The sequence below is a fragment of the Roseobacter sp. MED193 genome (assembly GCF_000152965.1).
Taxonomy (GTDB): Bacteria; Pseudomonadota; Alphaproteobacteria; order Rhodobacterales; family Rhodobacteraceae; genus Pseudophaeobacter.
The window spans coordinates 3,823,992-3,881,662 of sequence record NZ_CH902583.1 but is presented as its reverse complement, the minus strand read 5'-3'; the positions used below and the strand labels follow the sequence as shown (position 1 = coordinate 3,881,662).

At 55.5% G+C, this 57,671-nt stretch carries 48 protein-coding genes, 1 other RNA gene and 4 pseudogenes (1 of these 53 only partly in view); 29 read left to right on the top strand and 24 right to left on the bottom strand.

Annotated features, from left to right (window positions below; genetic code table 11):
* The 4 genes from MED193_RS21015 to mgtE form a co-directional block, all read right to left on the bottom strand.
* A protein-coding gene (locus MED193_RS21015) for an SLC13 family permease (protein ID WP_009811795.1) crosses the window boundary here: on the bottom strand, positions 1-1,217 show its 5' portion. 562 nt of this gene lie to the left of the window's left edge; the window shows 1,217 of its 1,779 coding nt (coding positions 1-1,217); its start codon is at positions 1,215-1,217; the stop codon falls past the left edge of the window.
* Between the two features lie 162 nt (positions 1,218-1,379).
* A complete protein-coding gene (locus tag MED193_RS21010) occupies positions 1,380-2,198 on the bottom strand; it encodes a TIGR00282 family metallophosphoesterase (RefSeq protein ID WP_009811794.1) in 819 nt (272 codons plus the stop codon).
* A 130-nt stretch (positions 2,199-2,328) separates the two neighbouring features.
* Positions 2,329-2,886, bottom strand: coding sequence for a 5-formyltetrahydrofolate cyclo-ligase (locus MED193_RS21005; protein ID WP_009811793.1), 558 nt, complete (start codon positions 2,884-2,886; stop codon positions 2,329-2,331).
* 40 nt (positions 2,887-2,926) lie between these two features.
* On the bottom strand, positions 2,927-4,318 hold the full coding sequence (gene mgtE / locus MED193_RS21000) for a magnesium transporter (RefSeq protein ID WP_009811792.1): 1,392 nt from the start codon (positions 4,316-4,318) through the stop codon (positions 2,927-2,929).
* Positions 4,319-4,455: 137 nt separating this feature from the next.
* On the opposite strand from mgtE, the gene guaD reads away from it, so the two are divergent.
* Positions 4,456-5,742 (top strand): guanine deaminase, encoded by a 1,287-nt coding sequence (gene guaD / locus MED193_RS20995; RefSeq protein WP_009811791.1) that lies wholly within the window; start codon positions 4,456-4,458, stop codon positions 5,740-5,742.
* Between the two features lie 81 nt (positions 5,743-5,823).
* Here guaD and MED193_RS20990 read toward each other — a convergent pair whose 3' ends face one another.
* The 3 genes from MED193_RS20990 to MED193_RS20980 form a co-directional block, all read right to left on the bottom strand.
* Entirely contained in the window at positions 5,824-7,164 is a 1,341-nt protein-coding gene (locus MED193_RS20990; protein ID WP_039966514.1) for an 8-oxoguanine deaminase, read from the bottom strand.
* A gap of 267 nt (positions 7,165-7,431) precedes the next feature.
* Positions 7,432-8,244 carry a histidinol-phosphatase gene (gene hisN, locus MED193_RS20985; RefSeq protein WP_009811789.1) on the bottom strand — a complete coding sequence of 271 codons (813 nt, stop codon included), beginning with the start codon at positions 8,242-8,244 and terminating at the stop codon, positions 7,432-7,434.
* A gap of 254 nt (positions 8,245-8,498) precedes the next feature.
* Positions 8,499-8,867: a helix-turn-helix domain-containing protein gene (locus tag MED193_RS20980; protein ID WP_009811788.1), complete on the bottom strand. Its 369-nt coding sequence runs from the start codon at positions 8,865-8,867 to the stop codon at positions 8,499-8,501.
* A 344-nt stretch (positions 8,868-9,211) separates the two neighbouring features.
* Here MED193_RS20980 and MED193_RS20975 point away from each other — a divergent pair, with 344 nt between their 5' ends.
* Positions 9,212-10,168, top strand: a complete 957-nt coding sequence (locus MED193_RS20975; protein ID WP_009811787.1) for an NADPH:quinone oxidoreductase family protein — start codon at positions 9,212-9,214, stop codon at positions 10,166-10,168.
* 55 nt (positions 10,169-10,223) lie between these two features.
* On the opposite strand, the gene MED193_RS20970 is transcribed toward MED193_RS20975, so the two are convergent.
* Positions 10,224-11,105 carry a LysR family transcriptional regulator gene (locus MED193_RS20970; RefSeq protein ID WP_009811786.1) on the bottom strand — a complete coding sequence of 294 codons (882 nt, stop codon included), beginning with the start codon at positions 11,103-11,105 and terminating at the stop codon, positions 10,224-10,226.
* Between the two features lie 124 nt (positions 11,106-11,229).
* Between MED193_RS20970 and MED193_RS20965 the strand changes: the two genes are divergently transcribed.
* The 5 genes from MED193_RS20965 (at position 11,230) to MED193_RS20945 (ending at position 14,902) form a co-directional block, all read left to right on the top strand.
* Positions 11,230-11,463 carry a DUF1127 domain-containing protein gene (locus MED193_RS20965; RefSeq protein WP_009811785.1) on the top strand — a complete coding sequence of 78 codons (234 nt, stop codon included), beginning with the start codon at positions 11,230-11,232 and terminating at the stop codon, positions 11,461-11,463.
* Between the two features lie 264 nt (positions 11,464-11,727).
* Positions 11,728-12,504: a Bax inhibitor-1/YccA family protein gene (locus MED193_RS20960; protein ID WP_009811784.1), complete on the top strand. Its 777-nt coding sequence runs from the start codon at positions 11,728-11,730 to the stop codon at positions 12,502-12,504.
* 106 nt (positions 12,505-12,610) lie between these two features.
* Positions 12,611-13,084: a GNAT family N-acetyltransferase gene (locus MED193_RS20955; protein ID WP_009811783.1), complete on the top strand. Its 474-nt coding sequence runs from the start codon at positions 12,611-12,613 to the stop codon at positions 13,082-13,084.
* Between the two features lie 154 nt (positions 13,085-13,238).
* The gene (locus MED193_RS20950) at positions 13,239-14,291 is read left to right on the top strand and encodes a GSCFA domain-containing protein (RefSeq protein ID WP_009811782.1); all 1,053 of its coding nucleotides are present in this window, start codon (positions 13,239-13,241) and stop codon (positions 14,289-14,291) included.
* Positions 14,288-14,902 carry a hypothetical protein gene (locus MED193_RS20945; protein ID WP_009811781.1) on the top strand — a complete coding sequence of 205 codons (615 nt, stop codon included), beginning with the start codon at positions 14,288-14,290 and terminating at the stop codon, positions 14,900-14,902. Before MED193_RS20950 ends, MED193_RS20945 begins: the two co-directional genes overlap by 4 nt.
* A gap of 44 nt (positions 14,903-14,946) precedes the next feature.
* On the opposite strand, the gene MED193_RS20940 is transcribed toward MED193_RS20945, so the two are convergent.
* The 7 genes from MED193_RS20940 to gatC all read right to left on the bottom strand — a co-directional run bounded on the left by MED193_RS20940 (position 14,947) and on the right by gatC (position 19,914).
* On the bottom strand, positions 14,947-15,387 hold the full coding sequence (locus tag MED193_RS20940; RefSeq protein WP_009811780.1) for a hypothetical protein: 441 nt from the start codon (positions 15,385-15,387) through the stop codon (positions 14,947-14,949).
* Positions 15,388-15,663: 276 nt separating this feature from the next.
* Positions 15,664-15,831 (bottom strand): 50S ribosomal protein L33, encoded by a 168-nt coding sequence (gene rpmG / locus MED193_RS20935; protein ID WP_008206879.1) that lies wholly within the window; start codon positions 15,829-15,831, stop codon positions 15,664-15,666.
* A gap of 216 nt (positions 15,832-16,047) precedes the next feature.
* Positions 16,048-16,471, bottom strand: an RNA gene (rnpB, locus tag MED193_RS22440) — RNase P RNA component class A.
* A 96-nt stretch (positions 16,472-16,567) separates the two neighbouring features.
* Positions 16,568-17,311: an N-acetylmuramoyl-L-alanine amidase gene (locus tag MED193_RS20930; RefSeq protein ID WP_009811779.1), complete on the bottom strand. Its 744-nt coding sequence runs from the start codon at positions 17,309-17,311 to the stop codon at positions 16,568-16,570.
* Positions 17,311-18,096, bottom strand: a complete 786-nt coding sequence (locus MED193_RS20925; RefSeq protein ID WP_009811778.1) for a hypothetical protein — start codon at positions 18,094-18,096, stop codon at positions 17,311-17,313. Before MED193_RS20925 ends, MED193_RS20930 begins: the two co-directional genes overlap by 1 nt.
* Before the next feature lie 39 nt (positions 18,097-18,135).
* The gene (gatA, locus tag MED193_RS20920) at positions 18,136-19,623 is read right to left on the bottom strand and encodes an Asp-tRNA(Asn)/Glu-tRNA(Gln) amidotransferase subunit GatA (RefSeq protein ID WP_009811777.1); all 1,488 of its coding nucleotides are present in this window, start codon (positions 19,621-19,623) and stop codon (positions 18,136-18,138) included.
* Between the two features lie 3 nt (positions 19,624-19,626).
* Positions 19,627-19,914 (bottom strand): Asp-tRNA(Asn)/Glu-tRNA(Gln) amidotransferase subunit GatC, encoded by a 288-nt coding sequence (gene gatC, locus MED193_RS20915; RefSeq protein WP_039967150.1) that lies wholly within the window; start codon positions 19,912-19,914, stop codon positions 19,627-19,629.
* Between the two features lie 242 nt (positions 19,915-20,156).
* Between gatC and MED193_RS20910 the strand changes: the two genes are divergently transcribed.
* Positions 20,157-20,855: a metal-dependent hydrolase gene (locus MED193_RS20910; RefSeq protein ID WP_009811774.1), complete on the top strand. Its 699-nt coding sequence runs from the start codon at positions 20,157-20,159 to the stop codon at positions 20,853-20,855.
* A gap of 165 nt (positions 20,856-21,020) precedes the next feature.
* Here MED193_RS20910 and MED193_RS20905 read toward each other — a convergent pair.
* Positions 21,021-21,644 (bottom strand): annotated as a pseudogene (locus MED193_RS20905) (DNA-3-methyladenine glycosylase I).
* Positions 21,645-21,792: 148 nt separating this feature from the next.
* Positions 21,793-22,239, bottom strand: a complete 447-nt coding sequence (locus MED193_RS20900; protein WP_009811771.1) for a nucleoside deaminase — start codon at positions 22,237-22,239, stop codon at positions 21,793-21,795.
* Positions 22,240-22,320: 81 nt separating this feature from the next.
* Between MED193_RS20900 and MED193_RS20895 the strand changes: the two genes are divergently transcribed.
* The 5 genes from MED193_RS20895 to MED193_RS20875 all read left to right on the top strand — a co-directional run bounded on the left by MED193_RS20895 (position 22,321) and on the right by MED193_RS20875 (position 28,016).
* Positions 22,321-23,505, top strand: coding sequence for a pseudouridine synthase (locus tag MED193_RS20895; RefSeq protein ID WP_009811770.1), 1,185 nt, complete (start codon positions 22,321-22,323; stop codon positions 23,503-23,505).
* A 173-nt stretch (positions 23,506-23,678) separates the two neighbouring features.
* Positions 23,679-24,614 carry a 5-bromo-4-chloroindolyl phosphate hydrolysis family protein gene (locus tag MED193_RS20890; protein ID WP_009811769.1) on the top strand — a complete coding sequence of 312 codons (936 nt, stop codon included), beginning with the start codon at positions 23,679-23,681 and terminating at the stop codon, positions 24,612-24,614.
* 38 nt (positions 24,615-24,652) lie between these two features.
* A complete protein-coding gene (locus tag MED193_RS20885) occupies positions 24,653-25,843 on the top strand; it encodes a toxic anion resistance protein (RefSeq protein ID WP_009811768.1) in 1,191 nt (396 codons plus the stop codon).
* 51 nt (positions 25,844-25,894) lie between these two features.
* Complete coding sequence (locus MED193_RS20880) at positions 25,895-26,803, top strand: DUF2927 domain-containing protein (RefSeq protein WP_039967148.1); 909 nt, start codon at positions 25,895-25,897, stop codon at positions 26,801-26,803.
* Between the two features lie 55 nt (positions 26,804-26,858).
* Entirely contained in the window at positions 26,859-28,016 is a 1,158-nt protein-coding gene (locus tag MED193_RS20875) for an SPFH domain-containing protein (protein ID WP_009811766.1), read from the top strand.
* An 80-nt stretch (positions 28,017-28,096) separates the two neighbouring features.
* Here MED193_RS20875 and MED193_RS20870 read toward each other — a convergent pair whose 3' ends face one another.
* Positions 28,097-28,462, bottom strand: a complete 366-nt coding sequence (locus MED193_RS20870; RefSeq protein WP_009811765.1) for a CZB domain-containing protein — start codon at positions 28,460-28,462, stop codon at positions 28,097-28,099.
* 233 nt (positions 28,463-28,695) lie between these two features.
* Here MED193_RS20870 and MED193_RS20865 point away from each other — a divergent pair, with 233 nt between their 5' ends.
* The 10 genes and pseudogenes from MED193_RS20865 to MED193_RS20820 all read left to right on the top strand — a co-directional run bounded on the left by MED193_RS20865 (position 28,696) and on the right by MED193_RS20820 (position 39,707).
* Complete coding sequence (locus MED193_RS20865) at positions 28,696-29,826, top strand: TFIIB-type zinc finger domain-containing protein (RefSeq protein ID WP_254655512.1); 1,131 nt, start codon at positions 28,696-28,698, stop codon at positions 29,824-29,826.
* Positions 29,827-29,983: 157 nt separating this feature from the next.
* Positions 29,984-30,670 carry a nitroreductase gene (locus MED193_RS20860; protein WP_039967145.1) on the top strand — a complete coding sequence of 229 codons (687 nt, stop codon included), beginning with the start codon at positions 29,984-29,986 and terminating at the stop codon, positions 30,668-30,670.
* A gap of 49 nt (positions 30,671-30,719) precedes the next feature.
* Positions 30,720-31,166 carry a D-aminoacyl-tRNA deacylase gene (dtd, locus tag MED193_RS20855; RefSeq protein ID WP_009811762.1) on the top strand — a complete coding sequence of 149 codons (447 nt, stop codon included), beginning with the start codon at positions 30,720-30,722 and terminating at the stop codon, positions 31,164-31,166.
* Positions 31,167-31,685: 519 nt separating this feature from the next.
* Positions 31,686-33,268, top strand: a pseudogene (locus tag MED193_RS20850) (ABC transporter substrate-binding protein).
* A gap of 1 nt (position 33,269) precedes the next feature.
* Complete coding sequence (locus tag MED193_RS20845) at positions 33,270-34,226, top strand: ABC transporter permease (protein ID WP_009811759.1); 957 nt, start codon at positions 33,270-33,272, stop codon at positions 34,224-34,226.
* Positions 34,223-35,080, top strand: a complete 858-nt coding sequence (locus MED193_RS20840) for an ABC transporter permease (RefSeq protein WP_009811758.1) — start codon at positions 34,223-34,225, stop codon at positions 35,078-35,080. The genes MED193_RS20845 and MED193_RS20840 overlap by 4 nt, the downstream gene beginning before the upstream one ends.
* Positions 35,077-36,714, top strand: coding sequence for an ABC transporter ATP-binding protein (locus MED193_RS20835; RefSeq protein ID WP_009811757.1), 1,638 nt, complete (start codon positions 35,077-35,079; stop codon positions 36,712-36,714). The genes MED193_RS20840 and MED193_RS20835 overlap by 4 nt, the downstream gene beginning before the upstream one ends.
* 141 nt (positions 36,715-36,855) lie before the next feature.
* Entirely contained in the window at positions 36,856-38,085 is a 1,230-nt protein-coding gene (locus MED193_RS20830) for a hypothetical protein (RefSeq protein ID WP_009811756.1), read from the top strand.
* 134 nt (positions 38,086-38,219) lie between these two features.
* Positions 38,220-39,056, top strand: coding sequence for an alkaline phosphatase family protein (locus MED193_RS20825; RefSeq protein ID WP_009811755.1), 837 nt, complete (start codon positions 38,220-38,222; stop codon positions 39,054-39,056).
* Between the two features lie 78 nt (positions 39,057-39,134).
* Positions 39,135-39,707 carry a DUF4453 domain-containing protein gene (locus tag MED193_RS20820; RefSeq protein WP_009811754.1) on the top strand — a complete coding sequence of 191 codons (573 nt, stop codon included), beginning with the start codon at positions 39,135-39,137 and terminating at the stop codon, positions 39,705-39,707.
* Positions 39,708-39,762: 55 nt separating this feature from the next.
* Here MED193_RS20820 and MED193_RS20815 read toward each other — a convergent pair whose 3' ends face one another.
* The 5 genes from MED193_RS20815 to MED193_RS22715 form a co-directional block, all read right to left on the bottom strand.
* The gene (locus tag MED193_RS20815; protein ID WP_009811753.1) at positions 39,763-40,695 is read right to left on the bottom strand and encodes an alpha/beta hydrolase; all 933 of its coding nucleotides are present in this window, start codon (positions 40,693-40,695) and stop codon (positions 39,763-39,765) included.
* 174 nt (positions 40,696-40,869) lie between these two features.
* The gene (locus MED193_RS20810; RefSeq protein ID WP_009811752.1) at positions 40,870-42,762 is read right to left on the bottom strand and encodes an acyl-CoA synthetase; all 1,893 of its coding nucleotides are present in this window, start codon (positions 42,760-42,762) and stop codon (positions 40,870-40,872) included.
* Between the two features lie 167 nt (positions 42,763-42,929).
* Positions 42,930-44,729: an ABC transporter transmembrane domain-containing protein gene (locus MED193_RS20805; protein ID WP_009811751.1), complete on the bottom strand. Its 1,800-nt coding sequence runs from the start codon at positions 44,727-44,729 to the stop codon at positions 42,930-42,932.
* 890 nt (positions 44,730-45,619) lie between these two features.
* Positions 45,620-45,943 (bottom strand): hypothetical protein, encoded by a 324-nt coding sequence (locus tag MED193_RS20800; protein ID WP_009811750.1) that lies wholly within the window; start codon positions 45,941-45,943, stop codon positions 45,620-45,622.
* 197 nt (positions 45,944-46,140) lie between these two features.
* Positions 46,141-46,626, bottom strand: a complete 486-nt coding sequence (locus tag MED193_RS22715) for a DUF995 domain-containing protein (RefSeq protein ID WP_083790509.1) — start codon at positions 46,624-46,626, stop codon at positions 46,141-46,143.
* A gap of 493 nt (positions 46,627-47,119) precedes the next feature.
* Here MED193_RS22715 and MED193_RS20795 point away from each other — a divergent pair, with 493 nt between their 5' ends.
* From MED193_RS20795 to MED193_RS20770, 5 genes and pseudogenes are all read left to right on the top strand, one after another.
* Positions 47,120-49,036 carry a polysaccharide deacetylase family protein gene (locus tag MED193_RS20795; RefSeq protein ID WP_254655481.1) on the top strand — a complete coding sequence of 639 codons (1,917 nt, stop codon included), beginning with the start codon at positions 47,120-47,122 and terminating at the stop codon, positions 49,034-49,036.
* A gap of 44 nt (positions 49,037-49,080) precedes the next feature.
* Positions 49,081-49,415: pseudogene (locus MED193_RS20790) on the top strand (transposase); the annotation flags it as partial.
* Positions 49,416-49,478: 63 nt separating this feature from the next.
* A protein-coding gene (locus MED193_RS20780) for an IS3-like element ISRosp1 family transposase (protein ID WP_085978289.1) occupies positions 49,479-50,608 on the top strand; the annotation gives its coding sequence in 2 pieces (ribosomal slippage) (positions 49,479-49,710 and positions 49,710-50,608; 1,131 coding nt in all).
* Positions 50,609-50,788: 180 nt separating this feature from the next.
* Positions 50,789-52,177 (top strand): glycosyltransferase, encoded by a 1,389-nt coding sequence (locus MED193_RS20775; RefSeq protein ID WP_254655480.1) that lies wholly within the window; start codon positions 50,789-50,791, stop codon positions 52,175-52,177.
* A gap of 14 nt (positions 52,178-52,191) precedes the next feature.
* Positions 52,192-54,738, top strand: coding sequence for a DUF3131 domain-containing protein (locus MED193_RS20770; RefSeq protein WP_254655479.1), 2,547 nt, complete (start codon positions 52,192-52,194; stop codon positions 54,736-54,738).
* An 841-nt stretch (positions 54,739-55,579) separates the two neighbouring features.
* Here MED193_RS20770 and MED193_RS22710 read toward each other — a convergent pair.
* Positions 55,580-55,869: pseudogene (locus MED193_RS22710) on the bottom strand (integrase core domain-containing protein); the annotation flags it as partial.
* A gap of 211 nt (positions 55,870-56,080) precedes the next feature.
* Between MED193_RS22710 and MED193_RS20760 the strand changes: the two are divergent.
* Positions 56,081-57,049, top strand: coding sequence for a calcium-binding protein (locus MED193_RS20760; RefSeq protein ID WP_039966508.1), 969 nt, complete (start codon positions 56,081-56,083; stop codon positions 57,047-57,049).
* Positions 57,050-57,671: the final 622 nt, after the last annotated feature.

The window sequence follows — 57,671 nt, the reverse complement described above, 5'->3', positions numbered from 1 at the left end:
CCAACAATCGCCAGCGGCGCATGACTGCGGCGGTAGGCACGCTGGGTGGGCTGGGAGACATCCGCCATATCCATATCGGCAGCAAGCCGTTGAATATCGCCTGGAGAGCCTTCGAGCAGCAGCGTATCGCCGACGCGCACCACCAGATCATCAAGCTGCACACCGATATTTTGGTTGCGCCGGTGGACAGCCAGGACATAGACACCGTAGCGGCGCCGCAGACGCATGGCCCCCAAAGAGCGCCCGACCAGACGGCAGCCCGGCGTCACCAGAACCTCCACCGTCTTGGTCTCCACCGCCGATACCTGATCGACCCGCTTGAGCTCCTTATTGGCCTGCAGGCTCAACAGCTCTGTCATTTCGGTGCGCAATACCACGCGGTCCCCCACCTGCAGCTCAACCCCTTTGAGGTTGCGCCGCAGAGACAGGTCGCCGCGCACGAGGTCGATCAATCGCACACCAGGGCGCTTGAACAACTGCACCCCGGTCACCTCACGGCCAATCAGGTTGCTTTCAGGTGGGATCACCGCTTCGGTGAAGAATTTCATCTTGGAGCGATCACTTAGCAGCATCGCCATACTGTCGCGGTTCGGCAGCAAGTGTGGCGAGATATAACGTAGATAGATCATGCCCCAAATCACCAAAACAATCCCCAAAGGCGTGACTTCAAAGATCGAAAAAGGTGCAAGCCCCTGTGCCCGTGCAACCCCGTCAACCAGCAGGTTGGTAGAGGTCCCGATCAGGGTCAATGTACCGCCAAGGATGGCCGCATAGCTGAGTGGAATCAACATTTTGGAAGCCGAAACTCCCAAGGTTCGGCTGATCTGCACGAAGACCGGGATCATCACCACCACCACCGGGGTATTGGACACCACCGCCGAGGCCGCAATGACAAAGAGCATCAATAGCGCAATGGCACGCTTTGGGCTCACCTCAGCCTGTTTGCGAGCCTTAGATGTAAAGGCATCAAGCGCCCCTGTGCGTACCAATGCCCCCATGATGATGAACATCGCCGCAATGGTCCAAGGTGCCGGATTGGAGAGCACTTCGATGGCGCGTTCATAGGGCAGTACCCCAGTGATCAGCATCAGCGAGACCCCGGCCATGGCCACCACCTCGGTCGGGTAGATCTCGCGCAGGAAGGCGACAAACATCAAGCCAACGATGGCCAAAGACAGCAAGGCGCTGCCATTCTGGGAAAAACTGATCAGATCCATTGTGTCGATTGTCCCAAGTTGCCGCTGGCAGTCTCCCTCATCGCAAATGGCGGGGCAATGGTTTCATGCCCCGCCAACTGCGGCTCCATGACAAAAAGGAGTTTATGCAACAAACACCCTAATTTAAGCAGTCAATTTCCTGAAAAACAGGCAACAACAAGATCAAATTCCAGGCCCGGATGGCTGCAACAACCCACCATTGCGCACCATGTGAATCTCTTTGGCTTCGCCGGTGCGATCATCCGTTACCACCAATGCGCCCGATAGGGTGGCTTCGCCCTCTGCCGGGGTAAAGCGGCTCTTGGGCATCCCGGTCAAGAATCGACGAAGCGGCTCGGATTTCTCCATTCCGATCACAGAGTTATAGTCACCGCACATACCGGCATCGGTCAGATATCCCGTCCCATTGGAGAGGATATGCGCATCCCCTGTAGGCACATGGGTGTGGGTGCCGACCACCAGCGAGGCCCGACCATTACAAAAATGACCCATGGCCATCTTCTCAGAAGTGGCTTCACAATGCATGTCAACGATGACAGCCTGGGCCAGCCCCCCACGCGGATGCGACTTGAGAACAGCCTCAACCGCGCCAAACGGGTCATCAAAAGCCCGCTTCATAAAGACTTGGCCCAGCGCCTGCGTCACCAGAACTTTGCGTCCACCAGCGGCATCAAACAGACGGTAGCCCCGCCCGGGCGCCCCCTTGGCAAAGTTCAAGGGCCGGATGATACGCGGCTCTTTTTCAATGTATTGCAGCATGTCTTTTTGGTCAAAGGCGTGATCGCCCAGAGTCAGACAATCAGCTCCGGCATCGAGTAGCAGCTTGGCATGTGCCCCACTGAGCCCCATGCCATTGGAGGCATTTTCGCCATTGACCACGACAAAGTCGAGCCGCCACTCCTGACGCAACCGCGACAGGTTTTCGGTGATGGCGCGGCGCCCAGCGCGGCCCATCACATCGCCTAGAAACAAAATTCGCATTTAGCTGTCCTAGGCCGCACAGCCTCGCAGGACAAGAGCCCCGGGCTGCTCAGGTGTCAATTTTTGGCCTTGGTAACACATTCTGGCCGCCGCAACTCTGCTTTCCAGCCACGGGGTGTTGCTCAGCGTACTAAAACTGCAAAACGCGGCTTTCGGTCACGACCATATCCAAAGGCTGATCAGTCGCTTCTAAAGGCAGATCCGTGGCTTCCTGCGCGTCAAAGGCAAACCCGATGGCCAAGGTGGAACGCTTAGCGCGTAACAGCTCCAACGTTCGGTCATAAAAGCCACCACCATAGCCAAGCCTGCCGCCAGCGACATCAAAGGCGACCAAGGGAACGATCAGGATTTCCGGTTCGAAAAAATCATCGACCTCAGGCACCGCCGCCCCAAAGGGACCATCGCGCAGGGCCCCATCTGGCTGCCAGCGGCTGAACTTCAGCGGCATATCCTTGGCCTGAATAACCGGCACCCCGACCGGGCCATGAGCAGCGGCCTCGGCCATGGCGGGCAGCGGATCAATTTCGGTGCGAATGGGTACAAAACCGGATAGCGGCACGCCGCGATAGCCAGCCAGGACTTCGGAGAGATGCCCGGCCGCACCAGGAATATTGCGATCAAAGGCAGCTTTGCGCCGGGCAAAGGCAGCTTTGCGGGCCACAGCTTTGATCTCTCTCAGATCGATCATCTCTCTCTCCTCAAAATACGTCACGAGGCTGAGACACGACCTAAAGAAGTAGGGTCGCTGCAAGCCCCAGGAAGGCAAAAAACCCAACCACATCCGTGACCGTGGTCACAAAGGCACCAGAGGCCAGGGCCGGGTCCACGCCCACCTTCTCTAGTAAAACCGGGATGACCGTCCCAGCGAGCCCGGCGACGACCAGATTAATCACCATAGCGGCAGCAATCACGCCACCCAGCGCCGGAGAGCCGAACCAAATTACGCCTACAATGCCCATCACAACGGCAAAGATCACACCGTTGACAAATCCCACCAACACCTCACGCCGGATTACCCGCCAGACATTGGCCCCGGTCAAGTCGCGGGTCGCCATTGCCCGCACTGCAACTGTCAGCGACTGGGTCCCCGCATTGCCTCCCATTGAAGCCACAATGGGCATCAAAACCGCAAGCGCCACAAATTGGGCAATCGTTGCCTCAAACTGCGCAATCACCAAGGAGGCGAGGACAGCCGTGACCAGATTGACCGCAAGCCAGGGGAACCGCCGTTTCGTGGTCTCGATCACCCTATCTGCCAGCGAGCTTTCCTCACCCACCCCGGCCAAACGCAGGATATCTTCTTCGTGTTCGTCATCCAAAACCGCCATGGCGTCGTCAATGGTGATCACCCCAGCGAGTCGCCCATCCCCATCCACCACGGGGGCAGAAATCAGGTGATACTGGTTAAAAGCATAGGCCACGTCTTCTTCGTCCTGATCGGCGGGGATGACCTGAAATGTCTCCTCCAGCAGGTCGGCAAGCGGCACCTCGCGTTTGGTGCCCATGATCCGGCCAAGGGTCACGTTACCGATGGGGCGCAGCCGGGGATCCACCAGCACCATATGGTAGAACTGTTCCGGCAGGTCCTCGGATTCGCGCATATAGTCGATGGCCTGGCCCACGTTCCAATGTTCAGGGGCCATCACCACCTCGCGCTGCATTAGGCGCCCTGCCGAATTTTCCGGGTAGCTGAGTGATTGCTCAACCGCGACCCGGTCGGAATCTTCCAATGCGTCCAGAATGGCTTCTTGCTGTGGCTCTTCCAGATCCTCGACCAGATCCACCACATCATCGGTTTCCAGCTCTCGCACCGCACTGGCCAGAACCGATGGGTTCAGCGTGGCGATCACCTCTTCACGGATGCTCTCATCCAGTTCCGAGAGAATTTCACCATCAAATTCGCGACCGTATAGCCGGATCAACCGGGTCCGGTCATAGCTATTGATTTGCTCCAGAAGATCCGCGATATCCGCCGCGTGCAGATCCTCCATCAGGGAGGTGAGCGCGGCCTTGTCTTCGCGATCAACCGCAAACAGGATGCCAGCAACAAGCTTTCTGTCGAGATCGTAGCCCTCATCTCTGGGCTGGTCCTCATGGAGAGTATCCTTGCCTGTGCTCATATGCTGCCCTTTGCTAAGATTGGTTGCAAATTACTAGAAGCAGTTACCAGAAAACAATGACAATGGGATAATTTACCGGCACTCTCAGCGCGCGTATCCTGTGGGCTGCGATTTGGCAAGAAAAGGACGGCTCCGAAATGCACAGCAACTTCATCTTGCGCGGACATGTGCTGTCCTATTCCGCATCCCCCTTTGAGACCCAGACTCCGGAGGAGGCAGTCGTGGTTTCCGCCGCTGTGGCGCTGGCGGAAGGGCGCATTGTCGGCTGCGGCACATTCGAAGAGATGAAAGCCCTGCAGCCTCAGGCCGAAGTGATCGACCACGGGGCTAGGCTGATCCTGGCCGGCTTTGTGGACGCCCATGTGCATTACCCGCAGACCGCCATTATCGCCAGTTGGGGTAAGCGGCTGATCGACTGGTTAAACAGCTATACCTTCCCAGAGGAAATGCGCTTTGGCGATGCCGCTTACGCGCAGGAGATCGCAGAACGCTATCTGGATCTGACCCTGGCCAATGGCACCACCACGGTCTGCAGCTTTGCCACCATCCACCCCGAAAGCGTCGATGCTTTTTTCACCGCCGCCAAGGCCCGTGGGCAACGCGTAGTCACCGGCAAGACCTGCATGGATCGCAATGCCCCCGAGGGGCTGCGCGACACCGTGCAATCCGCCTATGATGACAGCAAAGCCCTTATTGAACGCTGGCACGGGGTCGATCGCCTTGAATATGCCATTACCCCCCGATTTTCGCCCACGTCCACCCCAGAGCAGCTCGCGGCTATGGGCGCACTCTGGAGCGAGCATCCCGAATGCTTGATGCAGACCCACCTCAGCGAGCAGCTGGATGAGATCGAATGGGTCAAAACGCTTTTCCCGCAGGCACGGGACTATCTGGACACATATGAAGAGTTTGGTCTGCTTGGCGCCCGCGGCCTCTATGGCCATGCCATCCACCTGCAAGAGCGCGAACGCCACCGTTTGCGTGAATATGGCGCAGCCCTGGTGCATTGCCCAACCTCAAACACCTTCATAGGCTCAGGGCTCTTCGATATGGCTGGCCTGATGGCAGAGGGCCAGCGCATCGGCCTGGCCACCGACACCGGCGGCGGCTCCAGCTTTTCTATGCTGCGCACCATGGCCGCCGCCTATGAGGTCGGCCAGCTCCGCGGGCGCCCCCTGCATGCTGCAGAGCTGATCTGGCTAGCTACTCAGGGCTCGGCGACCGCGCTGCGCATGGAGGATAAAATCGGCAATATTGCCCCCGGAATGGAGGCAGATCTGGTGGTGCTGGACCTTTCCTCAACCCCCGCAATCGCCCAACGTAGCGCCCGTGCGGCGGATCTCTGGGAGGCCGTCTTCCCAACTTTGATGATGGGGGATGACCGCGCCGTAACCGAGGTCTGGGTCAACGGCCAACGCCAATAGGTCGGGGCGCGCACCAAGCCCCCTGACGCTGCCCTCGATCGGTCTGTACCTCCCTCTGGCCCTACGCCCTGAATTCTAGGGTTAGCCGATAGCCATCAGCCTCTTTGCAAGACGATGGTGATGCTCCAACAGACTTGGCAGATCCAGAGTGGTCACCACGCCATCCTCGATCACCTGACGCCCTTCAACAAACAGGTGTTTGACCTTTGAAGGCCCCGCCAGCAGCAACGCGGCGGGATCCCAGCTCCCACTTGTGCTCACGCCACTCACATCCCAAATAGCCACATCAGCGCGTTTTCCTGCCGCCAGCCGCCCACAGTCAGGACGCCCCAGTACATCTGCCCCGCCACGGGTCGCTATTTGCAAGGCCTCGTAGGAGCTCATGGCGTTTGCCCCCTGAGCCACACGCTGCAACAGCAAGGCCTGACGCGCCTCCCCCATTAAATTGGCCATATCATTGCTGGCAGAACCATCCACCCCCAGCCCCAAAACTACGCCAGCGTCGCGCATCTGGCGTACCGGAGCGATCCCTGAGCCAAGTCGACAGTTGGAACAGGGGCAGTGGGCCACGCCTGTGCGACTGCGCGCAAAAAGATCTATCTCTGTCGGGTTCAGCTTCACACAATGGGCATGCCAAACATCCGGTCCGGTCCAGCCTAACTCCTCAGCATATTGGCCTGGTCGGCAGCCAAACTTAGCCTCGGAATAGGCGATATCTTCTTCATTTTCAGCGAGATGCGTATGCAACATCACCCCCTTGTCACGCGCCAGGATTGCCGTATCTCGCATCAATTCTCGACTCACCGAAAAGGGTGAACAGGGCGCCAGTCCGACCCGACACATCGATCCCTCAGCGGCATCATGAAAGCCATCAACAACTCGGATCATGTCTTCCAGGATAGCACCTTCCGCCTCTACCAGATGATCAGGGGGCAATCCGCCGTCGCTTTCACCAATACTCATTGCACCCCGAGTGGGGTGAAACCGCAGCCCCACCTGCGCCGCCGCATGGATGGTATCCTCCAACCGGGCGCCATTGGGATAAAGATACAGATGGTCGGAACTCAACGTACAGCCCGACAGGGCCAGCTCCACCAGCCCCAACTGCGCCGAAACAAACATCTCCTCTGGGCCAAAGCGGCTCCAGATCGGGTAGAGCCGCTGCAACCAGCCAAACAGCAGCGCATCCTGCGCCCCCGGCACCGCCCGGGTCAGGTTTTGATACAGGTGATGATGGGTGTTGACCAATCCTGGCGTCACCACGCAGCCCTCACCAGATAGACTCTCCCCGGTGCTCACCAATCCATGCCCCACAGCGGCGATTTCGCCCTCGCGAATTAACACATCCGCATGGTGAAAAACCTGATCATGGTCATCCATCGTCAGGACGGTATTAGCATTTTGAATAAGGATCTCGCCCATCATGCACACTCCATTTAGGCCCGACTCGGTTCATGGAGTGCAGTTCAGGCCGACAGAGAACAGGCAAAGGACTCGACCTGGTGGAAATCTACCTCAAACCAGGGCAAGCGCTCAAGGCAGAAATGCGGCGCGGATCTCTTCGGCCTGTTTTCACCTTTCTTAAAATATTCCGGGGGAGCGGACCAAAGGTCCGTGGGGGCAGAGCCCCCGCCTCCCGAACTCTGCGACAGCAAATACCCAATGGGCTCTGCAGGAACCCCGGTCTCTTCAATCCTGCCAGTTCAACACTCGCAGCGCCTCAGCGTGTAACTGCGGCGTCGCTGCCGCCAGCGCCCGCCCTCCCTCATGCACGGGCCCGCCCTGCCAATCTGTGACGACGCCGCCAGCAGCTTGGATGACAGCAATTGGCGCTTGAATGTCATAGGCGTTCAGCCCGGCCTCGATGACCAGATCAACCTGCCCGGCCGCCAACAGCGCATAGGCGTAACAATCCATCCCATAGCGCGTCAGTTTCACCTCTGCGGCAACCTGATCAAACGCTGCCCGCTCAGCGGCGCTGCCGATTTCAGGAAATGTAGTAAAAAGAATGGCCTCCGCCAGATCGCGCGTGGAACGCGTTCTTAACCCCCTGCGCCCCAAAGGCCCTGTCATTTCTGCCAGTACCGCCCGGTCGCCCTGCGCGGCACTGCCAGAAAACCGCTCTGCAGTATAGGGCTGGTCGATCACGCCGAGTATGGGCCCCTCCCCCTCTGAAAGAGCGATCAACACCCCCCAAGTCGGCGTCCCACTGATAAATCCTCTTGTGCCATCAATCGGGTCAAGCACCCAGGTGCGCCCGGAGGTGCCCATCTTGGCCGGGAACTCTTCGCCCAGAATACCATCCTTTGGCCGCAGTTGTGCGAGCAGATCTCGCATCGCCTCTTCCGCGGCCCGATCTGCGACAGTCACGGGATCAAACCCATCACTCAGCTTGTTCTCCGCGTCCAGATCTGTACTGCGAAAATAGGGCAGGATCACCTGTCCTGCGGCATCGGCCAATTTATGTGCAACCTCAATGTCGCTCAAATCTGTCTCTATCATCTACCCACCTCTATCTATCCGCTTGAGACCACCCAAGCGATCCGCTGCCCCCTGAAATTAACATAGGAAAACCGGTGCCACTCTCGTGGCCCCGGTTCAAGCAAAAACATATTCTCTAATAAGATCCTGCTCTCGGTTTCGACCAATCCGGGCTTGCGCCATCGGGTTGCCCCAAGCAGAGGACTGGGCGGATCAATGCTGCGGGCGCTCAGTACAGTACAAACCACCGTCGGGAACCCGATGCAAAGGCCCCGTTAAGCGACGTCGCTCAACACGCGGGCCAGTTCGAACAGGCGCCGCCGCTGATTTTCTGGGATAGCATAGTAAGACCGCACCAGATCCAGAGCTTCCTTGTCCCCCATCAGATCGTCAGGAACTGCCGACTTGCCACCATCTTTCGCCTCTTCATCCAGCCCTTCGAAAAAGAAGCTGACGGGGACGTCCATGGCGTCGGAAATATCCCAAAGCCGAGAGGCGCTGACGCGGTTAGCGCCTGTTTCATACTTCTGGATTTGCTGGAACTTGATACCAACCTGTTCCGCCAGTTGTTGCTGTGTCTTGCCGATGAGCCACCGACGGTGACGAATGCGTTTGCCGACATGAACATCTACGGGATGAGCCATTCGCTATCTCCTAGTTAAACAATAAATCCCTGCCCGGATATAGTTTCGCGTTTCAGTGGCAGCAGCATCAGATACAATACCCACCACAGAGATACTCAACCATCACGATCAGAGCTCAACCTCAGCCCCAACAGTAAGACCTTCGCAGTTGAATTCAAGTCTGTCACCTCGCCCAGACGCCGACAACATGGCAAATGTATGATTTCACCTATCATTTTGGTTGTGTCATATATGCTTTTGGATACCTATTTGTGCCTCCCCATAAATAGTGAGGTGCAAAAATCGACCGTTTCAACATCGCTTTGGAGCGAATCACCCGCACATGAGAAGAAAGACGGATAGAAATGCTGGCCTATCGCATCAATGATTTTAACGCACCTCCGGTTCTCGAAGAGATCGAAAGCCCTCCTCCTGGCGCTGATGAGGTCAAGGTCAGGATCCGAGCCTGCGGTCTGAACTTCGCGGATTTGCTTTTGCAAAAAGGCACATACCAAGACACCCCTCTCCCCCCGTTCACCCCTGGGCTGGAACTGGCGGGTGAGGTAATGGAATGTGGTTCACAGGTTCAGCGGGTGTCTCCCGGTGACCGTGTCGCGGTCTTTTCTGGGCAGGGAGGCCTGGCCCAGGAAGGGGTGTTTGACGCTGCCCGCGTGGTGGCCATCCCCGACAGCATGAGCTTTGAGGATGCCGCAGCTTTGTTGATTACCTATGGCACCAGTCATGTCGCCCTTGACCACTGCGCCCGCCTGCAGCCAGGAGAGACACTTTTGGTCACTGGCGCAGCCGGCGGTGTCGGGCTGACAGCGGTGGAAATCGGCAAACTGATGGGGGCCCGCGTCATTGCTCATGCACGTGGAGCGGGAAAACTGAAGGTCGCCAAGTCCGCAGGTGCTGACCACCTGATTGATGACACCGCCGATTTGCGGGCAGAGGTGAAATCACTCGGCGGTGCGGACGTGGTTTATGATGCCGTGGGCGGTGATGTCTGGAAAGCAGCCTTTCGCGCCACCAAGCCCGGCGGTCGATTGCTGCCCATCGGCTTTGCCAGCGGCGAGGTGCCACAGATCCCCGCCAACCACCTGCTGGTCAAGAATCTCACCGTCATCGGATTCTACATCGGTGGCTATCTGAAGTCCCACCCCGAGGTCATGCAGCGCTCCTTTGCGACCTTGATGGAGTGGCACAGTTCCGGGCGCATCTCCCCGCATATCAGCCATGTGCTGCCGCTTGCGCAGGTCGCCGAAGGCATGGAGCTGCTGCGCAGCCGCGCCTCAACCGGCAAAGTGGTAATCACGCCCTAGCTCAAAAAACCAAGGGGGGCAGCACCTAGCTGCCCCCTTTCTAGATCAATCTGGATCAGCCTGCTGCGCGCAACGGAACCGGACGCAGCGCGGCATAGCCCTGGCGAATGATCCGCGCCAGGTCTTCGACAAAGCTTGCTCTGACACTGTCAGCCCCATAGAGATTGATATGCTGTATGGGAAGGTCCGGCAGGAGGCCGCCATGGTCAATAGCTTCTTGGTGATCGGGGATGGTTCCTTCCAGCAGAACTCCGACTGCCAGATCGGCGCTGATTGTCGCCTCAACCGTACGATCAGATTCACTGTCCACTGCCATGTCCCACTCCTGGCCCGCCTGATCCAGTTTCGCAGTGGCAACAGGGCGGAAGATACAGGCCCGACAAAACCCCAGCCGCAACGGGCTTTGCCGCCAGGCGGAGCCATTTGGCGCCCCCACCCAGCGCAGTGGCATTTCATGAATAGTTTCCCCCCCCTCACCCGCGCCACTTTCCGTCGTCAGGATGAGATCATAGGTCCCCTTGGCAAAGCCCGCCTTCAGATCCCGGGTATTCGAGGTCACCAGATTGACATTCACCCTTGGAAAGCTGGCATTGAACCGCTGCAAAACCTGCGGGATAACAGGGTAGACCACATCATGGGGCACCCCCAAGACGACTTCGCCTTCAAAAGCTTGATCCGTCAATCGACCGATAACCTCATCATTTAGGGCTACCATGCGCCGGGCATAGCCCAAGAGCTGTTCGCCTGAGGGGGTCAAGGCGATGGTGCGCCCAGAGCGATCCAGCAGTGCCAGCCCTAGCAGCTCTTCCAACCGTTTCAGCTGCATGGAAACCGCAGACTGGGTCAAATGCAAAAATCCAGCCGCGCGGGTGACGCCGCCATAGTCCGCCACCGCAACAAAAGACCGCAGCGTGGTGATATCCAAATTACGTGCCATCACAACCTCTGATGTGTTTCATCAATAACATTCGTTTTTAAAATAGATCATAAGCCTGCATATACATCAATAGAAATGATGCAGACGCGAAGACACATCAAATTATAACGAAAGGACAACGAACATGACCTATAGTGCGAACACCTGTCACTCTGCCACTCCAATCCGCAGCATCAAGCCCCGTGCGCGGTTTAGCCTGCTGTCCTTTGTGACAAACCGCCTGGACTTGCTGAACCAGCGACGCCAACTGAGCACCTTGGATGCCCGCACGCTGGAAGATATCGGTATCAGCCGTCGCGACGCGTTGAAAGAGGCAGGCCGTCCGATCTGGGACGCACCAGAAAGCTGGAAAAACTAAAAGTTGCACGTCAAGATCCGACGTGCAGCGACCAGGAAACTGTACCGACCCCAGATCAATCCATTTCAATTTGGCCAAAACTGGACACCACGAAAAAGACCTGCCTCGATATAAGGCAGGTCTTTTTACGTTTTTAACGGGATTTTCGGCATAGAGACTTGAACGCTTGTCCAAGAAAACCGATATTTAGCGGGAACGCCACTTGGCGCGCTGTGATGCGCGCTAAGGTCGGCGAGGGAGTTTTTGGAACGGAGACCATGATACATGGCACAGTTTGATACAATGAGATCTGCAGCAGGCGCTCGCTCTGTTGAGATAGACGCGGGGCTGCGCGCCCATATGAACAAAGTCTACGGCACTATGTCCGCAGGCCTGTTCATCACCTTTCTGGCGGCTTGGGCCCTGTCCAATCTGGCGGTGACATCTGATCCGGCAAGCGCGACCGCCATGATCGGCGAAGGCAAATACCTGACCAGCTTTGGCAATGCGATTTACCTGTCGCCGCTGAAATGGGTCATCATGCTAGCCCCACTTGCCTTTATCTTTGGGTTTGGTGCCGCGGCCAACCGCATGTCCGCCGCTGGTGTGCAGTTGCTGTTTTATGTATTCGCCGCCGTTATGGGCCTCTCGCTCAGCTCGATCTTTCTGGTCTTCACTGGCCAGTCGATCATTCAGGTCTTCCTGATCACTGCGATCTCTTTTGCGGGTCTGTCCCTGGTTGGTTACACCACCAAGAAAGACCTCTCTGCAATGGGTGCCTTCCTGATTATGGGCCTCATCGGCCTGATCGTGGCCTCCATCGTGAACATGTTCATGCAGTCCGGTGCCATGGCCTTTGCGATCTCGGTCATTGGTGTGCTGATCTTCGCCGGCCTAACCGCCTATGACACGCAGAAGATCAAGACCACTTACCTTGAGATGGCCCATTCCGGCGACCAGGAATGGCTGGGCAAAGCCGCGATCATGGGTGCGTTGAGCCTCTATTTGGACTTCATCAACCTCTTTGTCATGCTGCTCCAGCTGCTTGGAAATCGCGAATAAGCGACACAGAAAATTCCAAGACCTACAGCGAGGGGCGGATCACAGCGATCCGCCCCTTCTTCGTTTTAATACCAACTTTTCAAGATACCGATTCCGAGGGAAGACAATGAAAATTCTGAACCTACCGGCTAGCGAAGCCGGTCGCCTCATTCCGCTTTTACAGGACTTGCACAGCCTCCATGTTGCACATCAACCCGCCCGCTACCCTGCAGACCCGTCAGAGGCAGAACTGCAGCATTGGTTACACGACTGGCTGGCGCAAGACAGCGTCACCGCGCTCGTCGCTGAGAGCCCAAAGGGAGGCCTGCTGGGCTATGTCATCTTTGAGGTTGAGCACCGCCCGCCGCTGCCGATCCGGTTCTCTGAGACCCGCGTGATGGTGCATCACATTATCACCGCCAAGGCCTTTCGCCGCATGGGCGTTGGCCTGGCCTTGTTGAACGCGGTCAAACACCAGGCAAAGTCCCTGGATATCAACACCATCAGCACCACTTATGCGCCGTTCAACACTGCCTCAGCGGCGCTTTTTCAGAGTTTTGGACTGCAACCTGTCATGGTTGCAGCAGAATGGCGTGCATAGGGGGGTTAATTCCGCAGTTGTCGCTTGTGCAGAGCTTTTAGCCACGGCAGCATGCAGCGCAAGACAGTCGGTTTTGAGAAGATTCTGCTGCATGCCTGTGACAACCTAGTCGAGTGTTTTCCCTGCACAGCAAGAGACACAGAGGAATTACTAGATGAAGAACCCCTATGAGAGTCTGGGAGAAAAGTCTTTTTGGAAAACCGCAGTTGCCAACAAAAGCATGTACGATATTTCTGAACTCTGGGACCCCAAATTCAAAATTGGAAAAGAGCAAAAAGTTGTAACCTTTGGATCCTGCTTCGCGCAACACATTGGCAAAGCCCTAAAGAAACGCGATTTTAAATGGTTGAGCACTGAAACCCCTCCGTGGGGTTTGAGCGAGGACTCTGAGAAAGAGTTTAATTACAACATCTTCTCCGCCAGAACTGGGAATATTTATACGACAACGCTGCTCAAGCAGTGGACCGATTGGGCATTGGATGCAAAGCCAGTCCCAGATGAGGTATGGGAGAAAGACGGACGCTTTTTTGATCCGTTCAGACCCACTGTCGAGCCCAATGGCTTTGCCTCAGCGCAGGAGGCACAGCAATCCCTACGCCAGACGATAAGCAGCTTTCGCAGCGCCATCGAAGAGGCCAATTTCTTCGTGTTCACCCTGGGATTGACTGAAAGCTGGGTAAACGTAGAACGAAACTATGAATATCCAATGTGCCCCGGCACTGCTGCCGGAACTTTCGATGAGACGTCCCACAAATTCGTAAACTTAAACTTTCAGCAAATCCTGAATGCCCTGTCCCAATCAATGGAAGCGATGCAGAGCATCAACCCAAAGCTCAAGTTCATCCTCACAGTCTCTCCCGTACCGCTTACCGCAACCAAGTCTGCCCAGCATGTGTTGGTGGCAACAATGGCTTCCAAATCCATTCTAAGAGCGGTCGCAGATCAGCTGGCGAAGAACCGAAGCTACGTCGATTACTTCCCATCCTATGAAATCATCAATAGCCCCGTTTATCGCGGGTCCTTTTTTGAACCCAACCAGCGCAGTGTGAACCCGCATGGTGTGGGCCTCGTCATGGACATGTTTTTCAAATGCCTGGTAGAAAAATTCGGAGACTACTTCGACACCCAAAACCCTGTCGGTTCCTCAGCAAAATCCGCTGAGGATGAGGTCTGCGAAGAACAATTACTTGAGGCATTTGGAAAGTGAAAGTTCTGGTTCTAGGAAATAGCCACGTTGCTTGTCTGCGAATAGCAAATCAAAACAGGTATCAGGGAAAGACCCACTATGAGTTCATCGCTCGCGGCCAAGGCCGGGGCGGCCTGAAGGGTGTCGACATTCGGGATGGTAAACTCTTCCATGCCAGGCCGAAGCAGTTCAATGGGTGGTACGCTGACGAATTGTCGACATTTGACGCCTTTGTATTCACCGGAAGCGCAACGCCCCAACAACCCGATCAGGCCTATTCTTCAGCTTTGCTTCGCACCTGGAAGACCGATCTGCTTACCCGGCATGATGCCCTGAGGCTTTCTAGTGAACTCGTCCGGCAACTCAACAAGCCCTGTATCATTCTGCCTCGACCTTTTCCAAAGGCAGGCCAGGCCGAAGCCATGAGCTATTCAACGCATAAAGCGGATACCCAGTGGGCGAACGACTGGATCGGGGAGGGCATCACCTATGCTAGGCTGCCAGAAGAGACCGTGGTCGACAGAAAAGCACAAACGGATCCTAAGTACCTTTTGGAAGATGGCAGCCATGGAAATGAATTATTTGGGGCGACATGCCTCAACGAGGTAGACAAAATCCTCAAGGACCCGTAGGCGGCCACCCGCGCCAGAAACCGACTTGGGCGTTAGGGATTGCTTTAGCTACAGGACAGGCCGGTTGCTAGCGCCAAAGTTCCACCTCTGCTGCCAACCACCTGCACCTGCCCGACCGGGCGGCAGCCCGATTCCACTGCGACCAGGCTACGAAACGCATTGGGCTCCAGATCCGGTAAGATGGTAATAACACTGCGCTTTGGAACGGTGAGAACCGCCAAGCCCATGCGCTCCGCCCGCATCAAAGACAACGACAAAGAGCGTCCCAACACCTGCACAACCCGCTTTTGGCTGCCGGGCTCTATCTGGGTACTCTCCAAAAGAGTCTGCGGTGCATGGGCGACAGTGGAACCCTGAGGCTCCCCCTCCTCTAACGGCGCAGAGACGACTTGGCTTGGCAAAGGCACCGATTTTGCCGAAACTGGTACAGACCCCGGACCAGCCGCAAAAATTATTACGGCGCTAAACATCATACTCTTAATCATAACAACACCCAATTCTCACCAATCCACGGCAAGGAGATAAACGGAGAATGGGGCGAAATATGGTCTTACGATTTTGATAATATTTTGCTTTTTCAGCTCATTAAAATCGAGTTTTAACGGCCCAGCAAAGGCAAACAAACGCCGGAGCAAACGAACATCAGCCCTTCAGGTCCAGAAACGGATCAATACTTGACGGCGAGATCGCGTCCAAACCCAAAAACGCAAAAGGGCCACGCCCTGCGTGACCCTTGAAACCGTTCTAAGAACAAGGAAGGTTTACTTGATTTTGCCTTCTTTGTACTCGACGTGCTTACGCACAACCGGGTCATACTTACGGATAACCATTTTCTCGGTCATGGTGCGTGCATTCTTTTTGGTCACGTAGAAGTGGCCGGTGCCCGCGGTCGAGTTCAGGCGGATCTTGATTGTGGTGGGCTTCGCCATTTTGCTTCTCCTGCGTCCGAAAAGGCAGGGGCCTCTCGGTAAATTCCTATACGAGCGTGGCTTGTACCCTGCCCAGCTCCCAAGTCAATAGGATTCCGGCAGCTTTACCTTGGTATTTTAACTTCCTGCCCTGCTTTCGGCCTTCTGGCCGCCTCAGGACCTGAGATACGGCAGGCCTGAGCCAGGCTCTTAACCCAGGAAACTCCTTACAGGGACATGCGCAGAAGGCCTGTAAGCCGGATTTTGTCCCAGAGCTTTCGCTCCTTAGACGACCATTCCTCTGCGGTACATATTGCTATGCACCTCTAGCTGCCAACCCGGTCCCTCTCGGCTAAAGCAAGCCTAGTGGCGAGATCGGCCAACGCCGCTCTCTCCCACACGGGGACCCTATTTGGCATTGCTCCCGGTGGGGCTTGCCTTGCCACCCCTGTTGCCAGCGGCGCGGTGGGCTCTTACCCCACCGTTTCACCCTTACCAAACCGGATACGGTTGCCCGAAGGCCCCCGCGGCATGGCGGTTTGTTTCTGTGGCGCTATCCGTCGAGTTACCCCGCCCGGGCGTTACCCGGCACCGTTGCTTTAGGGAGTCCGGACTTTCCTCGCAAGGGGCAAGCCCTTAGCGCGGTCGTCCAGCCTTCTGCGCCCTGCCCGACTAATGCTCCTGGCAACCCGCGTCAAGGTAGAAGCAACTTGGGGCACTACTCCCCCTGCCCTTCGGCCAATCCACTCCGGAAAACTCACAGCCAGAGGTCAGACTGTGCCAAAGGGATCAGGTCCTCTGCAACCAAGGGGCCCGCAGCCCAGGGACGATATCTCAGCCGAACGGCAGCCAACAAGGTCGCTGTATCGACAGCTGCCGTGTACCCCAGATCCCGCGCATAGCGGCAAAACAGATCTTCAAGCTCGGCATCAGATTCCTGCAGAGACGAACCAGAGACCGCAGGAACTGCCCGCGCCAAACCAAGCCCTGCGAGCCGCGCCCAATCAAAACGGGGGCCTGGGTCGCATTTTCTTCCAGGGGCCATGTCTGAATGTCCAATCACCGCCTCAGGTAAAATCGACCAGCGCCTCAAGATTTGGGCAAGCAGCACCTCCAGTACCGCCATTTGTGGTTCGCTGAAAGGATGCCCACCGGTATTGTCCAGCTCGATCCCAATTGAACGTGAATTGATGTCCCCCTGCCCGCGCCATTCCCCGGCACCTGCATGCCAGGCACGTTGACTTTCAGGCACCATCTGCCAAAGCCGCCCGTCACGGCCTATCAGGTAATGCGCCGAGACTTCAGCGGCAGGATCGCACAGGCGGGCAAGGGCCGCTTCGGCGCCTTGCATAGCGGTGTAATGCAGCACAACCATACTGGGGCGCAAACCGTCTCGTCGCGCGCTCTGGTTGGGACTCGGGCTCCAGATAGCATCCAGTGGCGCGTCAGTATCAGGCCTGCCGCCTTTTGTCCCCTGCTGTCCGGCCTGTCCTTGCGACATCAGGAATTGCTGCGCACTGCCAAGCGATAGGGGCTAGGATCCCAACCGCAAGCATAGCCGTCCCCATCTGGGTCCAGCGCCTGTCGATCGCGTTGAGGTCCACCAGCTGCCAAAAAAGCAATCTGAGCCTGCTCGGACGATTGGAACCCAGCGCAATTGCGCGCTGAACGGGAGCGGAGATTGATCCCGGCACGGCTATGGATCTTGGTGCCAACCGGATGCGAGGTGCTCAGGGCATATTGGACGATATTGGGGTCACGGCTGCTGGTTTGGCTTGGCAAGGCGGTGGGAGCAACCTGTTGATACTGCGAGCGTTGATTGGCCAGACGCTGAGCATCGCTTTCGATGGTTTGGCGTGCGGCCACAGCATCGAAATTATTTTCATCCGAAATGCCGGGATTACCAATCAGAGCCGGAGCCGGGTTTGAAGGGCTGGCCTCAACCGGGGTCTGGCCAGAGTTGGCCCCTGCGGCCCGAAGGGCGGCCTGGGTCTCAGCCGCGATATCCTCAGATGTCCTGGCCGTGCCGTAGCTCGAAGCTGTACTGCTGCTCCCCGCACTGCGGGGCGCCTGAGGCAAGGGATCATTTGTCAAAGGCAGGTTTTCGCTGGAGATCCGAGAGGGGGGGACCAGCGGGTCCCCCGTGATAGTGGTCCCCACCGCGGGTGGTGCGGCAAAGGGGTCGCCATCCAGGCCGACCCCGGCTGCACTATCTGGTACCGGAGGGCTACATGCTGCAAGGGAAAGAACACTGCCGATGGCAGCAAGTGTAACTACGACACGCATGAGAACTACCTGTTTATCTGCTCTTCTTTGAAAAGATCCTTACCACCATTTGCCAGGCTTTGCCACAAATCCTGTGGATTGCTCCAGGGCATAGGCGGTATTAAGCAGATCCCCTTCTTCCCAGGGGCGACCAATCAGCTGCAGTCCAAGCGGCAATCCCTGGCTGTCGACACCGGCAGGCAAGGCAATCCCTGGCAGCCCTGCCAGGTTCACCGTGACGGTAAAGACGTCCAAGAGATACATTGCAACCGGATCCGCATCCGACATCTCGCCCAGACCGAAGGCCGCCGAGGGCGTCGCAGGAGTGAGGATAGCATCAATCCCCGCAGCAAAGACGTTTTCAAAGTCCTGTTTGATCAGGCTACGCACCCGGCGGGCCCGGTTGTAATATGCATCGTAAAAGCCAGCAGACAGGACATAGGTGCCAACCATGACACGGCGCTTGACCTCATCGCCAAAGCCCTGCGCACGGGTCTTTTCATACATCTCTGTGATGCCATCTCCTGCTTCCAGCGTGGCGCGGTTGCCGTAGCGCACACCATCATAGCGCGCCAAGTTCGAGGAGGCCTCGGCTGGCGCAATCACATAGTAGGCCGGCAGAGCGTATTTGGTATGTGGCAGTGAGATGTCAACGATCTGAGCACCCGCAGCTTTCAGCATCGCGGTGCCTTCAGACCAAAGCTTTTCGATCTCGGCGGGCATTCCCTCCATATGGTATTCCTTGGGGATACCAATCTTTTTGCCGCGAATATCGCCGGTCAACATGGCCTCAAAATTTGGCACCGCCAGATCGGCGCTGGTGCTGTCCTTGGGGTCATGGCCCGACATGGCCTCCAGCATGATGGCAGCATCACGCACCGATTTGGTCATCGGCCCAGCCTGATCCAGCGAGGAGGCAAAGGCAACAACGCCCCAGCGCGAGCAGCGTCCATAGGTAGGTTTGATGCCAACGGTGCCAGTAAAGGCAGCAGGCTGGCGGATCGAGCCACCAGTATCTGTACCGGTTGCTGCGAGACAAAGGTCAGCGGCCACGGCGGCGGCGGAACCACCGGAAGAGCCACCTGGCGTCAGCGCAGCATCATCATTGCCACGGCGCCAAGGACTGACCGCATTGCCATATGTCGAGGTCTCGTTTGACGAGCCCATGGCAAATTCATCCATGTTCAGCTTGCCCAGCATCACCGCGCCATTATCGGCCAGCTGCTGCGAAACTGTGGATTCATACTCAGGTACAAAACCCTCGAGAATCTTGGAAGCCGCCTGACTGGCCACCCCCTTGGTACAGAAAAGATCCTTGATCCCAATGGGCAGCCCACACATGGCTGGGGCATCGCCCTGCTTTAGCCGCGCATCTGCTGCGGCTGCGCGTTCCAGCGCGATTTCCGGCGTTTTATGCACAAAGGCATTGAGCACATCAGCCTTGTCGATGGCGCTTAGGCAGGCCTCGGTCAGCTCAACGGAGGTTGTGTCCCCCTTGCGGAGCGCATCACGGGCCTCTGCCAGGCCCAGTTTATTCAGATCGCTCATCTCTTACTCCATCACTTTGGGGACGGCAAAAAAGCCTTCGCGGGCGTCAGGGGCATTGGACAGGACCTTATCCGCCTGATTGCCATCCGTGACCACATCGTCGCGCCGTTTGAGCCGCTGCGGGGTGACCGAAGTCATGGGATCGACCCCTTCGACATCCACTTCATTCAGCTGCTCGATGAAGTCCAGGATGGTGTTGAATTCGGCGGCCAGGCCTGGCAGCGCCTCGTCTTCAACCTTGATCCGGGCCAGTTTGGCCACTTTGGAGGCGGTATTTTGGTCAATCGACATGGAAACCCTCATCTCGTGTTCAATCTGGCATTTACCGGGGTGGCGGCCTAGCTGCAAGCCTGTGGCGGGTGTTTCTGCCGGATTTGCCCAAGCGGTTGGGTGTTTCAAATACAGGGAAGGCAGACCACCCAGCATTTCAGCCGCAGCCAAACCCGAACAAATTGATGTTGTAACCTGTCAAATCGCAGCGGCGCTGATAGGCTGCGCCAGAACTGAGAATTGCAATAAAGGGAGTGAAGATTATGAAAATCATCTGGTTGGGTCATGGCAGCTTTCGTATTGAGACGGAGAACAAGGTGCTGCTGGTAGACCCCTGGCTTACGGGCAATCCGACCCTGAGTGAGGATCAACACGAAGCAGCCCTTGAGGGCGCGACCCATATTATCCTGACCCATACTCATTTTGACCATGTTGTTGATGTGTTGCCGCTGGCCAAAGCCCGCAATATTCCCGTGGTTGGTCAATATGATCTGATGGGCTACTGGGGCGAGAGCGAAGAGATCAGCACAATCGGGTTCAACAAGGGCGGAACGGTTGATCTGGGTGGGCCAAGGCTCGCCATGGTGCCCGCGTCACATAGCTCGACCTTCACGACTGAGGACGGGCTGCGCGCCAGCGGATCGGAGGTGGGCTATATGCTGATGAGTGAAGGCAAGACGGTCTATATTTCCGGCGATACTGGTATGATGGCGGATATGGACTGGATGGGCGACTATTTTCAGCCCCAGGTTGGCATCATCAGCGCTGGGGGGCACTTCACCATGGATATGAAGCAAACCGCCTATGCGGCCAAGCGCTACTTCAACTTCAAGGCCCTAATCCCCTGCCACTACAAGTCTTTTCCAATCCTTGAACAAACGGCCGAGTATTTGATCAAGGCGCTGCCAGATGTTGAGGTGATTGAACCACAGGTTATGCAGGCCATCGAGATCTGGAACTGATGCGATCTGACACAGGTCACCCCCGGAGCAACACCGGCGGAATAAGGCAGGCGGAACAAGGCATGTGAAACAAGGCAGGGCGGGGCTCCCGCCCGTCGCTGGATCTGCGTTGCAGAGCCGCTCCCGTTGGGCGTCGCGCCGGGCCTTTGGCCCGGCGCAGTGGCGTCAAGCCTCTGACCTTGACGACGGAACCTTAAACTGGGAGCGCGCGGTTTCAGCCCGCTCTCGGCAGAAACATCCAACCGCATGGTCATTGATCAATCCCATTGCCTGCATAAAAGCAAAGACTGTGGTGGGGCCGACAAATTTCCATCCGCGCTTCTTCAAAGCCTTGGAGAGCGCCACGGATTCGGCACTGGTGGTCTGGCTCTGCGGGACAGGCCGCGTGCTCGGGTCCGGCTCATAGCTCCAGAAAAACGCGGCCAGTGAACCAAATTCTGCGACCATTTACTGTGCGCGGCGCGCATTATTGATGGTAGCTTCGATCTTACCACGATGGCGAATGATGCCCTCGTCCTGCAATAGGCGGGCCACATCGGCCTCGCCAAATTCCGCAACCCGGTTCCAATCAAACCCACAAAATGCGGTCCGAAAGTTCTCACGCTTTACCAAAATTGTACGCCAGCTCAGACCTGACTGAAAACTTTCAAGGCAGACCTTTTCAAAGAGACGCACATCGTCGCCCACAGGATAGCCCCACTCATCGTCATGATAGACGTCAAACTCTGGTGCAGAAGCGCTCCAGGCACAGCGGGGCTGGCCATCCTTACCATTGATCACTTTGCTCACTGCTCGCCTCCTCTTTTACGAAAGTGCCCTTCTTCTTAGCCTTGGTTGCCCAACTTGCAAAGCAGCGCTGACTGAACTCAGGCGGCCCCTCCCCCCCCAGATACGATCCACAACATGTAAAAAGAGCACTTTGAAAACCCAAAAGAAACTAGCGGAGATGAGAGAAAAACGCCCGCAGCAGCTCGGCCGCTTCCACCTCCCCGATCCCCTCATAGATCTCTGGCGTGTGATGCGCCTGGGGATGCGAAAAAACGCAGGCACCGTGGGCGACCCCGCCAGATTTGGGATCAGAAGCACCGTAGTAGACACGGCGAAGCCGAGCCGCGGCGATCGCCGCGGCACACATGGCACAGGGCTCAAGCGTCACATAGAGATCAAACCCCTGCAAACGCTCAGTCTTTCCCGCTGCACAGGCCTCGCGAAGGACCAAAATTTCGGCATGAGCCGTGGGATCGGAGAGCTCACGAGTGCGATTGCCCGCCTGTGCCGCTATACGCCCATCGGGTGCAACCAGAACCGCGCCCACCGGCACCTCGCCCCGCTGCGCCGCCGCACGGGCCTGTTCCAGGGCAGCATCCATATGTGATTTGAACATAGCGGCTTTGTCCTCCTAGGCCTTTCCTGCCCCGCAATGGGAGCTTTCGCAAGCCACAGGAATGCTCTATGTCCCAGATCTATGAGCAAAGCACCCGGATCCCCCAAAGGCAAGGCCCCCACCTCGGCCCGTGCCTCCGCCAAATCGGCCGCCAAACCGGCGCCCGACGCACCATCCAAAGGCGACAGCGCCCCCGCAGGGGATCGCATCGCCAAGGTTTTGTCGCGGGCTGGCGTTGCCTCGCGCCGCGAGGCTGAGCGCATGATCGCCGAGGGCCGTGTCAAAGTGAACGGCACCAAAATCGACAGCCCGGCCCTAAACGTGACAGAGCGTGACCGCATCATCGTTGATGGCAAGCCCCTGCCCCAGGCCGAGGCGCCTCGCCTCTGGCTTTACAACAAACCTACCGGGTTGGTGACCAGTAACAGCGACGAAAAAGGTCGGCGCACCATATTTGACGAACTGCCTGAGGACCTGCCCCGGGTAATGACCGTTGGGCGGCTCGACTTGAACTCCGAAGGCCTGCTGCTGCTGACCAATGATGGGGGCATCAAAAGACGCCTTGAGCTGCCCTCCACCGGCTGGCTGCGGCGCTACCGCGTGCGTATCAATGGCCGCCCCAAGGACGAGGATTTCGAGCCATTGCGCAAAGGCATGGTGATTGAAGGCGAACGTTTTCAACCCATGACCGTGGCACTGGATCGTCAACAGGGCGCCAATGCCTGGCTGACCATCGGGCTGCGTGAAGGCAAGAACCGCGAGATCCGCCGTGCGCTCGAAGATATCGGCTTTAACGTCAATCGCCTGCTGCGCCTGTCCTATGGACCGTTCCAGCTGGGTTCGCTAAAGCTCGGCGAAGTGGAGGAGCTGCGCCCGCGCGTTGTGCGGGATCAATTGGGGCTCGAGGCTGAGGATATGGAAGAAACACCTGCCGCACGCCCAACACGCGGACGTCCGGGGGCGAAACCGGGGCAAAAACCTAGTGGCAAACCCGGTTCCAAAACGGCTCCGAAATCAGGCGGCATGACCTTCGGGAAACCAAAGGGCAAGCCAACGGGCAGACCCGCTGATGAATCAACAGGTCGACCAACTGGAAAATCGTCCGGCAAACCAGGTGGAAAACCTTCCGGCAAGCCCGGCACGAGATCCGCAGGCAGTTTTAACGACAAGCCGGGTGGTTCTGGTGCCGCGTCTCGCAATGGGAAACCCGGACCGCGCGGCGCCAGCTCAAAAGCGCGCCCAATGGGGAAAAATCCTCGCCGCTGAGGAAGTTCCAGAAGACTTCCCCCTAGCAAGTGGCCCTCGCATCCCTTAGCTTCTTAGTAACTTGAGATAGCTTTCCTTTGCGAGGGGACCCCGCGTGCAGAAAATTGCCTTTGTCGCTTTGTTAATCCTGATGTTCGGTCTCAGTACCGGCTGGATCGTGGGAGGCTGAGGACATGGCAAAACAGTTTGGTGGAAAATTCAGCCCGCGTGGCAAATCGGGTGCCTCGGCCTCGGCTTCTCAGCCTGATACCGATACGGGATCAGCCCAGACGCCTCGCGCGCACGCTGCCAGCAGAAATGCAAAGGTTGATCCCGTCGGAGTACGCTCAAATCTGATGTTTGTGCCTGGCGGGCTTTTGCTCTTGCTCTCGGTTACGGATCAGGCCACCGGCATGGCGCTGGGAATGATCGCTGCCGGGATCTGGACGGGGGCTGCCTATCTACTGCGCGAGGGCCTGCGCGCAACCGCCGCCTTTGAGGAGCGCCGCGTCGCGCGCAAACCCGCCCTGCCGCGCAAGATTCTTGCAGCTTTCTTGGTCGGCATTGGTGCGACCCTTGCCACCCTCAAGGCGGAGCCAAATATTTTAACCGCCCTGCTCTATGGGTTTGCCACCTGCGGCTTACACCTTGCGGCCTTTGGTCTCGATCCCTTACAGGACAAGGGCACTGAAGGAATAGACGATTTTCAGCAAAACCGGGTTGCCCGCGCCGTAGAGGAAGCGGAGTTCAGCCTGGACGCCATGACCGATGCGGCCCTGCGCGCGCGCGATCGCGAGGTGGAAGAACGTGTCGAACAGTTTCAAGCTGTCGCCCGTGAATTGTTTCGCACAGTCGAAGAAGACCCGCGCGATCTGACCGCTGCCCGTAAATACCTGACGGTCTATTTGCAGGGAGCAAAGGACGCGACCGTGAAATTTGCAGATATCTATAGCCGCAGTGGTGATGCAACTGCACGGCTGGACTACCTGTCCCTCCTGAGTGACCTGGAGAACAACTTTGCCGCCCGCACCCGCAAACTGCTGATCGAGGATCGCAGTGACCTCACTGTTGAAATCGACGTGCTGCGCGACCGTCTGCAGCGCGAAGGCGTCCACCTGGATCGCAGCTAGCCTATTTGCCCTTTTGCCTCTTTAGCAAGGAACCTTAAATGTCAGAGACCATTCAAAAACAAGCCGCCGAAGCCGAAGCTCAGGTCATGGCAGTTGCCGCAAATACCCTGCCAGAACCTGTCGAAGAAGTTCAGCCGCTGGAGGCCGCCACACCCGAGGTCAGCGCAGAGATCACCACACGTATCGGTGAGATCGACATGGGTGACAGCAATTCGATTATCCGCTTTGGCTCTGGTGCCCAGGCTGAGCTGCAGACCATCAGCCAGGCGATGCTCGCCGATGTGCGCAACAAGGATGTGGGCCCAGCGGGAGATTCGCTGCGTGGCATCGTCACCACCATTCGCGGCTTTTCAGTCTCAGAGCTGGACGTAAGGCGCAAGCCCACTTTCTGGGAGCGCCTGCTGGGGCGCGCGGCCCCTTTTGCCAAATTCACGGCTAGATTTGAAACCATCCAAAGCCAGATCGACAAGATCACCGATGATTTGCTGGGCCATGAGCATACCCTACTGAAAGACATCAAATCGCTTGATTTGCTCTACGAGAAAACTCTGAACTTCTACGACGAACTGGCGCTCTATATTGCGGCAGGTGAGGCCAAGCTGGCCGATCTGGATGCCAATGACATCCCAGCTCTTGACGCGGCTGTTGCCGCTGCGCCTGAGGGGGATCAGGTCATGAAGGCGCAGGAGCTGCGCGATCTGCGCGCGGCGCGCGATGATCTGGAACGCCGAGTGCATGATCTCAAACTCACCCGACAGGTAACCATGCAGTCGCTCCCGTCGATCCGTTTGGTGCAGGAAAATGACAAGAGCCTGGTCACCAAAATCAATTCGACCCTGGTCAATACAGTCCCACTTTGGGAGACCCAACTGGCCCAGGCCGTAACCATTCAACGCTCTGCCGAGGCCGCAAAGGCCGTAAGCTCGGCCAATGACCTCACCAATGAGCTTCTGACCTCGAATGCGGCCAACCTGCGCCAAAGCAATAAAATGATCCGCGAAGAAATGGAGCGCGGCGTGTTTGATATTGAGGCCGTTAAACAGGCCAATGCTGATCTGGTTGGCACGATCCAGGAAAGCCTGCAGATTGCCGATGAGGGCAAGGCACGTCGCGCTGCTGCCGAGGAAGAGCTGAAGAAGATGGAAGCCGAATTGCGCGACACCTTGGCCGCAGCAAAGGCGCGCAAAGATGGCGTTGGCGACAATGCCGGCACCGCAGTTCCCGGCTGAATGATGCAAGGGGCGGCACAGGCAGGATTGCGGGCCATCGCGCCGCTGATGATGGCGGCCCTTGCCGGGGCCGCCCTAACTGGCTGCCTACCGAGTAGCCCCGGCACATCCTTGGTCCCCGAGCAACGTCCCGCGGCGCTCCCTGCCTCTTATCAGCCCCCCTCGGTCGAAAGCGCCGAACTGCGAAACTATTTTCGGGTGCTCCAACAGGATTTGTTGACCCGAGGTCTGTTGCGCACAGACGGTGGGGGGCCGGAAACGCCTTTTGACGCCGATGATCTGGCAGAGCATTTTGAAGAGATCGCCTTTTACAACGAATATGCTGGTCGCAGCGGCAGCGGGCTGACGGGCGGTTTGAGCCGTTGGTCCGGGCCAGTCAAACTGGTCGCGGACTTTGGCCCCTCAGTGCCTCCCTCCCAGCGCCAGCGCGATCTGGATGTGCTAAGCGCCTATGGTTCCCGGCTCTCGCGCGTTACGGGGCATACTATCTCAACCTCCGCCAGACAGGGCAACTTTCATGTGATCTTTGCTGGCGCAGATGACCGCGCCTATGTGGCGGAAAAAGTACGCGATCTCTTACCAAACCTCAGCGATAATGACCTGCAGCTCTTCGTCAACCTGCCACGCAGCCATTATTGTTTTGTACTGGCAGGCGGTCCGCCAGATGCTCCATTTGACTATATACGCGGCGTGGCTCTTATTCGGGCAGAACATCCCGATCTGGTGCGTGACAGCTGCATCCACGAAGAAGTAGCCCAGGGGCTTGGCCTGCTGAATGACAGCCCAAAGGTGCGCCCTTCGATCTTTAACGACGATGACGAATTTGCCTATCTGACCAGCCACGACGAGTTACTCCTGAAGATGCTCTATGATCCCAGGCTGCGCACCGGCATGGGGATAGAGGAAGCAAGGCCCCTCATTCGCATCATCGCACGCGACGTGATGGGGCAGCAGCTTTAGACGCGCACCCGCTTTAACTTTCCGATTTAGACGACAAGAGAAAAGGACCAGAAACATGGGAATATTTGACTTTCTCAAAGGCGAATTCATCGATGTCATTCACTGGACCGATGACAGCCGCGATACCATGGTCTGGCGGTTTGAACGCGAGGCCCATGAGATCAAATACGGCGCCAAACTGACGGTGCGCGAAGGTCAGGCTGCAGTTTTTGTACATGAGGGCCAACTGGCGGATGTCTTCACGCCTGGGCTCTATATGCTTGAAACCAACAACATGCCGGTAATGACAACCCTGCAACATTGGGATCATGGTTTTCAGTCTCCCTTCAAGTCTGAAATCTATTTTGTCGACACTACCCGATTTGCCAACCTAAAATGGGGGACCAAAAACCCAATCATCTGCCGGGATCCTGAATTTGGCCCTGTGCGCCTGCGGGCCTTTGGCCGCTATACGATCAGGGTTGTGGATCCCGCGCGTTTCCTTACCGAAATCGTCGGAACCGATGGTGAATTCACCATGGATGAGATTTCTTTTCAGATCCGCAATATCATCGTGCAGGAATTCTCCCGCGCGGTGGCAGGATCAGGCATTCCAGTCTTGGATATGGCCGCCAATACCGCAGATCTGGGAAAATTGGTCGCCACCGAGATTGCCCCAACTCTCGCTGAATACGGGCTGTCGATCCCTGAGCTCTATATCGAGAATATTTCGCTGCCCCCGGCTGTAGAGCAGGCCATGGACAAAAGAACCCAGATGGGCATCGTTGGTGATCTGGGACGTTACACCCAATTTGCCGCCGCCGAAGCCATGGGCGCAGCAGCCCAAACCCCCAACAGTGGCATGGGGGCAGGTCTTGGCATGGGGATGGGAATGGCCATGGCCCAGCAGATGGGGCAGCAGATGCAGCCTCAGACAGCAGCACAGAACGCCGGGCCCTGGGGCGCCCGCCCTGTTCCCGAAGCGGCACCGCAAGCGGCACCCGTGGCACCGCCACCTCCACCAGTAGAGCATGTCTGGCACACCGCTGAAAATGGCACCACCTCTGGCCCCTTTTCCAAGGCACGCCTAGGGCGCATGGCACAGGAAGGTAGCCTAAGCCGTGATACCCATGTCTGGACACCTGGCCAAGATGGCTGGATGCGGGCGGGTGACGTCGCTGAACTGGCACAGCTTTTCACCGTGCTGCCACCGCCGCCGCCGCCGGCGCCTTAACGCCCTAGGCCAAAGAGAAAGGGAAGCGTTCATTCAGAATGCTTCCCACGAACGTTGCCTGAATGAGAAGGGCGACCTCCTCAGCCCTGCGCTTTCCACTCCATAAGCGCAGCTGTCAGCTGCTGACTCTTGGCATTATAAATTTCGCTGTCCAGTGCGGCAATTGCCACGGCGGTGTTTCCATCGGCGATTTTCTGGGCGATCATACCCGCATTCTTATGAAAATCGCTGTGCAGGGCCTTGACGGTCTCTAGCCGAGCCCGGCTGCGCTCAGTCGGGGCAACGCCCGCCAACCATTTGCCAAATCGGCATCTGTCATCGCGGCAGATGTCTTGAACGGGCAAATCAGTCTCATTTTTCATCGCGGCAGACCGAAGCCGATGCTTCCAAGCACCATGCGCACGAATTGCCTCTGTGATCTCTTCACGAAAACCGTCGTCGGACATTAACAAAAACTCCAGGTAGTGTTGACGCTCAGATAGTGATGCCAAAACCCTAAAAGACCGTTTTTCTTTAGGACCACAATCGTCAACGCGGAGACCAAAAATTCATAAAATGCGCTGCGATTGCCCCTTCGGTTTTCTCGTGCAGGCACGCCTAAACATAGAGGACATCCTAAGTATGGCCTGCTATAATCCGGCAAACGCTTTAGCTAGATTTCGGAAATTTTGTGACTGATATTCCTCCCCCTGCCCCAGATTCCAGATCTCAGATACCTTTAGATACGCCGCAGGAAACAAACCGGTTCCCCTGCGAGCAATGTGGTGCAGACTACCGTTTTGATCCCGCAGCAGGGAGTCTGACCTGTGGCCATTGCGGTCACAGCCAGATTCTGCGCGACACGTCAGAACATGCCAGCGCCCTGCGGGAATTAGATTTCAAAGCTGCGCTGTCGCATCAGCTGCCTGAGGCAGAGATGGAAGTCACCCGCGTTTCGAGCTGCCCCAACTGTGCGGCACAGGTGGAGTTCTCCAATGAGACCCACGCATTGGAATGCCCATTTTGTGCGACGCCTGTGGTGGTTGACACGGGTGAGAACCGCCACATCAAACCCAAAGGCGTGGTGCCGTTTCAACTGGAAGAGCGCGCGGCCCATGACGCCATGAGCGCCTGGCTCGGCCGCTTGTGGTTTGCCCCCAATGGGCTGCAGGCCTATGCCCGCAAGGGCCGCGCGATGGAAGGAATCTATGTTCCCTTCTGGACCTATGATGCCGACAGCCAGAGCCGCTATTCTGGATCACGGGGCACCACCTATTACGTCACAGAAACCGTAATGGTTGACGGCAAGTCTGAAAACCGTCGGGTCGCCAAGATCCGCTGGACCCCTGTATCGGGGCGGGTACGTCGTTTCTTTGATGATGTTCTGGTGCTGGCCTCCAAGAGCCTTCCCAAGCGTTACACTGATGCGCTGGAACCCTGGGATCTCTCTGCGTTAGCCCCCTATCAGCCCCAATTCCTTGCTGGTTTTCGCGCCGAGGCCTATGCGATTGACCTGGAAGAGGGGTTTCGCGAGGCTCAGGCCCATATGGATCGAGTGATCGAGCGGGACGTGCGCTTTGACATTGGCGGAGACCGCCAACGCATTTCGCAGATCGACACTCAATTGTCGGACATCACCTTTAAGCATGTACTGCTGCCGGTCTGGTTGGCTGCCTACAAATATCGCGGTAAGACCTACCGATTTGTGGTTAACGGCCAAAGCGGGCGTGTCCAAGGGGAGCGGCCTTACTCTGCCTGGAAGATTGCTGCGGCGGTGGGGCTGGGATTGGTGGCCCTGGGGCTTGCGGCCTATTTCGGTGGCCAGAGCTAAACGTGTTTTCAAGTGCCTCTCCGTCACTCTTTGCGTTTCAGATCGACTGGCTGCGCAGAAGGCCCATTCACAGGCTAAGGTTCCGAGGATGCAGATCTGTAGCCAAATTGCGCGCCTCCGGCTCACCGACCTGATTTTGTTCATAGGATTCACCGATATGACCGACCCCCAGACCCCATCCCTGGCTGAACTGCACTCTCTGTTCACTGCGCGTCATAGCTGTCGTGCCTTCTTGCCTGACAGGCTGCCAAATGAGGTCATCGAAGAAATACTAACCTGCGCACAAAAAGTGCCTTCGTGGTGCAATGCCCAGCCCTGGAAGCTTACGATCACCAGCGGCGATGAAACCGATCGCCTGCGGCACGCGCTGGAGGCCGCGGCAGCAAGTGGGGGGCATAGCCCTGACCTTGCTTTTCCAACCTCTTACGAGAACGAGTACCAAACTCGCCGCCGCAAATGCGGTTGGGCGCTCTATCAGGCAGTGGGCGTACAAAAGGGCGATCGCGCTGCATCAGAGCGTCAGATGATGGAAAATTTCTCTCTCTTTGGCGCGCCCCATTGTGCAATCTTGTCTACACCTGTGGAACTTGGCGGCTATGGGGCCATGGACTGTGGTGGATTTGTGGCCGGCTTTACCCTTGCGGCCCAAGCCGCTGGAGTTGCAACCATCCCGCAGGCTGCTGTCGCCTCCTATGCGCCCTTGCTGCACGAGATGCTGGAAATCCCGTTAGATCGTCAGATCCTCTGCGCCATTTCCTTTGGTTACGGCGATCCTGACCACCCCGCCAATAAATTTCGCACCAGCCGTGCTCCATTGCCGGAGTTTACCGAATTTCGCGGCTAGTGCTGGCGCCCCAACAATACGAACCCCATTTTTTCGAGAGGCACTCCTCATGCGCGCGGTTATTCAACGAGTTACCGAAGCTTCGGTCACTGTCGACCAACAGGTCATCGGTGAGATCAAAGCCGGCCTGCTGGTGTTGATCTGCGCCATGCAGGGAGATGACCAAACGCAGGCCGACTATCTGGTAAAGAAAATCGCTAAACTGCGCATTTTCAAAGATGAGGCAGGCAAAATGAACCGCTCGGTCAGCGACACCTCTGGCGCGGTCCTGGTAATTAGCCAATTCACCCTGGCCGCTGACACCCATCGTGGCAATCGCCCAGGGTTCTCAACCGCCGCCCCTCCAGCCCAGGGGGAGGCGCTTTATACTTACTTTGCGGATCAGTTAGAGGCTCAGGGCCTTGTGGTGCAACGGGGATCCTTTGGCGCCGATATGCAGGTCAGGTTGCTGAATGACGGGCCGGTCACCATCTGGATGGACAGCGCTGAGCGCTGACCCTGCCACCTGCGCCTAATCTGCTGTCTTTCTCTACCCGCCAGGGCCTACCCTCTGATGCCATTCTGGCTCTTGTTGGCCCCTGGATCATATCCAGCCCCTGCTGGAGTTCACACTGCAAATTGCCAAGACAAACCTTGATGTCGCAAACGGCCGACTCTCCCCCGAATGATCGGATAACGGTCATGGATTCTCTTCATTTCTGAGAGCAAAAATATCCGTCTCTCGGCTGTAGAAACAAAAATTTCCTCATGACGTCACAAAAACCCCAAAAGTAATCAGTTAGGAAAAATAGGGGGCAAATGTCGGTTTACCTCACAAATGCGGCATGACACCTTGAGAAGGCGACACCAATCGGATTTCGGGGCTTTGCAGAAGTTTCGTCAGACCTGGCGTGTCGTTTTTAAAGCTTGCGAGGTCGCGACAAATGCGCAAATCTTGGCGCATCATACAAAAAATAAGCTGCCGAGATCGCAGACCGTGATTGCAAGCTGCAGGAACTAAAACTGGGAGACATCGATGAACGATCACCTTCATTATCTGGCGCGCCATGCCGTTGTCGGCAAACTGAGCCGCCGCGATTTCATGGCAAAAGCCGCAGCTCTGGGCTTCAGCGCCGCAGCAGCGGGCACATTGCTGACCACCGAGGCGCGCGCCGCTGGTCCACAAAAAGGTGGTACTATGCGTATCGGCCTGCAGGGCGGCAGCACCACCGACAGCCTGGATCCAGCACTGTCCACCAACCAGGTCACCCTAATGCTGGTGCGCCTGTGGGGCGAAGCCCTGGTTGAACTGAACGACGATGGGGGCCTGGACGGCAAGGTTGCCGAAAGCTATGAAGCTTCAGCAGATGCCAAGGTCTGGACCTTCAAAATCCGCAAGGGCATCACCTTCTCCAACGGCCAATCCGTTACTGCAGAAGATGTCGCAAAGACGCTTGAGCGTCACTCTGGCGAAGACACCAAATCCGGTGCGCTTGGCATTATGCGTGGCATCAAGAACATTTCCACCGAAGGCGACACTGTCTCTATTGAGCTGGAAACACCGAACGCTGACCTTCCCTACCTGATGGCGGACTATCACCTGGTGATCCAGCCCGGCGGCGGCATGGATGATCCGGCTGCTGCAATCGGTACTGGCCCTTATATCATCAAAGATGTTGATATGGGTGTGCGCATCGTGGCTGAAAAGAACCCCAACTACTGGGGCGATATCGGCCATGCCGAAACCATCGAACTGATCGTGATCAACGATAACACCGCCCGTGTTGCTGCCCTGCAGTCCGGCCAGGTGGATCTGATCGACCGGGTGCCCCCACGTACCGCCAAGCTGGTTGACCGGGCGCCCAATATCACTGTGCACTCGACTTCCGGTCCTGGTCACTACGTGTTCATCATGCACGCCAACACCGCGCCGTTTGACAACAAAGACGTGCGGATGGCGCTGAAATACGGCATCAACCGCCAAGAAATGGTCGACAAGGTTCTGAACGGCTATGGCTCGATTGGTAACGACAGCCCGATCAACTCCTCTTACCCAATGTTCACCGCCGTTGAACAGCGTGAGTACGACCCTGAAAAGGCGATGCATCACTGAAGAAATCTGGCCATGAAGGTGAAATTTTGCTGCGCACCTCGGATAACTCCTTCCCTGGCGCACCAGATGCTTCGGCGCTGTTCCAGCAGTCCTGTGCCTCTGCCGGCATCAACCTGAACGTCAAGCGTGAGCCTAACGACGGCTACTGGTCTGAAGTTTGGAACAAGCAACCCTTCTGCACCAGCTACTGGGGTGGCCGTCCAACACAGGACCAGATGTACACCACAGCCTACCTATCCACAGCTGACTGGAACGATACCCGTTTCAACAACGCGCAGTTCGACCAGCTGCTGCTGGCCGCCCGCGCCGAACTCGACACAGCGAAGCGGACCCAGATGTATGCAGACATGGGTGAAATTCAGCGCGACGAAGGTGGCCTGATCTGCCCAATGTTCAACGATTTTGTTGATGCGACATCGGATCGTCTGGATGGCTGGGTCGAAAACGCAAAAGGCTTTGCGTTGATGAACAGCTACGCTCCTCTCAGAATGTGGGTGAAGGCATAAGATGCCTCTCATTGTTAAACTATTGGCTCAGCGCATTGCGCTGGGCCTCATCCTGCTTCTTCTCGTCTCCGGCCTAATTTTTGTCGGCACGATGATCCTGCCGGGTGATGTCGCGCAGTCGATCCTCGGCCAGTCGGCCACCCCGGAAGCGCTGGCAAACCTGCGCGCAGAGCTGGGGTTAAACGACCCTCCACTCCAGCGCTATATTCAATGGCTCGGCGGTGCGATGACCGGCGATCTGGGCACTGCTCTGACCAGTGGCGCCGATATTACCGAAAGCATAGCCAAACGCCTGTCCAATACCCTGTTCCTGGCCTTCTGGGCTGCGATCATCGCGGTGCCACTGGCTATCTTCCTGGGCCTTTTGGCCGTGCGGTTCAAAGATCGCTGGCCTGACAAGCTGATCTCGGCTGTCACCCTTGCTTCTATCTCTATCCCAGAATTCCTCATCGGCTATGTGCTGATGTATCTAATCGCGGTGAAACTGCGCTGGTTCCCCTCGGTGGCGATGATCAATGACAGCATGACCCTGGGCGACAAGCTCAGCGCCATTGCCCTGCCCGTCGCGGTGCTGACCCTCGTGGTTCTGGCCCATATGATGCGTATGACCCGCGCGGCAATCCTGAATGTGATGCAATCGGCTTATATTGAGACCGCTGAACTGAAAGGCCTCAATGGCTTTCAGGTGATCTTTCGTCACGCCTTCCCCAATGCCATCGCGCCCATCGTCAATGTTGTGATGCTCAACCTCGCCTATTTGGTTGTGGGCGTCGTGGTGATCGAGGTCGTCTTTGTCTACCCCGGCATGGGCCAGTATCTGGTCGACCACGTTTCCAAACGTGACGTGCCAGTTGTGCAGGCCTGTGGTCTGATCTTTGCCGCGGTCTATATCGGTCTCAACATGGTGGCTGATATTGTGGCCATTCTGTCGAACCCCCGTCTGAGGCACCCAAAATGAAGAATATCCCTATCTCCGCTATGATCGGGTTGTTCTTCACGGCCCTCTACTTTCTGGCAGCACTTTTTGCGCCTCTGATCGCCCCCTATGGCATGGCCGAAGTGGTCGGTGATGTCTGGGAGACCTCCCGGATCGAGATCATGCTGGGCATCGCACCTGATGGTGTCACCGAAGCCAACTACTGGCTTGGCACTGACAATATCGGCCGCGACCTGCTCAGCCGAATGATCTACGGCGGACGCACGACCATCTTTATCGCCACTGCGGCGACCATCCTCTCCTTTACCCTCGGCTCAGTGCTTGGCTTCTTTGCCGCCGTGGCCGGTGGCTGGGTGGATCAGGTGCTCTCGCGGTTTGTCGACCTGGTAATGTCGATCCCAACACTGATTTTTGCTCTGGTGGTGCTCTCGGTTATGCCGGTGACCGTACCGGTACTGATCCTTGTCATGGGGTTGCTGGATTCAACCCGCGTCTACCGCCTGGCCCGTGCTGTTGCGGTAGATATCGAAGTCATGGACTATGTCGAAGCGGCCCGCCTGCGTGGCGAAAAAACCGCCTGGATCATCTTCCGTGAGATCCTGCCTAATGCCCTGTCTCCTCTGGTGGCGGAAATGGGCCTGCGGTTCATCTTTATGGTTCTCTTTGTCTCGACCCTTTCTTTCCTCGGACTGGGCATTCAACCCCCCGAAGCTGACTGGGGCGGTATCGTGAAGGAAAACAAAGATGGCATCGTATACGGCATACCTGCGGCTCTGATGCCTGCCTTTGCGATCGCCACACTGGCCATTTCGGTCAACCTGGTGGCTGATTGGGTGCTGAACCGGACTACATCGCTGAAAGGAGGCCGCGGATGAGCGAACCTTTGCTAAAAGTACGCGGCCTGAAAATTGGCGCCACGGTCTATCCTCCGGGTGAGAAACCCCATGACATCGATATCGTGCATGGGGTGGATTTTGACGTCCAAAAGGGCAAGGTGCTGGGCCTCATCGGGGAATCCGGTGCCGGTAAATCCACCATCGGCCTGGCCTCCATGGCCTATGGCCGAGGCGGCGTCAAAATCACCGGCGGTGAAGTCTGGGTCAATGGCCGCGACATCATGCAGTCCAGCATTGGCGATATCCGCAAGCTGCGCGGCGGTGAAGTGACATATGTCTCCCAATCCGCAGCGGCGTCTTTCAACCCTGCCAAAAAGATCATTGATCAGGTGGTTGAGGCAGCAGTTGAGCAGAAAAAGTTCAGCCGCAAAGAAGCCGAAGACCGTGCCCGCGTGCTCTTTGAAAAGCTTGGCCTGCCGGATCCGCAAAACATTGGTGACCGATTTCCGCATCAGGTCTCGGGAGGGCAGCTTCAGCGTTGCATGACCGCGCTGGCGCTTTGCCCAGAGCCCGACCTGGTGGTTTTTGACGAACCAACAACAGCTCTGGATGTGACCACGCAGATCGATGTTCTGATGGCGATAAAGGAAGCCATTCGCGACACAGGTGTGGCTGCGTTGTATATTACCCATGATCTGGCCGTTGTGGCCCAGGTCAGCGATGATATCATGGTTCTGCGACACGGCAATATGGTCGAATACGGGCCGGTTGATCAGATCATCAACCACCCGCAGGAAGAGTATACTCAGGCGCTTGTTTCGGTCCGCTCGATCGATCATGAGGAAAAAGCCCCAAATGGCGATCCGGTGCTGAGTGTTCGCAATATCACAGCACGGTATAAGGGCACGCAGTTCGACGTTTTGCACAATGTGAATGTGGATCTCTACCCTGGGCAGACATTGGCTGTGGTGGGGGAATCCGGTTCCGGGAAGTCCACACTCGCCCGTGTTATTACTGGCCTTTTGCCCCCACGCGAAGGCGAGATAGAGTTTGCCGGGCGGACGCTCACCCCAGATCTGGCAGGGCGGTCGCCAGAAGATCTGCGCGAGCTGCAGATGATTTACCAGATGGCGGATGTGGCGATGAACCCTCGCCAAACCGTAGGAACCATCATCGGCCGTCCGCTGGAGTTTTACTTTGGCATGAAGGGCGAAGAGAAGCGCAAGCGGATCATCGAACTTCTGGACGAGATCGAACTGGGAGAGGACTTCATCGACCGCTACCCGGCCGAACTGTCAGGGGGGCAAAAGCAGCGTGTCTGCATCGCCCGTGCCCTGGCCGCCAAACCCAAGATGATCATCTGCGATGAAGTCACCTCGGCGCTTGACCCACTGGTTGCTGACGGCATTCTCAAGCTTCTGTTGCAGTTGCAAAAGATCGAGGATGTTGCCTTCCTTTTCATCACCCATGATCTGGCAACAGTGCGTGCGATCTCCGACTCAATTGCCGTGATGTATCAGGGCAAGGTGCAGCGCTATGGCGGCAAAAATCAGGTGCTGAGCCCACCCTTTGATGACTATACCGATCTGTTGCTCAGCTCCGTTCCAGAGATGCGTCTTGGCTGGCTGGAAGAGGTAATTGCCAACCGTAAAATGGAGAGCGCTGGCAACTGATCCCGCTCATTAGTTCCTTTTAAAGTCTCTCAGGCCCGTGCAGTTTGCGCGGGCCTGCGTCGTTTTGGACCTATACATTCCACTTTTAGCATGTTTAATATTCCAAAATCAGAATGTTATTTTCACGTTAGGAATAGGCCGATGACCGAATCTATCGCCCCTGCTGGCCCCGCCGCAGACCAGAGCTACTCTCCGCTCTACTTTCTCGCCTCCCTTGGCGCGGGGGGCCTTGCCGTCACCTTTTTCATGTATCTGATGTTCTGGGTCCCCCACCCCGGCCAGCCGGTCCCCGTCTTTGAAGACCTGATGGCGGTGCTGGCCAATGGCAGCACGCCTATGAAGGCCGCCGTGGTGATCGCCATGGTCGGTATTGCCTTCTTTGTCTTCCTGAACGTCAAGATGCTGATCTGGAATTTTGCCGCCTTGTCCCGGTTCAAACATACGGAGGACTATGAAAAGCTGCGCCAGAGCAATGCTGAAACCACCCTTCTGGCCGGACCACTGGCCACTGCAATGACCATCAATGGTGGCTTCATTGTCGGACTGGTCTTTGTGCCGCAGCTATGGAGCGTGGTTGAATATTTGTTCCCAGCAGCCATGGTTGCCTTCTTGATGGTTGGCCTCTGGGCCTTTCGCCTGATTGGGCATTTCCTGGGCCGTGTTCTGGCAGAGGGCGGCGCGTTTGACATGACCGCGCATAACTCCTTTGCCCAGTTACTGCCTGCCTTTGCCCTATCCATGGTTGCCGTGGGGCTCTCGGCCCCTGCCGCGATGAGCGGCAACACCCTTGTGGTTGGCACCTCCCTGGTCCTCTCCACCTTCTTTGGGATTACGGCCATGCTCTATGCAGCATATGCATCCGTTACTGCATTTTCCTCGATGTTGATGCATGGAACTGCGCGCGAATCTGGCCCTACGTTGATGGTCATCGTGCCGCTGCTCACTGTGCTGGGTATCATGATGCTACGCCAAAACCACGGGCTACACACTGCCTTTGAGGTGCACGGCAGCCCGGCTGAAACACTGATTATGTTGGCGCGGATCCTGACGATACAGATCGTCTTCTCCTTGTTGGGCCTTCTGGTGATGACACGACAGAAATACTTCTCTGACTTCGTCTTTGGCAGCAAGCTCTCTCCAGGTTCCTATGCTCTAATCTGCCCCGGCGTGGCTCTGTCTGTAATGCTGCATTTCTTTATCAACAAAGGCCTAGTGGGTGCCCAAATCATCGACAAATTTGGCCTAGGGTTCTGGGTTCTCTCGGCCTTGGCCCTGACATTGCAATGGATGATGATCGTGCTTGTGCTGCGCCTCAACCGTCAACATTTCAAAATTGGCCCAGTTCAGACCGCCGTTGTTCCAGCAGAATAACCAGGTCAATTGACCCGAGGAAAAGGTCGAAAAGCGACGGATGGCGGCTTCGCCATCCGTTTTTTGAATGGCAATTCAAATTTCTGTCGCAATGATGAGTGCAAACAGCCCTGCGGAATAAAAGGATTCGGGTCATGGAAAAAAAGCTGCTTCTCATCATCCTGGACGGGGTGCCCTATCGCAACTTTCGTCGGTTGTTTGGCAACCTTGAAGGCTGGGTCGATAGCGGCGATGCCCGGGTCTGGAAACTACGCTCTGTGCTGCCCTCGATTTCTGCCAGCTGCTATGCCTCGATCCACACTGGAGTGGCCCCGGCCGAGCACGGCTGTACCGGTAATGGCAATGTATTCAGGCTCAGCCACAAAGACGTCTTTAGCCAGGTGCGCGCAGCAGGGGGCACGACCGGCGGTGTTGCCCATAGTTTCTGGTCCCAGTTTTTCAACCGCCACCCCTTCGACTACGTGCGCGATATCGAATATGATGAACCTGAAAGCCAGACCATCAACCATGGCAGGTTCCACACCATGACCGGCTATGGCCAGGCCAATCAGATGACACCCTCTGACGTGGATCTCTTTGGCTCCCTCACCAACCTCTGCCTGCGTTTTGGCCTCAACTATGGCATGCTGCATACTTGTACATTGGACAGCATGGGGCATCGGTTCTTTCATGATTGTCAGGAAATGGATCACGCGTGTTTTGTCATGGATGAGATGCTGGCCCCCTTCATTCCCCGCTGGCGGCAACTCGGCTATGAGGTAATCGTCACCGCGGATCATGGCCAGGATGAACGCGGTCATCATGGTGGACGCAGTGCGCTGCAACAGGAAACTGCCCTTTATTACTTTGGCGATGCCGAAGGCCCGGCGCAGGGTGACGTGATTGATCAGCTACAGCTGGCCCCCACTATCCTGGACCGTCTTGGGGCGCCGATTGCGGATAGTATGAAGGCCAAACCGTTCCTAAAATAGGGCGCAGAATTCCCCCTAAACAAAAGACCCCATATGCTAACATATGAGGGTCTTTTTTCATTTAATACGGAAGTACCAATGCGCCTCAGCCATTTTGTTTCAGCCCTTGTTGCCCTGCCATTCATAGCGTCGACGGCCCAGGCAGACGAACGTTGCAACGATCTCTGGTTCACCCGCAACGCAATCATCAATCAAGCGGGCTATTGCTTCGGCTCACCCCTGGGACAGGCGCTGTTTGACAACAGCGATTGCCAAGGGAAATCCGTAACACTGAGCTCCGAGGCACAGCGGCAAGTCGCCCAGGTCCAGGAGATGGAGAAGCAGGCTAACTGCCGTGTCGACAGCTCGGCCTCATGGCTCGACCTGCAGGATCTGGCCCAGCGCAGGAAACTGTGGCACTTCCCCATCTGGGATGACTTTGAAAGCGCCTGTATCGGCTGGCTTAGCTCCCCTGCGGCGCTCCGTGCCGGACATAACACAGAGGCGCCGCTCATCGGTCAGATCCAAGTCGGTGACACAGTACGCTACGGGCATCAGGTCTGGGGGGACTGGAGCTATGCCATGATCTTTGATGCCAACTGGGCCTTCAAAACTGCTGGCTGGATCAACTTCAACGAGGCTGACGAAGCCTGCGAAGAGTTTGCTGGATAGGCCTGAGATGAAAGGGACAGTGCATGACAGTTAGGGGCAGCAGAACACCTCGCCCTTAGTCATAGGGCCAGATCCCCTGGCCCAGGGCTTCGACTGCCGCTGAAATGCGCTCAAAACTATCACGGGCCCGCCTGACTGAGTGGCGGGCACGCAGGTAGCCATGCACCAGTCCGGGTTCGTTGACCCAATACGCCCTCCCCCCGGCGGCCAGGATGCAATCGCGGTAATCGCGGCTGTCATCGCGCACTGGATCACAATCCGCCGAGACCAGTACAGTTGGCGGCAAGTCGGCGAAATCTGTATCCTGTAATGGCGCATAGGTGGGATCAGGCCCCTGATCACCGCCCGGACGGCGCACGTCCATATAGAACAAGATCTCATTGCGGGTTAACATCGGTGCCTGAGCGTGCTCCAGATAGGAACCCGCATTCACATCGCCTCCAAAGGCCCCATAGATCAGCACCTGGCCCAGAATAGCGGTTGAGATCTCAGCATCCGCCCGCGCAGCATGGGCCAGGGCAGCACAAAGATTTGCCCCGGCACTGTCCCCCATCAGGACAATCCCCTCCCCATAAGAATCCATTACCCATTTGAGCGCCGTCCAGGCATCCTCAAACATGGCTGGGTGTTGGTGCTCGGGTGCCAGTCGATAATCCACCGCAATCACGCGATAGCCAGTCTGGGCGCAGATCTCAGCACAGACATCATCATGGCTATTGAGATCACCAACGACGAAGCCCCCCCCATGACAAAACAACACCGTGCGCGTGGGGTCTCCCGCCGTATAGATACGCACTGGCACCTGCTCCACCAGGCGATCCTCGCTGGTGACCAGATCAGGGCGCGGTGCCAGGAACTCCCGGGCCATGTCATTATAGACCGCACGCTGTTCTGCGATGCTGAGCTCAACAGCATCCTCGGGGTAGCATTCACCAGTCTTGCGAATAAAGGCCCAGGTTTCTTCGTCGATCAGCCGCTCATAATCCATAGCCGGTCTTTCATCACTGTTTTGTTCTGCGCAACAGGTTAGGCTAGAGACCTAGTTCAAGGGAATGGTCAAAACACAAAAAAGGGCGCGCTCAAGCGAGCGCACCCTGCAATTTTCTAGAAACCATTGAGGGGCCTATCAGATCTGCCCCTTCTGCTTGCCGTCAAATGCCATTTAGGCAGGCGCATGCTCCCACGGACGGGTGAAGCCGCCCAGCACGGTGGAGATATCATCATCACTGGCGCCATTGGCCGCGATCTGAGCCACGAGCCCGCGTTTTTTGTCGTCGATCACGGCTTCGACACGCGCCGGGGATGTCGCCTTGAGCAAGGCCTCATTGTAGATGCGGGTGATGGCGTGTTTGCGCAGATCCGGTTTGAAGACCTTGCCCACAGCCGTTTTTGGCAGCTCATCCAACACGGTCAGGTGTTTTGGAATTGCGGCGCGCTCATGCACGTGGATCTTGCAGTATTCCAGCAGTTCATCCGCCGTTGCCGTTGCCCCCTCTACCAGTTCGACAAAGGCACAAGGCAGTTCACCAGAATGCACATCCGGCTGGCCGATGGCCCCGGCAAAGGCTACGGCTTCGTGGCCCAACAACGCCTCTTCGATCTCAGCCGGATCAATATTGTGCCCCCCGCGGATGATCAGGTCCTTGGCGCGGCCAGTGATCCACAGATAGCTATCTTCGTCAAACCGCCCCAAATCGCCTGTGCGCAGATACTCATCCTTGTAGTAGAGATCGACGTTTTTGTCGGCCTCGGTATAGGTATTGCCGGCATAGACGCCTGGGTTGGAGATGCAGATTTCGCCAATTTCATCGGTGCCGCATTCCACCAGCCCCTCGGGGGTGCCTTTGACGATCTTAACATCCGTATAGGGGAAGGTGAGCCCAATCGAGCCGATCTTCTTTTCCCCATCAACCGGATTGCAGGAGACCAGGCAGGTTGCCTCGGTCAGGCCGTAGCCTTCGATGATCTTGATGCCCGTCGCCTTTTCAAAGCGATGGAACAGTTCTACAGGCAGAGGCGCAGATCCGGAAAAGGCCGTTTTCACAGATGAGATATCCGCATCCACAGGGCGCTGCATCTTCGCCGAGATCGCCGTGGGAACGGTGATGATAAAAGAGATCTTCCAGCGTTCGATCAGCTTCCAGAAATTGTCAAAGACGCCATCGCCGCGATAGCCCTGTGGCGTTGGGAACACCACATGCGCCCCCGAAGACAGCGAAGCCATCATGATCACGTGACAGGCAAAGACGTGGAACAGTGGCAACGGACACATGATGTTATCGTCTTCGGTGAACAGCAGGGTGCTGCCAATCCAGCCATTGTAGATGAGGCCAGAATACTTATGCTGCGCCACCTTAGGCATGCCGGTGGTGCCACCTGTATGGAAGTAGCAGGCCACACGATCCTCAGTGCTATCCGCAAAGGCCAGAGTGGTGGGCTGTTTGCGCATCTCCCGGCGGAAGGATTTGTAATCCGCGTGGGCAACTTTATCTTTGTTTTCCAGCTTGGGACGTACCAATGGCACGATCCAGGATTTTGGCGGCGTCAGGTAGCGATTCAGATCCACCTCCAGAACCGTGTTCACCCCCGGTGCATGGCGCACGGCCTCAGCCACCTTTTGCGCCACATCGGTCTTAGGGAAGGGTTTTAGCGTCACCACGACCTTCGCCTTGGTTTCCCGCAGGATTGACGCGATTTGCTCAGGCTCCAGCAGCGGATTGATCGGGTTCACAATCCCCGCTACCGCACCAGCCAACATGGTCACCAGCGTCTCGTTACAGTTGGGCAACACATAGGCCACCACGTCTGTTTCACCGATGCCAAGCTCACGGAACATATTCGCCGCCTGTGTCACCTGGTCCTTCAGTTGGCTCCAGGTCAGGGTCTCCGCCTTATCGGTCGGCCCAGAAAAGATCTGATAGCTAACCGCATTATTGTTGGGAAACTTACCCGTGGTGCGCGACAAAAGCTGATACAGAGTGACCGGGTTATCCCGCTCTTCCCAGCTGGCTTCCTTCTCCATCGCAATGCAGTCTTCTATCGTGGCAAATGCCATTGTAATCCTCCCCTGCCCCCGACAATGCCGGGGTTTTCCTCTTCGCTGCTAATCTGAGGGCAAAAGCCGGATCGTGCAAGCGCATGGGCAAGATCACGTCAAGGCAACAGGCCCATTCTGACGTTGCGAAACAAGCGGTCTACACATGAAACCGCTTGCTATTGCTATTATTCTGCTGCCAGCCCGTCAGTGAACTGCAATCGCGCCAGGCGGGCATATAGCCCCCCCTCGGCGACCAGCGCATCATGGGTGCCTGTCGCAACAATCTGCCCCTCTTCCATAACCACGATCCGATCCGCCTTTTTGACCGTGGCAAGACGATGGGCGACAATCAAGGTAGTACGGCTCTGGCTCAACTCATCCACAGCTGCCTGCACCAGACGTTCACTTTCAGCGTCCAGCGCTGAAGTGGCCTCATCCAACAGTAAGACAGGCGCGTCGCGCAGGATGGCACGGGCAATGGCAATCCGCTGCTTTTGTCCGCCCGACAACATCACACCGCGTTCGCCCACAAAACTATCGTAGCCCTCAGGCAAGCTCGAGATGAACTCATGCGCCGCCGCGGCAGCTGCAGCGGCCTCCACCTCAGCATCCGTTGCATCGGGGCGACCAAAGCGGATGTTTTCCCGCGCAGATGCGGCAAAGATCACCGGATCCTGAGGCACCATGGCCAGATGCTGGCGAAAATCTGCCCGTTGCAGATCAGTCAGGGCAACTCCGTCAAGCAGGATAGCCCCCTGATCAGGGTCATAAAACCGCTGTATCATCTGAATAATGGTGGTCTTCCCGGCTCCCGATGGCCCAACAAAGGCAACGGTCTCCCCAGGTTCCACTGTCAGATTGACCCCATTTAGGGCCTGTACCCCTGGGCGCGCCGGATAAGCAAAGGAGACCCCGTCAAAACGAATCTCGCCCTTGACCGGCTGCACCAAGGCCTTCGCCGCCTTAGGGTCTTTCACAGTATCCGTCGCGTTCAGCAGTTCTATCAGCCGCTCGGTGGCCCCCGCAGCACGTTGCAGCTCGCTCCAGATCTCCGAAAGAGCTGCAACGGATCCCGCAACCAGAACCGCGTAGATTACAAACTGGATCAGAGTGCCTTCACTCATCACTCCGGCGCGCACGTCATTCGCGCCCATCCAAAGCACGCCAACAATGCCGGAGAACACCAAAAAGATCACAATAACAGTCAGGTAAGCGCGGGTCCTTATCCGGGTGATCGAGACATCAAAAGCGGTCTCTGTCATCTGGGAAAACTGCGCCCGACTAGCATTCTCGTGGGTAAAGGCCTGCACAGTCTGCACCGCGCCCAAGGCCTCGCCTGCATTCCCCGAGGAGGCTGCAATCCAGTCCTGGTTCTCCCGGCTAATGCCCCTCAAACGGCGACCAAGAACCAGAATCGGCACAATAACTGCAGGGACAATCAGCAAAACCAACCCGGTGAGCTTGGCCGAGGTGAGCAGCATCAGCACCATCCCGCCGCTAAAGATCAACACATTGCGCAGCGCGATCGAAACGGAGGAGCCCAACACAGACTGGATCAGAGTGGTGTCTGTGGTGATCCGGCTCAGCACCTCACCGGTCATGATCTTTTCAAAGAAGGCAGGACTCATGCCGATGACACGGTCAAACACCGCCTTGCGGATATCTGACACCACCCGTTCGCCCAATCGAGTCACCAGCGCGTAGCGCAGCCCGGTGCCCGCAGCCAGCAGGGCCGCTATAACCAGCGCCGCGAGGAAGTATTGATTCAGCAAGGCGCTCTCGGAGATGCGAAAATTATCCACCACACGGCGCACTGCAAGTGGCAGCGTCAAAGACAGGCCCGCGGTAAGCACAAGGGCGCAAGTAGCTGCAAACATCAACAACCGATAGGGGCGCATAAAGGGCCACAAGGCCGCGAGAACCCCAATCTGCTTGGAGCTTTCGCGTTCATCTTCTGTTGTCGGAGCAGCCTGATTTCGCGCCATACCGGGTCCTTTTTACAGATCTACCCCAGGGATCTGATGCCCTGCGGTGCAGACAGGTTCATGGCCCCCTCAGCACAACAGGTCAAGCGCCTCTCGCCTCTGAGGCCAGAACAAACCGGGATCATTGGACGCCAAACCGCCCTACCGGGCAAAAAGACGCAACCAACTTTGAACTGTGAAAGGCAATCCCCTCTGAGTTTCAGTCTCTCCCGGGACAAGACACCTGTGCCGATGGCCTGTGTTCTTGCCCAGCGCAGCTCAACGACAACCGACCCAGAACAAAATCAATCCGCACGGCTTCCCCAGCAAGCCCCGAACGTCCGGCACACATCCCTAAAGCTCCCTCAGGAGCCGACCTAGGCACTGTCATTCGCGTGCGGGAATTCCAAAATGGGGAGGTTATGGAGCGGGCGGCGGCAGACAAAACCACTGTAAGCTCAACTTAGTTTTTAATAGTTTCAAAAAGTTACTCTAGCGGAGTGAGCGAGTATTCGATAACTTGTTGAGGGATCTGTTGACGTAGTTCAAGACATCAAAAACGACCCTTTATGAAGCGTTCCCTTCGAATTTGTCTAGCCATCACCCCGGCCACGTACCGGCATGGTGTTGTCCAGTGGGGTATCCAGCATGAAAAACGGGTACGGTACTACCTGTAGTTCTCGCACTTTGAAATCGAGCCTTGCTTCCAAAATGGATTGATCATCGGGGCAGAGCCAATGGACGAGGTGCAGTCGACCATGGTCATTTTATAGGCAGAGGTCCGCGTCAAACCGTCTGCAATCCAGAGCCGCTCCGTGTTTTTTTGTCTTGGCCTCCACCCATGGTTCAATCTTGCACTCGACGTCACTCAGACCTGCGCCGAAGTAAGAGAACCTAAGGGGCAACGTATTTCAAGACGACAGCACCCCTGTCACCAGATTTGGGGACTCCGTCCGATCGTAATTGGCCGCGCTGTAAAAGGCGGTTTCGCGGATGTTTGACCTAGGTCCTCCCTTCGTTGGGTTAGCGGGGGAACCACCGAATTCCTTGGCGGCAGGGATAATATCAATATCCCGCACCCGTTCCTCAATTTCGCCGGATTGTCCCCTAGGTTCAGTGATCAATTTGGAAATACGGCAATCAAAACCTTCAACATTCATTCCTTCAATGACCACATCAAAGACACCGCTATTGGCTGACGTGCCGCCGTCTTTTTCTAATGCGAGTACTTCCACATTCTGAGTGTCTTAGGCGTCATCAACCCAGATTGACCGGAAAGAAGTGTCCAGAACCTCAACATCTGACGAGGCCGGACCAAAGTGGCGGTCTCCACAAGGCCAATTGGATACATACCCCCAAAAAGGGACGCAACACCGGCCAATTGATCGAGTATATATCAAAGCATCTTATAAATAGAGTTCTCTAGATACTCTCAAAAACCCAGCTTCGAGCGAGTAGCTAGAATCTCTGACTGAAACTTGTATCCCCGTACAAGACCAGAATACTGGTCAACAGGCCACCAATCGTCACTTCCAGGCCAACTCCGCCAGAGTTGCCCCCAGCGATCCTGGATGTGGGCAATACAGGTGCTGCCGCTTGGGCTAGCGCCTGCCTGCCTGTCGCTTGGCCAGTACCAGGTCAAATCCTGACACAGGTTTCCTTGAGCATCAACACTCCAAGTTCCTGCTCCTAAGCTGTCACTACTTTCCTTGCACCAAGCTCTTGCCTGTCCACCTGGAGAGAAATAGATACCTCCATCGCAACCGCTGTTCCAAAGGTCAGTTTTACCAGAGTACGCCTTTGTAATTTTTGAAATATTGGCAGGTTTAGCTCCCCCAGGGAGTGGATCCGCCATCGTAGCAGTCGAGGCAAACACTGAAAAACCTGTCACTAAAAGGGCTTTGCCGAGCGACCGCATAAAACTTCTCCAATTTGAACTAAACTCTTCGAATATGTAAAAGCCACTGAACCAAGGTCAAGCAATTTTGGCGAGACAAACTGTTTCCAAAATGGTGGCCGCGATTGGTTTTCCCACAGCTGCTGAGTTTTAGTGAGTCGCATCGTATGAGACGGGCTCTAGCAGTGGTTTTTTGCAAACAATGCCATGGTATCTTAGGCATTGTTCTCCAAGTGCCCCCTCCAGACCCCGAAAAAACCTAAAATCACGTTAAAAACTGAAAGAAATTTGACTGAAATTAGCATAAAGTCAAAATGAACAGATTGAAGCAGCATTTTGATCTGCGTTTGAGTTTCTGTGGGGGACGCTCAGACGGTTTGTCTCGCTGAGACACGATCTTTGTGCACCAGGGGTGAGGAGAGCTCGTGTCGCGAGCGATTGGAATTTCATGTGCCTGTTCCGCACGTGAAGCAAACTTAGAATGGCTGGTTTTGCACTCTGTGGAGTGCCCATTATGAAGCGTTATACGTTTCACAATGAGATGCTGCCGTCTGCAGCGACGGCAACCAAAGTCTTTGAAGATCCGGTCCAGCGGCGTTCCAAGCTCGTTCGTCGGATCTTTCTTCTTTGCCTCATTGGGCTTTCAGCCTGGCTTTGGTTTTTTGTCAAGGATCTAGGTGTCTGGTCTCCAATCTCCTACTTGGAACTTGGTCAGGAAGTTCCGTACCAAGTTGAAAACGTGGTTACGCTTGAACACCAACACTCTGCTTCTCATGATCATGTCGTTCAGACCCAAGCCCCGACATCGGAAGCCTCTGAAACTTGTAGGCCGTTTGAACAACCCGTTTTTTCAGCCATGGCTGAATCAGCGTCTACACCCAGGTTGTATGCTCATCTGCCCATTGCTTATGAATGGGCACATCTTTCGCTTGCCGATGAATGTGCCCGTCCGAGTGTTCTTGTTCCTGAGTGGATCACGCTTGAGGTTGAAAAGAACATTCTTTCTGTGTCCTTGGCGAGTGATGATACGCGTCTTGCTGTCACAGAGTATGTTGCTGAAACAGAACGAGCAACTAGCTTGCTTCCTGTTGTATCGCTGAACATATCTGGAATTCCGGACCATTTCGTAGATCTATTAGTCGAAAAAAACAGCAAAGCGGCAATCATTGCTTCACTGGCTGAAACGTTAACCGCCTTGAGCGCACAGGGGGCCTGTCTTGATTTCAATACTCTTAAGGTCAACGACATGCAGCGCCTGGCTCCATTTTGGAGTGAGTTGACAACCCAGTTTCGCACAAATGGTTTGGTCTCGTGTATTGTTTTGAACCCCGAACAAACGCTGTGGCAACAGCCTGACCTGATCCAGGACTTTGATCAGGTCATTTTGAAAATGTTCCAAATCCCTTGGGTCGGGTCAGCGCCAATGCCGTTAGCGTCGGATCAATGGTTTGAGAAAACTTTGAGCCAAGCGGTAAAGGGAATTGAACCTGAACGCCTGGTTGTAGCGCTTGGCAACTTTGCAGTGGACTGGACTTCTGGAACGGCGTTGCCCGAAACACTGTCCTATTCAGCGGCGGTGCAACGAATTGGAGAAGCTGAGGCCGAGGTGCTGTTTAGCCCCAGAACATCCAATAGTTTCAGCAGGTTCACTGACTCTGAAGGAACACTGCATAAGATTTGGATGCTCGACGCGGCGTCAGCGCACAACCAGCTTGCTGTGGTTCGTCAGTTGGGACTCGCAAATGTTGCCGTTTGGTCTATGGGCCAGGAAGATCCAGGCCTGTGGAAAGTACTTGCAGGGGAGCTGGAGACAAAGGAAGCATTGAGCTCACAACTGGCGATGGTCGACTTGCAAAACTATGTAGACTACACTGGTCAAGGCGCATTCTTGCGTGTCAAAGCTGAAGCGAATGTTGGTTTTCGCCAGACTAGTTTTGATCTCGCGAGCGGTCGACTTATTGAGCAAACATATACCACCATCCCCACACCTTATTCGGTTGAGCGTTATGGCAAGCCGGAGGCCACGAAATTGGTCCTAACATTTGATGACGGCCCGCATCCGGAATACACCAAGGATATTCTGGACATTCTGCGAGATACCAATACGCCTGGTTCCTTTTTTGTGCTCGGCCAAAGCGTTATGAATGCTCCCGATCTGTTGAATCGTATCGTTGATGAAGGGCACGAAGTTGGTGCACATAGCTTTTCGCATCCCAGAATGGATAAGATTTCAGATACCCGGTTAGAGCTCGAGTTTTCTCTTCTAGATCGGATTGTCGCTGGGGTCTCTGGTCGAGGCTCTCTGCTTTACCGGGAGCCTTTCTTGCGAAGCGGAGGCCCCATCAGTGGAGCGAGAGTCGCTTCTTTGATGGAGGCTCAGCAACGCGGTTACATCATTTCAGGCATGGATATTGGACCTGTCACGGTTTGATGCCGCTCCTTTGATAGCATTTACTGCAACAAAGGAGATGAACTATGGGACTGAAACGGACAGACGAATTTCGACAAGATGCGGTGCGCATCGCATTAACCAGTGGGCTGACGCGTAAGCAGGTGGCTGACGATCTGGGTGTTGGCATGTCGACGTTGAACAAATGGATCACTGCACACCGAGACACAGACGTGGTTTCCAAAGAGGATTTGAGCCTGGCTCAAGAGAATGATCGACTTCGACGGGAGAACCGGCTCCTGAAGGAGGAGAGGGAGATCTTAAAAAAAGCCACCCAGTTCTTTGCGGGCCTAAAGCAATGAGATTTAGGTTTGTCGAAGAACACAGGGGCAGCTTTCCAGCCGCCCGGTTGTGCGAGGTCTGGACCTGTCACGGTTTGATGCCGCTCCTTTGATAGCATTTACTGCAACAAAGGAGATGAACTATGGGACTGAAACGGACAGACGAATTTCGACAAGATGCGGTGCGCATCGCATTAACCAGTGGGCTGACGCGTAAGCAGGTGGCTGACGATCTGGGTGTTGGCATGTCGACGTTGAACAAATGGATCACTGCACACCGAGACACAGACGTGGTTTCCAAAGAGGATTTGAGCCTGGCTCAAGAGAATGATCGACTTCGACGGGAGAACCGGCTCCTGAAGGAGGAGAGGGAGATCTTAAAAAAAGCCACCCAGTTCTTTGCGGGCCTAAAGCAATGAGATTTAGGTTTGTCGAAGAACACAGGGGCAGCTTTCCAGCCGCCCGGTTGTGCGAGGTCGTCGGTGTCAGCGCACGCGGGTTACGCGCATTCCGCAGTCGCCCAGCCAGTCGTAGGCAGCGATCTGATCTGGTCACGCTGGCTCATATCAAAGAGCAGTCGCGGCTTAGTTTGGGGAGCTATGGCCGCCCACGAATGACCGAAGAGTTGAAGGAGATCGGTTTGAACGTGGGCCACCGTCGTGTTGGCAGGTTGATGCGCCAGAACGGGATATCTGTTGTCAGAACACGCAAACACAAGGTCACGACAGACAGTGACCACAAGTTCAATATCGCGCCGAACTTGCTGGATCGAAACTTCTCAGCTGACCTGCCAAATCAAAAGTGGGCGGGGGATATCAGCTATGTCTGGACCCGCGAAGGCTGGCTGTATCTGGCCGTGATCCTCGATCTGCATTCAAGGCGTGTTATCGGCTGGGCCGTGAGCAATCGGATGAAACGCGACTTGGCGATCCGGGCGTTGAATATGGCCATCGCGTTCCGGCAGCCGCCCAAAGGCTGCATCCATCATACGGATCGCGGGTCGCAATATTGTTCCCATGACTACCAGAAAATCCTGCGCCAGAACGGCTTCAAAGTATCGATGAGCGGTAAGGGTAATTGTTACGACAACGCCGCCGTCGAGACGTTCTTCAAGACCATCAAAGCTGAACTGATCTGGCGGCATCCTTGGGAGACCCGTCGGAAGGCTGAAATGGCGATCTTCGAATACATAAACGGGTTCTACAATCCACGCCGCCGTCACTCAGCACTGGGCTGGAAAAGCCCTGTCGCCTTCGAACGAAAGGTGGCTTAAACGAGCACTTGGGGCGGCACTAAAACGCGACAGGTCCATATTGTCCCTAAAGATTGGGAAGGTTGGAGCAGTAAACAAATTGCATCCTACGTCATTGAGCAGGCCGAAATTGGAGCAGGAAATGTCATCCTCTTGCATGATGGTGGTGAAGATCGGAGTGCTTCAGTTGCGGCCCTTCCGGTGATCATTGATGAGTTACGGTCAAAAGGATACGAGTTCACAACTTTGGCGGATCTTTTAGGTACCACATCAGGTGCATTGATGCCGGTACGAGAAGGAGCCTATCCAATTTTTGACCGGATTACCTTTTCCGCAGCCGTAACCGCAAAGGATGCAATTGTTGTTATCTTTTGGATTGTGCTGTGCATCGGTGTAGTCCGATCTGTCGCAATTATTCTGATGGCCTCGGCAAACCGTCGCAAAAAAACGATTGAGTTTGACAATGACCCCAAAGTGGCGGTGATCATCCCTGCCTATAATGAACAGGATGTCATTGCCAAGTGTATTGAGAGCGTGCGTGCCTGCACCTATGGAAACTTGGAAATTATCGTCGTGGATGATGGATCCACGGACAACACCGTTGCCGAAGTTCTGAAGTTCAAAGAACGGAACGAAGTACACCTCATCTCGCAGCCCAATCAAGGAAAGTGGAGCGCGCTCAACCGCGCGATCATGATGGTTGACGCCGAGTATGTTGTTTGCATCGATGCAGACACTCAGATCAGACAGGATGCAATTGATCATCTGGTAAAGCACTTTGATGACCCCACAGTCGGGGCTGTAGCTGGCAAGATCATGGTTGGAAACCGGGTCAATCTCCTGACCCGCCTTCAGGCCTATGAATACGCCACGTCGCAGAACATTGACCGCAGGGCCTTTGATCTTATCAACGGCATATTGGTGGTGCCTGGGGCCATCGGAGCCTGGCGTGTCGAGGCATTGGAAAAGGTCGGAATGTTTTGCTCTGAAACCTTGACCGAAGACACCGATCTAACAATTCAGGTTAACCGGGCTGGGTACAAGGTAGTCTATGAAAAACTCGCGCGCGGCTATACTGAAGCACCTGAACGGGTTGGGCAACTCTTGAACCAAAGACTCCGCTGGTCTCTGGGAATGTTTCAAAGCGCATGGAAGCACAAGGCGGCAATGCGTGAAACTCGCTCGATTGGTCTGGTCTCCATTCCTGATATGTTTGTCTTTGGCTACCTGTTCCCACTACTCGCCCCAATTGCAGACCTGTTTATCGCAGTATTGGTTTATTCTCACTTTTCCGGTAGCTGGACTGGTGATGTAGGCTCGCCTCACGACCCCAGCCAAACAAAGTTTCTGTGGGCGTATCTGACCTTGCCTGCGCTTGAGTTCCTGATTGCCTTCTTCGCTATTTCCACGGACCGTGAAGAAAGTAACTGGTCTCTGCTTCTTTTCCCTTTGCAGCGTGTGGTTTACCGTCCGTTGCTGTATTTCTCGGTCATGCGGGCGATTTTGCGAGCTCTGACCGGGCGTTTGGCCAACTGGAGTTCGCTCAAACGACAAGGGCGTGACTACCAATTGGCGACACACAATCTATGAACCGAAGAACTCTGTTGAAATCGGCTGTTGCTAGCATGGCCCTGGTTCCTTTAGGAGCAAGGTCTCCACTTGCCGTTTCGTCGGTTCAACAAAGTATCGTTGTACTCTCAGGAGTAAGTGAGGAAACCTCCTTCCCACATCTGATTGCGGTTTTAGACGCGCTTACAGATCAAAACATACCCGTCGTTTGTGCCATCTCCCCATTCGATTCCGCGCAGCAAGAACTTGGTACAGGTAGTCAACTAGCCCAACTTCTGCAGGGGTATCTGTTAGGTGGCAGCAATATCGAGATTGCTCCCTATATTCCTGATTTGGCAAAGCTATCCCCCCACTTCCAGGCAAGAACCACTTTTGAGGCTTCTCAAGCTTTGCAACGGTTACTTGCGGCTCTGAAAGGAACAATCCTTCGCAGACCTATCCGGACAGTCGTTTGTGATGATGTCGACAGGCCGACTGCCCCCACTGGAACGCGTTCTGCTGGAATTCTCAATATCCTTGTGCAGCCGAATGAAAACAGCCCAGTCCAATCTCAAACATGGGACACAGGAACTGCACGGCTGTTTGGAGGCCAAAAGGTCTCGCTGGGCTCTTTTCAACACTTGCCTGCTGGTCAAGAAGCAAAGAGCAGTCAACGTGTGATTTACCTATCTACATCAGAATTCTCGCAATATCCCGTCAAAAAAATTGAGGTTGCTGCAAATCAATTTTGTTCAGAGCTATCACAAGCGGAGTTGGACGGGCTGATATCCTTGGAACCTGCCTCGGATTTACAGTTGCGTAATAATTATGAGTTTAAACGACATTTATGCTGCCTTCTGGTCCGCCCCCCAGAAAACGATGCCTCGCTTTCGTCATTCTACAACGAACTACGGTCAACGCTAATCAAGATGGGGGTACAGCTCACAGAAGTGGCAGACCCTAGCCGGGATCCTTTGGACCCTCTTCGGGGAATTTGGGTCCCCTCTGATGTGGCGCAAATTCAAACAGCCCAGGGTCTGGCCCGGCCCCAAATGATCCCTTTCGAGATCCCTAAGAGCCTGCCGGATAACATTACTACAATCCGCACTACCCGTCCACTTGGTTCTGGGGTCGGGATCGTTTTTCGTTCATCTGAAGATGGACAAACGGGCTTTGACCGCAACGGACTATTGAATGCCATCGAGTTGAAAATCCACTCCGAGAGTTCAATGGGGCAGCTACGTCAAGCCATAGGCGGTATGGATGACCTGATCATTTCGATTCATCCATATTTTCTATTCTCCCAACCTGTACGCAATACGTTTTTTGAGCTGGTCTCACTATTATTGAACGATGGGATTACCTCGTCGCTGCCTATTGATCAATTCGTGCGGTTTCGAGCACCGAAAGATCCAATTTCGTCGAGAAGACGCAAGGTCGCTGCAGCGCAACCAGGACTAAGGCAGCCCAGAAGGCCTCTGAAACGTTTGGAAAAAGAAGACCTTTTGGAGGATGCTCAAATCGCTTGGCGGTATTTCCATCGCTTCACCAACGAGAAAACCGGACTCTGTCCTGCCACTGTGAATTCAGCCCCAGGGGGGCGATTGCATGAAACCGTTACGATGTGGGATGTCGGTAGCCACATAAATGGACTAATTGCTGCAACGCAGATTGGCCTGATCGACAAAAAGAAGTTTGAGCGTTCCATCAATAAAATTCTTCCGAACATCATTGGCCGCACCTCGCAGGAACGGCGCTTGCCCCAAGGTTGGATTCGTACAGATCGTCACAAATGGGGTAACAAGAATTTTGATGGAAGTGATGCAGGGCGCCTGTTGTCTTCACTCGACAATTTGCGCCGGTTTGGAGGGTTTGAAGACCAACTTGAAGAGCTCGTGGCATCATGGGATCTCAAGGACATCATCTTGGATGGAAAGGTACAGTCAGTTATAGATGGAAAGCTGACCTCATCCTATGTCTCGCATAGCGCACACTATTCGGCATTGGCTTTTCGCAGGTGGGGTTTTGATGTCCTGTCTCCGTACGAGGTTTTTAAAGGAATTTCGGTGACGGATGACCAAACTGCATTGCTAGAGGCGGTTGCCACAATCGGCCCAATAGGAGCTGAGCCGCTCTTACTTGAAGCAATGGAAATGGGCATGTCGCGAGAAAGCTCTTATCTTGCAGATGTCCTGTTCTCGACCCAGGTTGAAGAGTTTAGAGAAACAGGGCGGCTGATCTGCGTATCTGAAGGACCGATTGATCGAAATCCTTGGTTTACCTATCAAGGTCTTCAGCTCGATGCAGAACAGCGGACATGGGCAACAGATACGGTCGGTAAGGAACCGGAGTACCGAACCCCCGATTTTAGGGAGAACTTTCTAGTGGTTAGTACAAAGTCAGCTTTTCTTTGGAATGCCTACCAGCCGCATGATTACTCGGATAACCTTTTAAAATTTGTTAGGGAAACATCAAAGACCGACAATGGTTTCTCATCTTCCACTTTTGTTAAAACCGGGCGATCAACTGAATCTTACTCTGACCTAAATACTAATGGAGTAATTCTCCAGGCTCTAGCCCGTCACCTTGGAGTGGCGGGCTAGAGATCTCAATGTTTAGGTATTGGCGCAGGTGCTAGTAGAAATTTCGCCTGGCAAAACTGGGTAGCCCCTTTGCGGATTTAGGATGACCGTTTGAACTCCGGTTATTCTATACATGCAAGCGTCTGACAGGTCTTCTCCAACCGACCGCCCCCCAACGTAGATATCAAGCCATTCATACCCTTGGTAACCACTGTGGCAGGGCCCATTCTGCGGGTTGTTCCCATCCCCACATAGATCCTCTACTATCGCGTACTTGCTCAATTCTTGAACGTAGAACCTTGTTCCTGCAGGGTAATCCATTGTACTTGTGTTCCCTCTTTTCACATGCCCCACGGCCAAGGTTATCGGGTCGTCATAGGTCCCAGTGCCTCCTGCCGACTGATGAATGACCGGGCGCGCGATCCGAGCAGATCCTCTCGGTGTGTTGTCCCAGTAGCTGTATCCAGTTAGGAACACAGTCATTGATTGTTCCCCTTCAACAAAAGAAGTACTTCGAGAAGTATTTCTCGGGGTTTCAATAGTCGGCATAAGAAGTTTGCTAACTTCATTCCCCATTCTGGAGTTACTGTCTGTCCTGACACTACATGCCGAGAGTGATATGGTAGCAATAGCGAGGGCAACGGTTTTCACTTTACTTTTTAGCATTTTCTGGCTCCGGTGAACTTTTTGGATAAGTCTTAATGTTTCCAAACTGAGGCCAGTATTGAGAATGATAGTTTATTTTCTTCCAAGCCGAACCAATGTAATTGCTTTCAATTTTAGACAACGCCCCCACAACTTCTCATTAGGCTTAGGACCATTGAACCGCGCCGGTTTTGCCGGAGACTGTTGAGATCGTATTTCAAGCTGCGATTATGTCTGATTTCAAGGCTTGTTCGTATTTCTCCTCTGCGTCGATTGGCGTGATATATCCGAGTGGCTCGAGCAGGCGTTCGTTGTTGACCAATCGACCCATGGCAAGGATTCCCACTCGACCTGGTCTTTGGACTTCCATGGCCCCAGCCGGTTGATTACCTCGGCTTTGAATAGGCCGATGATCGTCTCGGCCAGCGCGTTGTCATAGCTGTCACCGACGCTGCCGACGAATGGTTCCAACCCTGCATCCGCCAACCTCTCAGTGTATTTGATCGACTGGACCTGTCCCGTTTTCGTGCCGCCCCAAGTGCTCGTTTAAGCCACTTTCCGTTCGAAGGAGCAAATCCCGAGACAATCCTGTAGCCGAGCACACACTGTTCACGTAAGTATAAAAGTTTCTAAAAAAATCGCGAATTATGGAGATTTCAACTGGGTCAAAATTTCGGCAAAATAAGGCCGAATTGTAACGATCAGGGAAGTCACTCCAATGATAATGCTTGCTGTACTTGGCTTCACAATAGCCGCTGGTGCTTTGATCTCAATTTCCGATGATGACGATGATGTTTTCACAGATTCAGGGACCGGCGGTGGAACTGACACTGGCGGAGGAATAGATACGGGGGGAGGCGTCGCTGACAGCGAAGATGAAGAGTTTTATGGCGGGGCTGAAGACGACAATGTATCGGGAGAAACTGGCGACGACACTCTCTATGGCGGAGCTGGGAATGACACCCTCATAGGCGGTGAAGGAAGCGACGGCCTCGATGGAGAGGATGGTGAAGACAGCCTCGACGGCGGTGATGGTCTTGACGTTCTACAAGGGGGATATGGAGACGATGTTCTGGTTGGCGGAACAGGAAACGATTTTCTTCAGGGGGAATCACAGGATGATACACTGAGCGGCGGAACTGGCGATGACGGATTGCATGGCGGGAACGGAGCTGATCAGCTAAATGGCGGTGAAGGCGATGATCTGCTGAATGGTGCATCGATTGAGATCGAGGATAGGCTGTTGGATGAATGGCATACAAGCTTTGAGTCCTCTCAGACAACCACGGACATTGGCGGCACCGAAGACGCAATTGTGGACGACTATATTGGTGACACATTGGATGGTGGTGCTGGTGAAGATACCTTGATTGGAGGCGCGTTTGATGTACTCACAGGAGGAGCCAATGCCGATGAGTTTGTGGTGGGCGACTGGTCAACCAGTGGATATGTCGCAACAGTGACTGATTTCGATACAAGTGAGGACATGATAATGTATCGTTATGACGAGACTGGTTCTGAACCGGAAATCTCTATGAATATGACTGCCAACCCTGACGGGACAACAAACGTTGAAATTCTTGCAAATGGGTTGCCTGTGTTAAACTTGGAAAACGTTGCGGATGATTTTGACATTTCTACTCACTTGGGAATGATAGCGACTCCAATGGCTGCCACTCCGACCTAGGCTCAAGACCTGTATCCAGCAAATGGCTATTCCGGAGAGGGCACTAGCCAAAAAGAGCACTTTGGGGCACCAATCATAACGGGTACAACGCCACCTCCAATCTTCTCACGCGCGTGCCCCACAGTGTAGTCGTTCACTAGGTCAGCGTTCCGATGAACCAAAGGTCAGCCATGCACTAGCTTTCGTTTTGGATCAACCAGGCGGGGCTGCCCGGTGCCGACAAACCCCATGCGTTGTTAATGTCTAAGACTGTCCTGTCGTTGAAAGAATGGTTACAAAGAGACCGACGATAGTCATAAAACGAGAACGGATTACAAATGGAAAGGTCCGAAATTTCACAGTACGTGGCATCTACGATGAATGCGAGGGCCCTTGCGTAAAAGGAAAAACTTGCTTTTTCTCTTACTGGTCACCGCTCTGGCCTTCTTGTTTTGGCTACCCAAAGAGCGTCGCATGACCGTTTTTCTTACCGGATACAGTTACTGGGACAACACTCCACCTGGCTCGGCCATTATTGGCAGGCCTATAATCCATAAAACAGCTGGTGGAACCGGCACGTTCCTCGACCCAATTACACTTGCTGTAGGCTGGCGGATTCATTTTGGCCGTCACTTCGAAGACT

Coding starts and splice junctions, on each gene's coding strand:
- guaD (WP_009811791.1), top strand. CDS start 4,456: ATGCACAGCAACTTCATCTTGCGCGGACATGTGCTGTCCTATTCCGCA.
- MED193_RS20930 (WP_009811779.1), bottom strand. CDS start 17,311: ATGTCGCAAGGACAGGCCGGACAGCAGGGGACAAAAGGCGGCAGGCCT.
- MED193_RS21010 (WP_009811794.1), bottom strand. CDS start 2,198: ATGCGAATTTTGTTTCTAGGCGATGTGATGGGCCGCGCTGGGCGCCGC.
- MED193_RS20835 (WP_009811757.1), top strand. CDS start 35,077: ATGAGCGAACCTTTGCTAAAAGTACGCGGCCTGAAAATTGGCGCCACG.
- rpmG (WP_008206879.1), bottom strand. CDS start 15,831: ATGGCGAAGCCCACCACAATCAAGATCCGCCTGAACTCGACCGCGGGC.
- MED193_RS20900 (WP_009811771.1), bottom strand. CDS start 22,239: ATGTTCAAATCACATATGGATGCTGCCCTGGAACAGGCCCGTGCGGCG.
- MED193_RS20760 (WP_039966508.1), top strand. CDS start 56,081: ATGATAATGCTTGCTGTACTTGGCTTCACAATAGCCGCTGGTGCTTTG.
- MED193_RS20810 (WP_009811752.1), bottom strand. CDS start 42,762: ATGGCATTTGCCACGATAGAAGACTGCATTGCGATGGAGAAGGAAGCC.
- gatC (WP_039967150.1), bottom strand. CDS start 19,914: ATGTCGATTGACCAAAATACCGCCTCCAAAGTGGCCAAACTGGCCCGG.
- MED193_RS20840 (WP_009811758.1), top strand. CDS start 34,223: ATGAAGAATATCCCTATCTCCGCTATGATCGGGTTGTTCTTCACGGCC.
- gatA (WP_009811777.1), bottom strand. CDS start 19,623: ATGAGCGATCTGAATAAACTGGGCCTGGCAGAGGCCCGTGATGCGCTC.
- MED193_RS20815 (WP_009811753.1), bottom strand. CDS start 40,695: ATGGATTATGAGCGGCTGATCGACGAAGAAACCTGGGCCTTTATTCGC.
- MED193_RS20950 (WP_009811782.1), top strand. CDS start 13,239: ATGAAGAACCCCTATGAGAGTCTGGGAGAAAAGTCTTTTTGGAAAACC.
- MED193_RS20990 (WP_039966514.1), bottom strand. CDS start 7,164: ATGGGCGAGATCCTTATTCAAAATGCTAATACCGTCCTGACGATGGAT.
- MED193_RS20880 (WP_039967148.1), top strand. CDS start 25,895: ATGGCGGCCCTTGCCGGGGCCGCCCTAACTGGCTGCCTACCGAGTAGC.
- MED193_RS20940 (WP_009811780.1), bottom strand. CDS start 15,387: ATGATTAAGAGTATGATGTTTAGCGCCGTAATAATTTTTGCGGCTGGT.
- MED193_RS20885 (WP_009811768.1), top strand. CDS start 24,653: ATGTCAGAGACCATTCAAAAACAAGCCGCCGAAGCCGAAGCTCAGGTC.
- MED193_RS20955 (WP_009811783.1), top strand. CDS start 12,611: ATGAAAATTCTGAACCTACCGGCTAGCGAAGCCGGTCGCCTCATTCCG.
- MED193_RS20845 (WP_009811759.1), top strand. CDS start 33,270: ATGCCTCTCATTGTTAAACTATTGGCTCAGCGCATTGCGCTGGGCCTC.
- MED193_RS20805 (WP_009811751.1), bottom strand. CDS start 44,729: ATGGCGCGAAATCAGGCTGCTCCGACAACAGAAGATGAACGCGAAAGC.
- MED193_RS20890 (WP_009811769.1), top strand. CDS start 23,679: ATGGCAAAACAGTTTGGTGGAAAATTCAGCCCGCGTGGCAAATCGGGT.
- MED193_RS20910 (WP_009811774.1), top strand. CDS start 20,157: ATGAAAATCATCTGGTTGGGTCATGGCAGCTTTCGTATTGAGACGGAG.
- MED193_RS20860 (WP_039967145.1), top strand. CDS start 29,984: ATGACCGACCCCCAGACCCCATCCCTGGCTGAACTGCACTCTCTGTTC.
- mgtE (WP_009811792.1), bottom strand. CDS start 4,318: ATGAGCACAGGCAAGGATACTCTCCATGAGGACCAGCCCAGAGATGAG.
- MED193_RS20795 (WP_254655481.1), top strand. CDS start 47,120: ATGAAGCGTTATACGTTTCACAATGAGATGCTGCCGTCTGCAGCGACG.
- MED193_RS20980 (WP_009811788.1), bottom strand. CDS start 8,867: ATGGCTCATCCCGTAGATGTTCATGTCGGCAAACGCATTCGTCACCGT.
- MED193_RS20975 (WP_009811787.1), top strand. CDS start 9,212: ATGCTGGCCTATCGCATCAATGATTTTAACGCACCTCCGGTTCTCGAA.
- MED193_RS20925 (WP_009811778.1), bottom strand. CDS start 18,096: ATGCGTGTCGTAGTTACACTTGCTGCCATCGGCAGTGTTCTTTCCCTT.
- MED193_RS22715 (WP_083790509.1), bottom strand. CDS start 46,626: ATGCGGTCGCTCGGCAAAGCCCTTTTAGTGACAGGTTTTTCAGTGTTT.
- hisN (WP_009811789.1), bottom strand. CDS start 8,244: ATGATAGAGACAGATTTGAGCGACATTGAGGTTGCACATAAATTGGCC.
- MED193_RS20875 (WP_009811766.1), top strand. CDS start 26,859: ATGGGAATATTTGACTTTCTCAAAGGCGAATTCATCGATGTCATTCAC.
- dtd (WP_009811762.1), top strand. CDS start 30,720: ATGCGCGCGGTTATTCAACGAGTTACCGAAGCTTCGGTCACTGTCGAC.
- MED193_RS21005 (WP_009811793.1), bottom strand. CDS start 2,886: ATGATCGATCTGAGAGAGATCAAAGCTGTGGCCCGCAAAGCTGCCTTT.
- MED193_RS20970 (WP_009811786.1), bottom strand. CDS start 11,105: ATGGCACGTAATTTGGATATCACCACGCTGCGGTCTTTTGTTGCGGTG.
- MED193_RS20870 (WP_009811765.1), bottom strand. CDS start 28,462: ATGTCCGACGACGGTTTTCGTGAAGAGATCACAGAGGCAATTCGTGCG.
- MED193_RS20825 (WP_009811755.1), top strand. CDS start 38,220: ATGGAAAAAAAGCTGCTTCTCATCATCCTGGACGGGGTGCCCTATCGC.
- MED193_RS20830 (WP_009811756.1), top strand. CDS start 36,856: ATGACCGAATCTATCGCCCCTGCTGGCCCCGCCGCAGACCAGAGCTAC.
- MED193_RS20820 (WP_009811754.1), top strand. CDS start 39,135: ATGCGCCTCAGCCATTTTGTTTCAGCCCTTGTTGCCCTGCCATTCATA.
- MED193_RS20960 (WP_009811784.1), top strand. CDS start 11,728: ATGGCACAGTTTGATACAATGAGATCTGCAGCAGGCGCTCGCTCTGTT.
- MED193_RS20895 (WP_009811770.1), top strand. CDS start 22,321: ATGAGCAAAGCACCCGGATCCCCCAAAGGCAAGGCCCCCACCTCGGCC.
- MED193_RS20965 (WP_009811785.1), top strand. CDS start 11,230: ATGACCTATAGTGCGAACACCTGTCACTCTGCCACTCCAATCCGCAGC.